Source organism: Hominisplanchenecus faecis (genome assembly GCF_020687205.1).
Lineage (GTDB): Bacteria > Bacillota > Clostridia > Lachnospirales > Lachnospiraceae > Hominisplanchenecus > Hominisplanchenecus faecis.
This window is the reverse complement of the sequence record NZ_JAJEQE010000010.1, coordinates 1-57,671: the sequence shown is the minus strand read 5'-3', so window position 1 is coordinate 57,671 and position 57,671 is coordinate 1. Positions and strand designations below refer to the sequence as shown.

The following is a 57,671-nucleotide window of genomic DNA, read 5'->3' as shown; positions in this document are numbered from 1 at the left end:
TCCGCCGCTTGCCTGCTGGCATGCACGGAACGTCTCTGCGGACGGTGCCTGAATATAAGCACCATTCTGTGCTCCCTTTTTCTCCGGTGCGATAAATGGTCCTTCCATATTGATACCAATGACACGTGCTCCGTCTGCGATGCCGTCTGCTTCTTTTGCGGTCGCAAAAATATCAACCAGCATCTCTTTGGAAAGTGTCATGGATGTCGGGCAGTAAGAAGTGATACCATGTGCTTTTTCAAAACGTAAAATCTCTTTTACGCCTTCTACGTCGCAGTCACAAAAATCATGACCGCATGCACCATGGCTGTGTACATCCACAAGACCAGGAATCAGTTTGTATCCGTTTGCGTCTACCACTGTCTTATCGCTTACTTCTGCTTCCGTTGCCACGATCTTATGATCTTCTACAAAAACATCTTTTACCTGAAATGTTCCGTCTTCACAAAAAACGGATGCACCTTTAATGATCATTTAGATCACTCCCTTCTCTCTGCACAGGGACAGTGCTTCTTCATCTGCAATTACGATCACATCGTTGTGAAGCTGCAGTACAGAAGCCGGTACGCCAGGTACGATCGGCCCGAAGAAAGATTCATAAACTGCCTTTGCTTTGTTCTTTCCGCTTGCCAGCAGCAGAACTTTCTTGGCTGACATGATGTTCTTGATACCCATGGTGTATGCATATTTCGGCACATCATCCATAGTTTCAAAAAATCTTGCGTTTGCTTTGATGGTATCTTCTTTCAGTGCTACACAGTGTGTCAGGCTCTCGAAAGCTGAACCCGGCTCGTTAAATCCGATGTGTCCGTTTCCGCCGATACCAAGCAGCTGCAGGTCGATGCCGCCAACGCTGTCGATGATCGCATTATATTTTGCACATGCAACTTTGCTGTCCGGTTCTGTTCCATCCGGTACAAAGGTACGTGCCTTGTCGATATTTACATGATCAAACAGATTTTTGTTCATGAAATAACGGTAGCTCTGATCATTGTCTCCGGAAAGTCCTTTGTATTCGTCCAGGTTTACAGAAGTTACCTGTGAAAAATCGATGTCACCTTTGTTGTACCATTCAACCAGCTGTTCGTATGCACCTACCGGTGTAGAACCTGTTGCCAGACCTAAAACAGCGTTCGGTTTCATGATAACCTGGGCAGAAATAATATTTGCTGCCTTTCTGCTCATGTCCTTATAATCTTTTGCCTGATATAAAACCATATCCCTCTTCCTTTCTGATTTCAGGTTTATTCCACTTCCGCTTTTGCAAAAAAGACCGGAAGATGGAAGTTTGGCTTCTCACTGTCAATTGGTGAAAAGCTGATATAATGTTCAACAGCCGGATCTTCTGAAATTTTATAAAAATTACAGTATATCTCCTTGCCGCTGCCATCCGGTAAATAATCGCAGACTTCCTTCAGAAACTTCTCCGGAATGAGCAGGCTCATTGTCCAGTGATCCTTTTCAATCACGGAATTTACGCCTGTTTCCTTATAAATTTCATCAGAAAGGAACACTCTTCCTTGTCTGCCAAAGCCATATTTTGCATACATGGCTCCGTTTGCATTCACTTCAAAGTTCAGATACATATCATTGTTGGTAAGTTCCTTTCCTTTTTCTGCGAATGCCAGAAACACTTCCACTGCACTGTCTTTGCAGACCATTTCGTGATGCTCTGTGCATCTTGCAAGCGGATCATGCTCCTCTGTGCAAATCTGCACATAGAGTCCTTCCCCCTTCAGATACCCCATATAACCACAGGCTTTCGGAGGTGTGATCGCATGATGCCACTGCACATGGTCGATCTCAAAACGATTGCAGTTCACAATCTCTTCTTTCGAAGAAATCGTCTTAATCTTATATTCCAATGTATGTCCTCCTTCTAACGGCACGAGTACCAAAAGGGGGACACCCACTACGGCGTCCCCCTTGCAGGTCAGATTTCAGACCATTATATCAAGCTATTATTTGCACAGTTTCTTGAACTCGTCAGCTACGAACTGAACCTGAGTTCCGATGATAACCTGTACACTTGTTTTGCCTGGGCGAATCACACCAGCTGCTCCAGCTGCTTTGATTGCTTTTTCGTTTACTTTTGTAGTATCTTTCACTTCCAGACGAAGTCTTGTGATGCAGTTGTCGATAGAAGTAATGTTTTCTTTACCGCCGCATCCAGCCAGAACTGCTTTTGCAACTTCTGTGTAGTTGTTGTTAGACAGTTTGATGCTCTTTTCAGATTCGTCGATATCATCATCTTCACGTCCCGGTGTTTTCAGGTCGAATTTTGTGATTGCGAAACGGAATACTACGTAGAATACTACAAATGCTGCAATACCCAGAGGGATGATCAGCCATGTCTTAGCTGCTGCCGGAAGGGAAGCAGAGAAGATCAGGTCAGTTAAACCAGCGGAGAAACTGAATCCGGCTCTGAATCCAAGTACAACTGTGATTACTGTGAAGATAGCGTACAGCAGAGCGTATACTACATACAGTCCAGGAGCCAGGAACATGAAACCAAATTCAAACGGCTCAGTTACACCACAAACAAATGCTGCGATTGCTGCGGAAGAAAGAAGACCGATTGCAACTTTTTTCTTGTTTGATTTTGCTGTATGAACCATAGCCAGAGCAGCACCCGGGATACCAAACATCATACATGGGAAGAATCCTGACATGTACATACCAAGGCTCCATGAAACATCTGCAGATGTTTCACCAGCCCAGAAGTGAGACAGGTCACCAAGACCGATGGTATCAAACCAGAATACGTTGTTCAGTGCGTGATGCAGACCGAACGGGATCAGCAGACGGTTGAAGAATGCGTAGATACCAGCACCTACAGCTCCCATCTTTGCGATGCCTTCTCCCAGTGCAACCAGAACGCCAAACAGTACCGGCCATACGAACAGCAGAACTACGGATACAATGATAGAAACAACACCTGCTACGATAGCTACGCAACGTTTGCCGCTGAAGAATGACAGCCAATCCGGCAGCTTTGTTCCTTTGAATTTATTGTAGCAGGAAGAACCGATTACACCGGCGATGATACCGATGAACGGGTTCGCAATTTTGCTGAATGCAATGTAAGCGGTTGTACCTTCTTCAAGAGTTTTGATAACAGATACAGCACCTACAGACAGCAGAGTTGTCAGCATCAGCCAAGAAGCCAGAGCTGCAAGTCCACCTGTACCGTCGTTGTCTTCGGACATACCAACACCGATACCAATTGCAAACAGGATAGCCATGTTATCGATCAGAGCTCCACCTGCTTTAACTAAATAGAAACCAATCTGCTGTACAATACCTACTACGTCACCACCCTGCATGGTAGATGGGCAAAGAGCATATCCAAGACCCATCAGGATACCACAGATAGGAAGGCAAGCAACAGGTAACATCAAAGCTTTACCTAATTTCTGTAAGAATTTCATCATAATTACTTTTTTCCTCCTTCTCTTACTTAATGAGAATCCTCCTCCAGCTCTTTTTCCGGCTGGATTCTGCGGATATGTACGGCCAGGTAAGCCGTCTCCTCATCTGTAATTTCGTGATCATAGCGCATTTTTATATAATGCGCAATCTTCTCGCTGCACGCATATTCAACCGGGTACATTCCGGCGATCACTTTTCCGAAACCGTTATCATCATCCCCGAGCATCTGCCCCGTAAAAATGCGCTGTCCAAGAAATTTCAGATGAGTGATGAATCTGGCGTAATGAAGGCTTTCTTCCTGCAGTTCAATATTCAGATATTCACTGACGATATTGACCACGTCGCGAATGAGACAGGTGATGTTCATCGTATTGCGTACACCGGTGTCATATTCCGCATTTACGATATGAAGTGCGACGGATGCGGCCTCATCCTCATTCAACTCCACATCAAGCTTCTCCCTGACCTTGCGGATTGCATACTTTCCAACGCCAAACTCGATCGGATAAAAGGTCTTCACCTCAACCTTGAGCGGGTTGTCAAACTGCATTCCTTTCTTATACCGTTCAATTGCGAAACTGATATGATCTGTCAGAGTCAGATAAATACTCTGGTGTAACTTCAGCCCGATATTGTTCTTGGCATAAGTGATAATCTGGTCGGATAACTTGAGATATTCCACCGGAAGCCTCTCCACCAGCCTGGCGAACTGCCCGGCTGACTTCTTATCCTCCAGTCGGAACGTCTTCTCAATCTGCTCCTCATTCACAATCTGTCCCGGCTTTGCATGGAAACCGATACCTTTTCCCATGATGACGACTTCCTCGGCGTCTTTGTCCAAAGCACTTACTACATTGTTATTAATAACTTTGATGATTTTCATAGTAATAACGTGTCTCCCAAACAAAAAGACCCAAAGAATCCAGAATCCTTCTCCTCTGAAACTTTGGGTCTTGCCTGCATCACCAGTAACAATCCTGTCATAACTACCAAATTCTTTAATTGCATCTCTACTATAGCAGTAAATTTGAACAATGTCAATGCTTTTTTAATCTTTTGTTTATGGATTGTTTATAATTTTTATTTTTCTAAAAATGTTTTCTGTAATGCAGTGATTCCTCTAGTTTCCAATACATTTCCTGACTGCTTTTCCTTTTCCCGTTCCTATGATCACATGATGCCTGCGAATTGCTCCGTTGCAAAGTAACTCCCGCAATCTATGCTCCGCTTCGTTCTGCACGAAACGAGTGCCTGTAAACATTCGGAATCCGCATATTTACTGCATAAACAGCTACTTCCTCATGGATTCAAGAATCTCTCTTGCCACGTAAACTCCGCTTGCGGATGCATGGGAAAGGGAATGTGTCACCCCACTGCCGTCTCCGATGATATAGAGACCTTTGTGGATACTTTCAAGATGCTCATCAAGCTGTACTTCCATATTATAAAATTTCACTTCCACACCATAGAGCAGCGTGTCATCGTTTGCCGTTCCCGGTGCGATCTTATCCAGTGCATAAATCATCTCAATGATGCCATCCAGGATACGCTTCGGCAGCACCAGACTTAAATCTCCCGGTGTTGCGGAAAGTGTCGGTCTTACAATGCCCTCTTCCACTCTCTTGACGGTACTTCTTCTTCCGCGTACCAGATCACCGAACCGCTGGACCATAACACCGCCGCCGAGCATATTGGAAAGTCTGGCAATGCTCTCGCCATATCCGTTGCTGTCCTTGAACGGCTCGGAAAAATGCTTGGATACAAGCAGTGCGAAGTTGGTATTTTCGGTCTGTTTGGTCGGATCTTCGTAGCTGTGTCCGTTTACGGTCACGATGCCGTTTGTATTTTCACTTACCACGATGCCATATGGATTCATGCAGAACGTACGCACATTGTCCTCGAACTGTTTTGTACGGTAAACAATCTTGCTCTCGTAAAGCTCATCGGTCAGATGGGAAAAGATCACAGCCGGAAGCTCCACACGGACACCTAAGTCCACACGGTTGGAACTGGTCGGGATGCCCATCTCTTCACAGACCTTTTCCATCCATTTGCTTCCGCTTCGTCCGACAGAAACCACACATTTTCCGCATGCATAATTTTCCTCTTCACAGATGACCTGATAGCCATCTTCCCTCTTTTCGATATGCTGCACCGGCGTGTCAAAATAAAAATCTGCCCGATCTTTGAGCCATGCATACATATTCTGCAGCACAACGTAGTTGACATCCGTCCCCAGGTGTCTTACAGATGCATTTAAAAGCTGCAGCCGGTTCTGCAGACAGAGTTTTTTAAACTTCGTTCCGGCTGTAGAATAAAGCTTCGTACCTTCTCCGCCGTACTCCATATTGATCTCATCGACATACTGCATCAGCTCCAGAGCTTTCTCTTTGCCGATGTATTCATAAAGTGTGCCGCCAAAATCATTGGTAATATTATATTTACCATCGGAAAATGCTCCCGCACCGCCGAATCCGCTCATGATCGAACAGCTCTTGCAGTGAATGCAGCTTTTGATCTTTTTGCCGTCGATCGGACATTTTCTTTTTTCCAGTGCATGTCCTTCCTCAAAAATGGCGATCTTCAGATTTTCGTTATTTTTCAGAAGCTCGTATGCGGAAAAAATGCCTCCCGGACCTGCTCCGATAATAATTACGTCATATTTTTTCATACTGTTTCCTCCAGATTGTACTTTTAAAATATGGTGTTGAGGTCAAAACCTATCAACTTATGAGCAAGCTCATGTGGATTTTGACCTTTTGCCCCTGGTATCATACATAATTCTCTACGATCTTCATGATCTTCTTCATGGTTTTCAGGGTATCTTTTATTTTTTCATGTTCCATACTGTGTCCGACATCCGGAAAACAATACCATAAAACCTCATGTTTTTTGCAGAATTTTTTTAATTTTTTCCGTTCCAGATAACGATCCAGCTCCCCGCTTATCACAATGCAGTTTTCCTTTCGCATGTACGGAAAGGTCTGCTCAAGCGGTGTCATAAAGATATGACGGATCGTTCCCGGTTTTACACGTTTTTCCTTTTCCAGTGCATCCGCAAGCCATCCTGCAGATACCGTTCCCAGACTTTTTGACACAAAAAGAATCTCATCGTACGAAGCAAGATCTTTTTCTTTGATCCGCCCACGCACATAAGAAAGCGTCTGTCTGATATTCTCTTCGATGGTGATCATGTCTTTTTTGTCCCGGTATTCCGAATAGTGCATCAGCAGTGTATCGTATCCCTTTTCCCGGCAGATCGACTCTGCATAATAAAGCAGCGGGCAGTCTACGCCATAGCGTCTCCCCGGAAAAAATACGGCCAGTTTCTTTTTCATTTTGCAATGCTCCCTGTCACGTTCTCAAATTATGCATTTTATTCTATCATAGAATCTGCTGTTTTTCAAACCAGATTCGTGTAGAAAGAAGAAAAAAACCACGGCAGTTGTTTTCTGCCGCAGATCTTCTGTTCTTTCAAAGGCTTCTGAGATATTGATTTCTTTATGCCTGTACCTCTTTTATCACATTCATAAATGCCTGCATCTGCGGCGAAATCCATTTATCTCTGTGATATAAGAGCTGTTTCCATATATCAAGTTGAAAATCTTTCACATCCAGCCGCACCAGTCTTTTTTCCTGTACGGCCTTTTCTGTCACATAATCCGGCAGAAGCGAGATTGCGGAAGCGTTCTTTTCCAGCATCCGGCAGATCAGTTCTGTATTTCCCACCTCAAAAACCGGCTGAATCTCCAGGGAACAGCTCGCCAGATATTCACTTAACATCCTGCGGTAACTCATTTCTTTTTCCGTGAGGATAAACGGCTGGCAAATCAGTTCCTGCAGCGGAATCTGCTTCTTTCCGTTCAAGCTATTCTGATATCCTGTCACAAAATGCACTGCTTCTCGGCTCTCTGTGACGATCACATAATCACTGTGGTAAATGTGGCGGTCCAGTGTGTATACAAAATCCACCTGATTCTGATTCAAAAGTCGGAACATCTCATCCGTGCCGGCGATCACGATTTTCATCGTAATCTCCGGGTACTTCCGCTGCAAAAGAACAAACAGTTTTTCTGCAATTTCCTCGCACAGCGAATCCGACATGGCGATCCGCAGATGTCCACGCACTTCCTGCTTTGGCTGCACCATCTCCTGCATCTCACCGGCAAGCTGCTTCATGCGATGGGCGTAACGCAGGATTTCCTTGCCCCGGTCTGTCAGTGTCACTGTGCGGTTGATCCGCTCAAAAAGGACGGTGCCAAGCTCCTCCTCCAACTGCCGGATCTGAAATGAGACCGTAGACTGTGAGTAGCCCAAAAGCTCGGCGGCTTTTGTGAAACTGCCAAGTTCGGCAGTGTAAATAAAGGTGTTGATGTTTTTCATATCCATGATCGACTCTCCTTGTATCAAAAGGCGGAACAATATTTTTTTCCACTGTCACTGATTAATCGGTTTTTTCGATGGTTTAAATCATTATCATTCATTTTACAAATCTATATAAGTGAAGTATACTATATTTCACCACAAGATGCTACCATTATTAGTCATTTTGACAACAGTTTAAGAATATCAGAGGAGCAATGGAATTCCGCTGCTGATACTAATTTGTTGCTCGCCGCCTGCAGAGGCGACATCATTTCATATCTGATTCAGGCATCTAAGATTTTACAGGGGGATTTTTATTATGAATATCATTACCGCAGTCTACAATTTTTTATGGGGTGATCTGATCACGCTGCCGCTTCCGGGCGGCAGTTCGATCGGCATCTCACTTCTGGTGCTTCTTCTGGTTCCGGCAGGGATCTATTTTACAATCCGCACCAGGTTTGTCCTGATCCGCAGGTTTCCGCATATGATCCAGATCGCCATGGAGAAAAACGAACATTCTCAGGCGGGCAGTATTTCCGGATTTCAGGCTCTCATTGTTGCCACTGCCACCCGTGTCGGCATGGGCAATCTGGTCGGCGTTGTCGCTGCTATTTCTGCCGGCGGTGCCGGTGCGGTATTCTGGATGTGGCTTCTTGCTCTGCTTGGCTCCTCCACTGCTTTTGCAGAGGGCACATTGGCTCAGATCTACCGCCAGAAGGATCCGCTCTACGGCGGCTACCGCGGCGGTCCGGCCTACTACATCCACGATTTTATGACAAAGAAAAAAACGAAAAAGCAGAACAGACCGGCAAAAGAGAAACGTTACAGCCTGATCGCGGTTCTGTTTGCGATCTCTGGCCTGATCTGCTGGTGCGGCATCAGTCAGGTTATCAGCAACTCCGTAAGTTCCGCCATGAAGAATGCATTTCACATTCCGCCACTGTACACCACGATCTTCCTCGTCGTTGTGGCTGCGATCGTTGTTCTTCGCAAAAATGCCACCGTTCACGTCCTGGATGTCGTTGTTCCAATCATGGCCGGCTGTTATCTCCTGATCACACTGTTTGTCATCATCAAAAATATCGGTGCACTCCCTTCTGTGTTCCAGCGGATTTTTGAAGAAGCTTTTGGTCTTCGTCAGGTGGCTGCCGGTGGATTCGGTGCCGTGCTGATGAACGGGATCAAACGCGGTCTGTTTTCGAATGAGGCCGGAAGCGGATCTGCTCCATGTGCTGCCGCTGCCGCTGATGTCAGCCATCCGGCAAAGGCAGGTCTGATGCAGGCATTCGGTGTCTTTATCGATACCATCCTGATCTGTACCTGTTCTGCACTGCTGATGCTGCTGGCTCCGGCTGATAAAATTGCCGGACTTCAGGGTATGGATCTGCTTCAGAGTGCCATGCAGTATCACCTGGGAGAATTCGGTGTCATCTTTATCGCCGTGATCCTGTTTCTGTTCAGCTTTTCAACGTTTATCGGCATTCTATTCTATGCACGTTCCAACGTTGCCTACCTGTTCGGGGACAACTGGCTGTCACAGACCGCCTACAAAATCCTGGCACTTGTCATGCTGTTTATCGGCGGACTTGCCGCCTATACCTTTGTCTGGGATCTCGGGGATGTCGGCATCGGACTGATGACCATCTTCAATATGATCGCACTGATTCCACTGTCCGGACAGGCGATCGATTCCTTAAAAGATTACGAACGCAAAGAAAAATAATGCCGCATCATCTTTAATATGGAGATTTGAACTATGAAAGACGAAAAATATCTGGAACTGCTTGCAGAAAAATATCCGACGGAGCAGGCTGTATGTCGGGAGATCATCAATCTGAAAGCAATTCTCGGTCTTCCAAAAGGCACGGAGCATTTTATGAGCGACCTGCACGGAGAATATGAAGCTTTCTGCCATATTTTGAATAACTGTTCCGGTGTGATCCGTGAGAAAGTGGATCTGCTTTTCGAGGAAACGCTCTCGGATATCGATCGGGAAGAAATCTGCACGCTGATCTACTATCCAGTCGAAAAGCTGGAGATGATGAAAAAAGAGAGCCGCAACAACGAAGAATGGTACCGTGTGATCCTCGGCGAGCTGATTGAGATTGCCCGCCTTCTCTCCTCCAAATATACGCGTTCCAAAGTGCGTAAAGCGATGCCGGATGAGTACGCTTATATTCTGGATGAACTGATCCATGTGCAGAAGGATGAGGATGACAATCAGGTTGCCTATCATCAGAATATCATCGATACTTTGCTGGAACTTGACAGTGCCGATGCATTTATCGAAGTGCTCGCCGCCCTGATCAAACGCCTCGCCGTCGATCATCTGCACATTGTCGGAGACATTTTTGACCGCGGACCATGTGCCGACCGGATCATGGATCTTCTGATGAATTATCACTCTCTGGACATTGAATGGGGAAATCACGACATTCTCTGGATGGGTGCTGCTGCCGGAAGTGAGGCATGTATCGCTACCGTCATAAGAAACAATTTAAAATATCATAACATCCGCATTCTGGAAAACAGCTACGGTATCAGCCTGCGTGATCTGACGTTGTTTGCTGAAAAGCTTTATCCGGATACAGAGCCGATGGAAGCGGCATTAAAGGCCATTTCTGTCCTTTTATTCAAACTGGAAGGGCAGGTGATTCTTCGAAACCCGGATTATCAGATGACTGACAAACTGCTGCTCCACCAGGTCAACGTTCAAAATCACACCGTCTGCATCGCTGGCACAGACTACGAGATCTGCGAAGAAACTTTTCCGACGGTTTCCTTTGATCCTTCCAACCTGGAAGTTTCTTACGAACTGACCGCCGAAGAAAAGCAGATAATGGAAGGGCTTCGCATGGCATTTGTCGGCAGTGTCCGTCTGCGTCAGCATATGGATTTTCTCTATCAGAAAGGCAGCATGTACCGCATTTTTAATGGAAATCTGCTCTTCCACGGCTGTGTACCTCTCGATGAAAGCGGCAATCTTGAAGGTGTTGTATTCCACCAGAAACGTTACCGCGGACGTGATTATCTGGATTATGCCGAGCGGATCGCCAGACGTGCCTGGTCTAAAGATGCCACACAAAAAGAACTGGATTTTATGTGGTATCTTTGGTGCGGCAGAAAATCACCGTTGTCCGGCAGAAATATCAAAACGTTTGAGCGTACTTATGTAAAAGATGAAAGTACCTGGCATGAGGCATCCAACCCTTATTATCAGTACTACGAGCAGGAAAAAATCTGCAATATGATCCTTCATGAATTTAATCTTTATTCTGATCGGTCACATATCATCAATGGACACACCCCGGTACGCACCTCCAGAGGGGAACACCCGGTACGTGCAAACGGCCGTCTGATGGTGATCGACGGCGGATTCTGCAAAAGCTATCACAAAACAACCGGTATCGCCGGATACACGCTGATCTTCAATTCGCACGGTATCCGCATCAAATCCCACCAGCCATTCCAGAGCGTCTATGCCGCACTGACCGAAAATAAAGACATCGAATCCAGATCTGAACTGGTCGAAACGGAGCGAGAACGGCTGATGGTACGCAACACCGACACCGGAAAAAAGATTCTGGAAGATATTAAAGGATTGAAAATGCTGCTTCAGGCTTACCGTGAAGGCACAATGGAATAAATTTTTCGGGTGTTTTGACACCCGAATTTTTTTATGTTACACTCTACGTGATGCCCGCAAGTCACAGCAAGAATGTCAAAGGCATTCTTGAATCCGTCTTGTTGCTTCCGGCATCATGACATTATATAATACGCTGTTTGGAATATTTTCCCGTATTTCGGGATTCTGAACGGACACACTCAGACAAAGGAGATTCAATAATGGGAGGACTATTTGGAGTTGCTTCAAAAACAGATTGTATCATGGACTTGTTCTACGGAGTGGATTATCATTCTCACTTAGGAACACGCCGCGGCGGTATGGCTACGCATGGGGCGGACGGTTTCTGCCGTTCGATCCACAACATCGAAAATTCCCCGTTCCGTACAAAATTTGAACGCGATGTAGAAGAACTGACCGGAAATCTCGGCATTGGCTGTATTTCTGACTACGAACCGCAGCCGCTTCTGATCCAGTCACATCTTGGAAGTTTTGCGATCACAACGGTCGGAAAGATCAACAATGCGGACGAACTTCTGAATAAGATTTACGAAAACGGTCATTCACATTTTCAGGAAATGAGTGGCGGTCAGATCAATGCCACGGAACTCGTTGCCGCACTGATCTGCAAGCAGGACAGCTTTGAGAACGGTATCCGCTATGCCCAGGAAGCCATTGACGGTTCCCTGACACTGCTGATCATGACAAAAGACGGCATTTATGCTGCCAGAGATATCTACGGAAGAACTCCACTTGTCATCGGACACCGTGAAGGTGCTTACTGTGCGGCTTTCGAGAATTTTTCTTACATTAACCTTGGCTACACAGATGTAAAAGAATTAGGTCCCGGCGAGATTGTATACATCACCCCGGAGAGTGTGGAAACGCTCGTTCCGCCTCGCAAGAAAATGAAAATCTGTTCTTTCCTGTGGGTTTACTATGGTTATCCGACTTCCAGTTACGAAGGCGTAAACGTAGAAGAAATGCGTTATAACTGCGGTGCACTGCTGGCAAAACGAGATAAAGGAAAAGTAGATCCGGATATCGTAGCCGGTGTCCCGGACTCCGGTATTGCACATGCTATCGGATATGCCAATGAATCCGGCGTTCCGTTCGCCCGTCCTTTCATTAAATATACACCGACCTGGCCGCGTTCCTTTATGCCGACGGACCAGCGTCAGAGAGAACTGATCGCCCGCATGAAGCTGATCCCGGTACATGCCCTGATCAAAAACAAAAAGCTGCTTCTGATCGACGACTCCATCGTCCGCGGTACACAGCTTCGTGAGACAACCGAGTTCCTGTATCAGAGCGGAGCCAAAGAAGTCCACGTCAGACCGGCGTGTCCTCCGCTGCTCTACGGATGTAAATTCCTGAACTTCTCCCGTTCCAAATCCGAGCTGGATCTGATCACCAGAAGAGTGATCCTGGAACGCGAAGGAAAAGATGCAGAGAAATATCTGGAAGAATATGCAGATCCGAACAGCGAACGTTATCAGGCAATGCTCGATGAAATCTGCCGCATCCAGAATTTCACCAGCCTGCGTTATCACAGACTCGATGACCTGATCAAGTCAATCGGGATCAAACCGTGTGATATCTGCACCTACTGCTTCAACGGGGAGGAGTAAGGGTATTTTACAATGCCGGACAGAAAAAAGTCAGGGCTTGTGACACGCATCGTTTCCGTCACAATGCCCTGACTTTTTTCTGTCCGGCATATAAAAACCACTACTTCCACTACAATTCCTCTCACCATACGCACCAGATATTATACTTTTCTATGATAATTCTGCTTTTATTAAAAATACTATGTTTTGTTCTTCTTTGCTTGCCAAAATCGAAACAATTTGACAAGCATCGGTAAAACAAAAAATCCCATGATTAGAAGCATTACAATCACTGAAATAATCTCCTGATATATCGCTATGGCAATTCCAACTGCCAGTTCAGCCATTGTCCATACAGCCAGCTCAAATATATTCTCTTCTGTAATTTCCCGGTCTAAAATCGCTATAACAAACAGTAAATAGAACGTTACGACAGCATTTTTATAGTCTTTCCCATATAGTCTCTGAATCAGCAAAATCGCCAGACCTGTAATTTCTACAATTCTATCTTTTCTCATTCGCTCACCTCCTGAAATCCAACCTTAAATCTCGTCACTGATGCAAATTACAGCTCTTCGCTTACAAAAATGAAAGCTGCACTATATATGATATAATTTAATATACAAACACTATGAAACAATTCATATGGCATCTTTTGACCTTAACCTCTGATAATATCTTCTTTCACAGCGTTTATTTATATCTGAATTTTATTATATTTTGGTAATATTTTCAATATTTTTCTCATTTAAATCATTTATCATTTTTTGCTACGATATTTTTCTTTAAATTTTCAGAAATTTTAAACAGGTATAAAAACAGCCATAATCATCCGAAAACAAATCGCTCTGACGGTAGCAAGGATTCCGTCGTGAGGTTTGCGATGCTGCCGCCCAGGGGAGCCGCTGTTTGAGCAGCGAAGCTGCGAGTTTAGGCGAAGGGCGGCTAACCGGCGAGCGAACCGAACAGGAAACGCAGCGTGTCAGAGGATTGTTTTCGGACGATTATGGCGTCTTATTTATCTCTTCTATTATATTTTTATCAATATCCTATATTGATATCTTTTGATTTTTCTATCTTTCATCCATATCTTTGTTTCTTAATTTTTACATACTCTTACGTTCTGCGATCTCTGCCATCTTTGCCTCGTTCAGTCTGGTATCGCCATGCACGCGGCTGTAGGACAGATATCCATTCATACGGTCGATCTTCGTGAGGTTCTTGGAACCGCATTTCGGGCAGACATCCATCTCCAGTTCCTGATGACCGCAGTCATCGCAGTAGGCCAGAGAAAGGTTGACTCCTTCGTAGTAGCCCAGATCCATCGCACGGCGGATCAGGCTCTTGATCGCCTGTACGTTGTAATCGATCGGATAACGTACATACTGAATCTTGCCTCCGTTGCACAGTTCCCAGAAACGACCTTCCAGATCCTGTTTTTCGATTGGTGTGATATCTTCGGTTACATGGCAGTGGAAGCTGTTGCTGACGTATGGACGGTCGGATACATTCTCCACGATGCCGTATTTCTTGCGGAACTGCTCGACCTGAAGTCCGCACAGGCTCTCTGCCGGTGTGCCGTAGATCGCATACAGCCAGCCGTCTTCTTCTTTGAATTCAGAAACTTTCTTGTTAATATATTCCAGTACTTCCAGAGCAAACTCACCGTCTTCGGTGATAGATTTTCCGTTATAGAGTTCCTGCAGTTCATTCAGGGCGGTGATACCAAAGGATGCCGTCATCGGCTTTAACAGCTTTTTGATGCGTTCGTTCGGTTTCAGATGTCCGCCGTAGAACCCGCCTTCGCAGTAAGCCAGCGGGTTGGTGGATGCTTTCATCGCTCCCAGATACTCGTAAGTACGTTTGTGCAGATTGCGGATCATTTCCAGATAATAGTCCAGCACTTCGTAAAAATCACGGCTCTCGGATCTTGCTTTGGCAAGGATCATCGGGAGATGCAGGCTGACAGCACCGATGTTGAAGCGTCCGGTAAATACTGGCACATCTTTGTCGTCTGCCGGATACATACCGCCTCTTTCGTACCACGGACTTAAGAATGCACGGCATCCCATCGGGCTGATCACTTTTTTGTACTGTTTGTACATGCTGGAAATATAGCCTTTTCCGGTCATGGAAAGCCAGTCCGGATACATGGTCTTTGCAGAACATGCCACGCCGGCCTCAAAGACATCTTCACATTCTCCGCCTACACCGTGCAGTTTCTCGTCATAAAGAAAGACAATTTTCGGGAACAGCACCGGTTTCTTGTTGCCCGGTCTTCCCTGTCCGCCCTTATGGACGTTCAGAAGCGAAATGTTGCACATTTTTTCAAAACGCTGTGTTCCAAGTCCGATCGTTACGGTCACAAACGGATAATCGCCTCTGGAGGAACCGACGGTATTTAACTTATACTCAATACCCTGCCATCCCTGGTCAAAATCACGTCTCACTTTGTTGATCGCATATTCTTCGGCACGTTCTTCCACGCCGTTCCATAACGGATCTGCATATTTGATAAATTCTTCTTTATATTTCTTGTAGCTCTTCTCGGCATACGGAGCAAGCACCTTGTCCATCTCCGGCACGGTAAATCCGCCGTACTGCTGTGCCGCCGTACTTAAAATAATATCACCGATCACATCGAACGCCGTATCCAGTGTCTTCGGCTCGTTGTACCAGACATTTCCCATCTCAAATCCGCCGGTCAGAACAGCTGCCACATCAAACAGACAGCAGTTCATAGTATCCAGTCTCGCGGACTGATCGTGGATATAGATATAGCCGTCCTTGCACGCCTGAAGCTCATCACGCGTCATAAAAAATTTGCGGTACAGCTCTTTATTCAGCTCGTTAAAGATCAGGCTTCGCTTTGTCGCCACCAGGGCACTGTCCGTGTTGGCATTGCTCTTGTCTCCGATGTAACGGATCGACTGGCTCTTTGTGTAGACCTCATCCATCATATGGATAAAATCCAGCTTGTAGTTGCGGTAATCACGATAGCTTTTGGCTACTGCCGGATTGACTCTCTCGAGAGCACCTTCGACAATGTTATGCATCTCCTGGATCGTGATCCCGTCTTTTTTAAGGGACTCCGCCCGGTCATATGCAAACTGACAGATAAATGCGATCTCATCTGTCGAAAACTCATACAAAATGCGGGCTGCTGATTTGTTGACTGCCGCTATGATCTTATCTACATTGAATTCTTCCCGTGTTCCATCTTTCTTTATGACGTACATCACCAAGTCTCCTCCTACTATATGTTGTGTATCTATCTAAATTTTGTTTTTTCATCAAACAACATGTAGAATATAGTATATACCATAATGACATACACGTAAAGAGGCTTTTGCAACGTTTTTACAAAAATTTTTTTAATTCATCAATATTTTTCTCTTCCCGCTTCAACTGTTTTTTTGCAAAATCCAGCACTTCTGTATCCTCTCCATCATAGTCACGGATCTGTCTTGTCAGGCTGGTAACGCCCATGGTGCTGCCCTGGATCAGCATTTCCGCAAGCTTTGAAGTCTGCATATCCTGCATACTTTTCCTGTTGATATTCATGTGAGCCATCCATTTGGAGATCATCGGAGCTTCTTTTTGTTCTTCCGGTGCATGGCGTGCTTTCAGCATCTGTCCACTGACCTGAAATGCTTTTTCATATTCCTGCATCTGCCTGCTGACCGTTTTCGAAAATTCCGTATCCTTTGTCGCATCCAGAATATGACGCAGTGTATCCTGTCCCATGTCTGCATTTTTGTGAATGTCACTCAACATTTTGATCTCTGTCTCCATAAGTTCCTCCTGTCATACATGATATTTGTCACCTCAAACCTGATTCAGGCTTTTATGAACAGTAATCATTATCTTCATTTTTGGAAATTTTATGTACACTTGCAGCTTTTTTTAATTTATTCTGCACTTAAATTCAAAAAGGCATCTGCGAAACTGTCAGGGACAGATGACACAGAGCTATCGCACTTGCCTGGCAGGAGGAAGGAAATTAAAATTTTCCTACAACAACCCATACTTCACCTTGATCCTCTGCAGTTTCTCCAGCAACGGCTTCGCCCCGATCCACAAAAACAAGAAGGTTGAGCTTGCATGCACCAGATCGACCGGAACACCGGAGATATAGATCGCAAGCAGTCCGCTCCAGCTGAATTGATATACGCTCATAAACAGTGCCGCCGGGTTCATGATCCCGCCGTAGATCATAAAGGTGACCAGAAAGCCATATACGGACAGCTGCAGCCGTTTTGTCGGCAGGATCCGCAGTCGGTAGAGGATACCGGATAAAAATCCGATAAATCCCATGGCAAACATCTGCCATGGCGTCCAGGGACCCTGACCGAACAGGAAGTTGCTGACCAGCATGGTCATCGATCCAACCAAAAAGCCAGCCTCTGCTCCAAAGGCGATTGCCGATATGATCACGATCGCGATGATCGGCTTAAAGCTCGGCGTCATAAAGAAAGCCGCTCTTCCGGCAGTGGCCAGTGCGATCATGGTTGCCAGGACAACCAGTTCTCTGACTTCCGGTTTTCTTCCTTCAAATGCCATAAAAAACGGCAGCAATGCATAAAGCACGATCACCAGGCTGATCAGATAATATTTTCTCGGACCAAACACTCGATCGATCCAGTCTGCCAGTGCACTTTGATCTGTCAGCCAGAATCCGGCTGCAATAGTAAGAGGGATTGCCACCAGAAGCAAAAACAGACTGACTCTGGTCCGTTTTGACAGGCGTTTCTTTTCCTGTTGTTTATAGCCTTCGGTGTCTGCCTCAAACATATCATCATCGATCACAACATCACCGGCTCCGCCTTCGCCCATCAGATCTTTGGCAAAATCTGCGATTGCTTTTGTCTTTTTGCCTTTTGGCACGAAGGTGCGTTTCAGCTTCGCTGCGATCGTATCTTCCTCTGCTTCCGGCGATTCATAAAACTGCTTCAGAAATTCTTTTGTTTCCTGTTCTCTTTCCATATTCCCGGCCTGCACTCCCTGTATCTTCTCATTTTTCATCTTTTTTTGCATATCACACACACCTGCTGTCATCCAAAAGAGCTTCCGCAACATCTGCTGCCGTCACTGCCATCGGAAAATATTTACGTGCCATCCTGTTTGCCGCTGTCGTATAGAAGTTATTTCCGGCAAAGAAAGATTTTGGTGTACCGCTCGCCGCAATATTTCCGTCAAAGAACAGACCGCAGCGGTCCGCATAAGATGCACAGAACTCGATATCATGCGAGATCATAAAGATCGTTACACCCTGCTTTTTCAGAAGATCCAGAATTTCTGCAAACTCTTTCTTAAAATAACTGTCCAGACCTTTGGTCGGTTCGTCCATCAGAAGAAGTTTCGGGCGCAGCAACAGAATTTTCGCAAGTGCCAGTCTCTGCTGTTCCCCGCCGCTTAAATCATATGGATGACGGTGCAGCAGTCCTTCTAAATGCGTTACTTTGACGATTCCTTCCACTGCCTCGCATTTTTCCATGGCAAGGTGATACTCTTCATTTTTCTTTTCTTTTGTTCCGCCCACCATCTCGAACAGTTCCAGCTCCACCGTCTTTTTTACAAACAGAGACTGCGGATTCTGCGGCAGAACCCCCAAAAAGCCACGAAACAGCTCCTTTTCACTGTAACGGCGGACATCTTTTCCTTCCAGCAGAACTTTGCCGCGGTATGGCTTTCGAAGCCGGCTGATGATCGAAAGCGTCGTTGATTTTCCGGTTCCATTTCCGCCGAGCAATGCAAAAAACTCTCCTCGCTTCAGTGAGAGATTGAGTCCTTTTACAACATCCGGCTGGTCTTTGTCATAACGGAACCAGATATCTTTCGCCTCCAGAATGATTTCTTCTTTCGCCAACTTTTCTTTCGCATCTTTTCCGAAAAATTCTGCCTCCTGCGGCCGGATCTGTTTTTCTTTGCAGATCGCATTCAGCCAGTTTCTTCCGTCCCGGACTGTGATCGGACACTCCATATGCTTTCCGGAATTTACTTTTGCATAAATCTGCATCGGAACCGGCATTGCCAGAAACATTTCGTGGTTCTGTTTTTTTAATTCTTCCCCGATCTCTTCCGGTGTTCCCATGCACAGTACTTCTCCGCCCTCCATCACGACAACACGGTCTGCTGCCGGAAATACTTCTTCCAGGTGGTGCTCTGTCAACAGGATCGTTGTACCGAGATCTCGGTTGATCTTCTTTACTGTTCCCAGGAAATCGGACGCAGCGATCGGATCGAGCTGTGAAGTCGGCTCATCCAGAATCAGAATATCCGGATGCATAGCCATAATGGAAGCCAGATTCAGAAGCTGTTTCTGACCGCCTGATAATTCTGCCACATTTTTATAAAACCAGTCCTGGATTCCAAAATAACTTGCCATTTCTGCCACACGGATACGGATCTCTGCACTTTTGTATCCAAGACTCTCCAGTCCAAATGCCAGCTCATGCCACACTTTGTCTGTCACGATCTGATTGTCCGGGTTTTGCAGAACGTAACCGATTCTCTGACTCTGTTCCCTGCCTGTCATCTCATGCAGATTTTTTCCGTCAAAAAGAATTTCTCCTTTTCGTTTTCCGTGCGGTGTCAGCGGTGTCTTCATATGTTTTAACAGCGTACTTTTTCCACATCCGCTCTTGCCGCACAGCACCAGAAATTCTCCTTCTTTTATCTGAAAGGAAATGTGGTTCAGCGCTCTTTTTTCTTCTTCCGGATAAGCAAAACAGAGATCTTTGATCTCCAGGATCGAACCTGGTCCATCTGTCTGGCTTTCTATACTATTATCAATATGATTAATATTCTTCTTATCACTTTTGCTGCTGTTTTGTTTCGTTTCTTTTCCCATCGATTCTGACATCGCCTATCTCCTTTTTCTAATCCTGTACTTCCCACAGGCGATAATTGGCCTGCTCTGCTTTTTCTACCTGTTTACGTCTCTGTTTCCACTGATATCGATCCCAGAGTTCCAGCACCACCGGAAGCACGGAGAACAGCAAAAATGCCAGATATACTAGCAGGCTTCCTGCTGTCAGTGGAATTCCCTTTACAATAATTTTCGGGTTATACTGACAGAACGTATAGCCTTTTGAAAATCCAAACAGAGTCAGTGCGAAACTTGCTCCCATAAACAAAAGGCAGAGAATATCACGTTTATCAAATCGATACAGAGAAAATGCCGTTCTTCCTTTTTCACCGTAACCGCGGCATTTCATAGAATCTGAAGTCTCGATCGCATTTTCCAGTGCCCAGGTTACCAAAATGGAAAATATCGTGATCCCATGTTTCGCACGCTTTACCAGACTGCCGTTTTCGGTACTTCGTCCGATGCATTTCTGACCATCTGATATCACACCTGCCTCTCTGATAAATTTCGGGACAAAACGCAGACACATCGAAAGCACCAGGGACAGTGCCGGTATGATTTTTCCGAACAGATAGATAAACTTGTCCGATGTCATTACGATCGTATAACAGGAAAACCAGATCATCGTACACACCAGCATCATCGCCATCACCAGACCATAGACACAGCTCTCCAGTGTAAACGGATTGCCATTGTGCAGATAACCGATGATCGTCACACCATAGTGGTTGAACATCGGATTCATCAGTGCCACGATCAGCATCATCGGTATCGAAAAGATCAGATTAAATTTAACTGTTTTTTTCCATCCTTTCAGCAAAACGGAATATGCAATTCCTCCAAACAGCGAAATTGCCAGAATGACCGGATGAACAACAAATACCGTCACTCCGATCACTCCGACAAAATAAAGCATGTTCAGAAGCGGATGGTATGTAGAAAATGTATCTTTCATATTTACCTCCGGCATCTGCCCTCTAATACATAGAATTATCGCCTACATCTTTTCCGAGATCGCAGGTATATACCCAGCAGATCTCATCACCTGCATTTACAGTATATTTGCTGCATCCGTAGTTTGGATACCAGCCATTGACGCTGAACATCCATCCGGAAAGTTCTCCGCAGTCAAATTCATACAGATTGTTGATGCCTTCTACATAAGCAGAATTATAGGCCGGTGTGAAGCTGGATTCCATCTGGATACCCGCTTCTTTGCAGACACGCTGCAGTACATCATGCACAGATTCGCCTTCGGTAAATTCTACTTCCGTCGGTGCCAAAATCCAGCCATCGGACGGAACAAACTCTGCCTTGCTGCTCTTTAAATGGTCCATATTGTCCAGAATCGTTGCACAACTGATGGAAATCGTACAGGTATTGGAAGCTGATGCAGTATCTTCCTGATCAGCTGCATCGCCGCCCGGATCCTTAGCATCTGCTTTCTGTCCGTTTTCTTTTTTATCATTTTCGGCATCCTGACCGGCATTGTTGTTTTCTTCCGCCGGATTTTCACCATTTTCATCGGCTGCATTTTCACTTACATCAGCATCCGCACTGTCTGTACCATTTTCTGATTCTTCCTGTGTTTCCTGGTTCTGCTCTTTTCCGTCTTTCTTTTTGGAACTCTGATTTGCTGCATCTGCTCCTTTATTCTGCTCTTCCGTGACACCGCCGATCACATAGCAGTCTCCGTCAAGAGAAGTTACCGTCATCACAAGTGTCGTACTTTCTTTGTCATTTGTCACCGTTACGTCACTCATTTTGGCCAGCTTGCCGTCCTGTTCTTTGACAAGATAAGCGGCATTGGATTCCCAGCTCTGCGGCAGAGTCACTTCCAGTGTCGGCACACAGATCACTCCTTTGCCGTGCATCGTCATCTGCAGGGCATCGTTTGCATCGTTTGCCTGTTTCTTGATCTCCTCTAAATTTTCCTGTGTAAAATCTATCTTCAGATTCTGATCTTCCGGATTCTGGATTTTGGCACAGTCATAAGTCCAGACATAGGTTATTCCGTCTTCAGTCCTTCCTTTAAACTGAACCTTCTGCTCTTTGCCGGCCACGCTCTGGAACTGTTCTTTTGTGATGATGCCATCGGCCGGGATATCATTCATCTCGGCCAGTGCTTTACCTGAAGTTGTTCCTGCTGCCTGCTCCTTTTCTGTCCCTTTTGCACATCCTGCCGTCAGCATCAGGATCACACACAGAAAAAGTGCTGCTATACTTTTTATATTTTTCTTTGTCTTCATCTTAGTCTTCTTCCTTTCTTTTTGCGATAGATTCCAAATGCCAGTGCCTCCAAAACAATGACAAGTGCTGCTCCGGACAATACTGCCGGTGCCATTGTTCTAACCTGTGTTTTCGGATCATTCTCCGCAGACTGTGTCACAGTCTCTGCTTCTGCTTTGCCGTCTGCTGTCAGCTCCGGCACATAGTCTTCTCCGTCAAAACTCCATCCGGAATCTTCGCTCTCTTTTTTGTTCTTTTTCTTTTTTGTTGTTGCTTTTTTCTTTTTGACTGTGCTGCTGCTTTTTTCCGTGGATGTGCTTGTTTTCTTTACAGACGGAAGTGTTTTTGTCTGCCCGGACGGTCTTTTTGCAACATTGGGAGAGCCTGTCTGCTTCTTTTCACTCTCCGTATTCTTTTTTTCCGTCTCTTTTTTGCTCTTCTTATTTTTCTTATCGTCTTTTTTCTTGTGATCTTTTTTATTATTGTTTTTCTTTTCGGTTTCTTCCTGTTTTTTTGTTTCGTCTGTCCCGCCATTCTGGGATGTCTCCACCTTTTTGCCAGGTGTCAGCTCTATATCGTACATATCATAAATAAAACTGCGTCCGTCCAGCAAACGTTGGTATGCAACCGTCGCATAAAAGCCTTGCTCCGTCGCCATACCGTCAAGCATACCGCCGATACCGCCGCCATTGTTTCCGGCATTTGCCGCAACATGCATAAATCCGCCTTCCGGAAGATAGTATTGGAATAATCCATAAAGCGGACTTTTCCCGTTTTTCAGAAAATGTGCATCCTTGCTTCCGTCAATGCCGAGTCCGGAAAGTGCCACCAGAATCTGTGCCACACTCTCGGAAGTCTCAACTCCCTGCGTGCCAAACCCGCCGCTTTCCAGCTGATTTTTCGAAATCCACGCAAGTCCTCTTTCAACCGCAGCATTTACATCTGTGCGTTTTCCATAATAAAAGGAAAGTGCCTGCAATGCCATACCGGTCATGTCAGCATCTCCCTGACCACCTGCCAGATTCCATCCGCCATCCTCACACTGTGCCCCCAGAACTGCCTGAAGCAGCATTTCTTCCGTATTCTGCACCGCCGCATCTTTGTTCTTTGGAATAGAATAAGACGGATGGCAGTTCAGTGCGATCAGTGCCCAGATCGGTCCATTGATTCCCTGCATACGGACATTCTCATAGTCTGAAAGATAGTCGAATAAATTGTGTCCTCCGACATTCTGTGCATCGATGCCGATGGAAGTCAGTGCCATGATCAGCTTTGAATAGTCAGAATATTTTGTTCTCGTAAGTTTCCAGTTTTTCTGTTCACAATAAGCATACACATTCTGATAAAAGGTTGCTGTATAAGACCATGGAACATATAATCCGCTTCTTTGCAGTCCGATCACATTCCAGATACTGCTGAAATCCGGATTGGCATCTTTTGTCAGAAGATAATTTCTCACAGAAGAAAGCACCGTACTTCGCTCCGCCGGAAGATTCTCCCCGCCTGGATTCGTTTCTGTCTCTTTTTCGGATTCAGACTCTTTCTGGGATTCGCTTTGCTTCTCACTCTCCGTTTCTTTTTGTGACTCGCTCTGCTTTTCGCTTTCCGTTTCTTTCTGGGATTCGCTTTGCTTTTCGCTCTCCGTTTCTTTCTGCGATTCGGTTTGCTTTTCGCTCTCTGTTTCTTTCTGTGATTCACTCTGCTTTTCGCTCTCTGTCTCTTTCTGAGATTCACTTTCCTTCTGCGATTCGGTTTGCTTTTCGCTTTCTGTTTCTGCCTGCCGGCATATCTCATCTGTCTTTGCATAAGAAACACCAAGAGAAGAAGAGAGCATTACCGCAGCCACAAGCATATAAGCTATTCTTCTTTTTTTATTTTTCACTCTGTTTCTCAAAGTTTTTCTCATCCTTTCTTTCGTTTCCTCCGGTCCCTTTTTCACTGACCGGAACATAAAGATACATTTTCTGACTGGTATACCGTTCAAAGGTAAGCCTCTGCAAAGACAGCTCATCTCTGTGTTCCCGAATCCAGCCATACAGCACACATCTTGCAAACATACGCACCGTCTCCGGAAGATTTTCCATATCGTTCTCCTGATCTGACTCAAAAACAGCATATCTTCCGGCTGCGATCGTTACCTGAAAAGCATCTTCCGGAAGATTGTCAAAGGACTCTACGATCGGTCCCAGAATATATTCAATATTTTCCTTTTCCTGATACCACAATGCAATCTTATCTCTTCCTTTTTCTTCTCCTGTCAATGCATTCAGTTTCCGGTACTGCGGAGAATGCTCATCCAGCCAGAATGCCAGCTGTGCCGGAATATCTGCTTCCCGACGATTGGCAATGATGGTCCATCCGGCCATCTTGATCTCGTCCATATCTATATATGAAATTTTGATTTTATCTTTATATTCAGAATAATAGCGGTCCAGATTGACAACCTTTGCTCCTGCTCTGGCGTATTTCGCCGGACTTGTATAAAACACTCTGCGAAATGCTTTGTCAAACCCGTTTCTCGAACAGAACCCATATTCTTTTCCAACTTCCGCCGGTAATTTTCCTTCTCTGAGTGCTTTTGCAGCAAACTGTACTTTTCGCTGTGTGATATAAGTGATCGGTCCCATTCCAAAGACATCCTGAAACTCCTTGCGAAAATGATCCTTTGAATAATGAAACTCTTTTGCAAGCTGCTCTGCGGTCAGCTCTTCTTTCATATGTTCATCTATGTAGCGAATCCACTCTTCATTTCGAAATTCTTCCTTATAATATTTTTCCGGCGTCATACCATATTCTTCATGAAAAGCTCTGCTGAATCTGCTGCTGCTTTTAAATGCATACTGTCTGGCCACTGTCTCCGGTTTTTTCCCTTTTTTCAGTTCCTGTGCTGCAAAATATAATTTTCGCCTGCGTATATAATCATTTAATTTTATATCATAATAAATCTGAAACACATTGCGAAAATGACGTTCGGAATACCCAAATACGGTCGCAAGATTTTTGGCCGTCAGTTCCTCCTTAATATGTTCATCTATATAATCGATCCATTCATTCAGACCATATATTTTTCTTTCCTGTTTTGTAGATTTTATCTTATAGTTTTCCTGTATCCTCTTTTGCAGAGGCATATAAACATAATATTTTCCATTTTCATACGAAATAAAATAAATTTTATTCTGGTCATACCATATCTGATTTTCTGTTTCCCAGTCACACAGGGCATATTTCAGTACCATTTTCAGCATGCTTTCTGCCGCTCTTCCTGTGAAATTTTCTTTCCAGGTAAATACAGCATAATCCGAAGCCTCCAGTACCACTTCAAATGTTTCTCTTTCCCCTCTTTCTTTTCCTTCGTTCTTTGACTGCTCTCTTCCCGAAAGAAAGTGAAACCGATATTCACTGTCATGCCACCAGAACAGCATTCTCTCTTCTGTACTGGTTCTCTTTCTCCAGTTGTCTTTGGCATGTTCTTCAACCTTTTCCATGGCTGCCTCTAAAAAGGAACCTTTTTGGGATTTTTCTTTTTCGGACAGGATGGACTCTGCCACTATTTTCTGTTCTCTTCTTCGAACAAAACAAATTTCTGTATTTTCCTTATCTATGACTCGTTCATATGGTATTTTGCCTTTTCCCTGATAGGCTCTGATCTTCTCTATATCCCATTCTTCTAAACTTTTTTCAAAAAACAGATCAAACAGGTAAGAAAGCTGTATCGGAGCATATGCCATTCTTCCTGCCAGATCTTCCATGGTAATATCCTGATCCGGATGATTCTGTATATAAATTATACATTTCTGCATTTCACCATACAGTCTGCCGCCTGCATCCTGAAACGATACCTGTGCCATATCTATTTATCCTTATCTTTTGATTTTACGTCATGTATAATTGCCTGTCAAAACCTATATATTTTTGGCATAAATCGTTACACATTTTCTTATTGTATGTTATCAATCCAAGGATGTCAAACTCCATCTGCAATTCCTGCCTTGTCTTTAAATGCCAGAATCTCCCTGCTTTGGAAATTCTGGCATTACATTTACAAGCTGTTTTTCCTATTATAGCACAAGCTTTTTCCTTTTTTCCAACCAGAAGGGGCTATTTTATCGATTTTTGCATAGTTTCTCACTGCCGCAACAAAAAAGACCCCTGAAACCTCAGATTATCTCCGAAGTTCCAGGAGTCCTAATTTACGCTTGGACTATGACCTGATCAAACCAGGTCCGTTTATGTTTCAGGACATTTATCTGCCCTGTGACACAGCTCAAATTATGCGTTCTTCTGAGCGATTGCTGCCTGAGCTGCTGCCAGACGAGCGATCGGTACACGGAACGGTGAGCAGGATACATAGTCAAGACCGATGCTGTTGCAGAATTCTACAGAGCTTGGATCTCCACCATGCTCGCCGCAGATACCTACGTGCAGTTTCGGATTAACCGGTTTTCCTAATTCGATAGCCATCTTCATCAGTTTGCCAACGCCAACCTGATCCAGTTTTGCAAACGGATCGTTTTCGAAGATCTTAGCATCGTAGTAAGCATCCAGGAATTTACCAGCATCATCACGGGAGAAGCCGTATGTCATCTGAGTCAGGTCGTTTGTACCGAAGCAGAAGAAGTCAGCTTCTTTTGCGATATCATCAGCTGTCAGTGCTGCTCTCGGGATCTCGATCATAGTACCTACTTCGTACTGCAGATCACTTCCTGCTGCTGCGATCTCAGCGTCTGCTGTTTCAACAACGAATTTCTTAACGTATTTCAGCTCTTTGATGTCACCAACCAGTGGGATCATGATTTCCGGTTTCACTGCCCAGTCCGGATGAGCTTTCTTTACATTGATAGCTGCACGGATAACGGCTGTTGTCTGCATTTTAGCGATTTCCGGATAAGTAACTGCCAGACGGCATCCACGATGACCCATCATCGGGTTGAACTCGTGCAGGCTGTCGATGATAGCTTTGATCTGCTCAACAGTCTTGCCCTGTGCGTCAGCCAGTTTCTTGATGTCCTCTTCTTCTGTCGGAACGAACTCATGCAGAGGCGGATCCAGGAAACGGATGGTAACTGGGTTACCTTCCAGTGCTTCATACAGTTTTTCGAAGTCGCCCTGCTGTTCCGGAAGGATCTTAGCCAGTGCAGCTTCTCTTTCTTCTACCGTTTCAGAGCAGATCATTTCACGGAATGCATCAATTCTGTCGCCTTCGAAGAACATATGCTCTGTACGGCAAAGACCGATACCTTCTGCACCCAGCTCACGTGCTTTTTTAGCATCTGCCGGTGTGTCTGCGTTTGTACGAACTTTCATAGTTCTGAATTTATCAGCCCATCCCATGATTCTTCCGAATTCGCCAGCGATTGTTGCCGGTACGGTCGGGATGATGCCGTCATAGATATTACCTGTGGAACCATCCAGGGAAATGCAATCACCTTCGTGATATTCTTTTCCTGCCAGTGTAAATTTCTTGTTTGCTTCGTCCATAGTGATGTCGCCGCATCCGGATACACAGCATGTACCCATACCACGAGCTACTACAGCAGCATGAGATGTCATACCACCACGAACTGTCAGGATACCCTGTGCAGATTTCATACCTGTGATGTCTTCCGGTGATGTCTCAAGACGTACCAGAACAACTTTTTCTCCTCTTGCAGCCCATTCTACAGCATCATCAGCTGTGAATACGATCTTACCGCAGGCAGCTCCCGGTGAAGCACCCAGTGCTTTTGCCAGTGGTTCAGCAGCTTTCAGTGCAGCAGCATCGAACTGTGGATGCAGCAGAGAATCCAGGTTACGTGGGTCGATCATTGCTACAGCTTCTTCTTCTGTTCTCATGCCCTCATCTACCAGGTCACAAGCGATCTTCAGAGCAGCTTTTGCAGTTCTCTTACCATTACGTGTCTGCAGCATGTACAGTTTACCATGTTCTACTGTGAACTCCATATCCTGCATATCTCTGTAGTGTTTTTCCAGAGTTTCGCATACGTTCTTGAACTGTACGAATGCTTCAGGGAATTTCTCTTCCATTTCGGAAATGTGCATAGGTGTACGAACACCAGCAACTACGTCTTCACCCTGTGCGTTTGTCAGGAATTCACCAAACAGACCATTTTCTCCTGTAGCCGGGTCACGTGTAAATGCAACACCTGTACCGCAGTCATCACCCATGTTACCAAATGCCATCATCTGTACGTTTACAGCGGTTCCCCATGAATATGGGATATCGTTGTCACGGCGATATACATTTGCTCTTGGGTTATCCCATGAACGGAATACAGCTTTGATAGCTTCCATCAGCTGTTCCTTCGGATCTGTCGGGAAGTCTTTACCGATCTTCTCTTTGTATTCAGCTTTGAACTGTTCAGCCAGGTTTTTAAGATCATCAGCATTCAGGTCTACGTCCTGTTTCACGCCTTTTTCTTCTTTCATCTTGTCGATCAGCTCTTCGAAGTATTTTTTACCTACTTCCATAACTACGTCTGAGAACATCTGGATAAATCTTCTGTAGCAATCCCAAGCCCAACGTGGATTGCCGGATGCCTGTGCCAGTGTCTCAACAACTTCTTCATTCAGACCTAAGTTCAGGATCGTGTCCATCATACCAGGCATGGAAGCTCTTGCTCCGGAACGAACGGAAACCAGAAGTGGATTCTCTTTATCTCCGAACTTTTTGCCTGTAATGCCTTCCATTTTATCGATCGCTTCCATGATCTGTCCCATGATTTCGTCGTTGATCTTTCTGCCATCTTCATAGTACTGTGTACAAGCTTCTGTTGTGATTGTGAAGCCCTGTGGTACCGGCAGACCAAGGTTGGTCATTTCAGCAAGGTTGGCACCTTTTCCACCCAGCAGGTTTCTCATGGTGGCGTCGCCTTCCTTGAACATATAAACCCATTTTGTTGCCATTGTGTTATTTCCTCCTCAAAAGTAATTGTATACAGTTCAGTCAGAACTTTTTAACTTTCATACAGTAATATTCTAACATAAATCTGTTTTCAGTCAAGCTATTGTCCACAAAAAAAGAAGTTTTTTTGTTATTTTTTCAGAACAAGATGCTGTGGAAGACCATTTACCATAAATGGCGGATAATCTCCCTGGATCAGCGGTTCAATGTAATTGATAAATTCTTCTGTCACATAATCTGCTGTTTCGTTGAGCCATTCTCTCGGAACCGTTTTTTCGTTGTTTGCGATCTTGTGGACATCATAAATGCCAGCCGCACTCATGTACGGATCATCGGATACGCGGTCAATAACGACCATCTTGCCGCTGTCTCCTTCATCTGCTGCTTTGACGGCTGCACCGCCTACCATAAACGCTTCGTTGATATCCACACGGGATGCCATATGGGAAGCACTTCGCTGAAGGGTGGAAAATTCGACTGCCCTTGTCTTGCATCCGATCTCTGCTCCCAGGAAATTCGCCAGATATGCGGCCGTTCCGGTCAGCTGCTTGTGTCCGAATGCATCCACATAATCTCCGCCGCCGGAAAGTTCACACACATAACGTCCGTCCGGAAGTTTGATTCCCTCAGACACCGCTACGATGATGGATTTTTTCTCTTTGAGCAGATCTTTGATCTTTGAAAGGAATGCATCGATATCAAACGGCACTTCCGGCAGATAAATAAGATCCGGGCCTTCGCATTCTTCCGTTTTGGCAAGTGCGGTCGCCCCTGTCAGCCATCCGGCATTCCTTCCCATTACCTCAATGATCGTGATCATCTCTTTTTTGTATGTGAGTCCCAGTGCATCGCGGATCACTTCTTTTGTCGATGCTCCGATGTATTTGGCTGCACTTCCAAATCCCGGCGTGTGGTCAGTCAGTGCAAGATCGTTGTCGATTGTCTTTGGCACACCTAAAAATTTCTGTTTATGACCTTTAACAATCGCATAATCCGAAAGTTTTTTGATCGTGTCCATGGAGTCATTGCCGCCGATGTAAATAAATGCCTCGATCTCCAGCTTGTCCAGGATACCGAAAATTTTCTCATAAATCTCCATGTCCTCATGGATCTCCGGAAGTTTGTAACGGCAGGAACCAAGAAATGCCGAAGGTGTCCTCTTCAGCAGCTCGATATCCATATCCGAATGAATCTGCGTGGAAAGATCCACGTACTGCTCATCCAGAAATCCCTGGATGCCGTGAAGCATACCGTATACTTTGTCAAAACCACGTTCAATCGCTGTCTTGTAAACCCCCGCAAGGCTGGAATTGATAACCGAAGTCGGCCCGCCTGACTGTCCTACAATAATGTTTCGCATTCCCATAACACAAATCCTCCTTAATACTTTATTCCGGTGCAGGCATATCCTATTTCCGTCTTCTGACCCCGGCCGATGCCTGCGGATTGCTCCGTTACAAAGTAACTCCCGCAATTCTATAAATCATTATAACATAAAAGCAGAAAGACTCACAAGGTTCTTTCTGCTTTTTGTATAGTTTATTCTATTTTACTTATGCATTTTTGTGTATTTCGTACAGTTTTCAGGCAATTCTTGTCAGAATTGCTGCTCGCTTCTTAGTATGCCAGCTTTTCTTCGAAATAGGCTGCCAGATCTTCGATCTTGATACGCTCCTGCTCCATGGTGTCACGGTCACGTACGGTAACTGCTCCGTCTTCTTCAGAATCAAAGTCGTAGGTTACACAGAACGGTGTACCGATCTCATCCTGTCTGCGGTAACGTTTTCCGATGTTTCCGCGGTCATCGTATTCACAGTTCCATTTCTTTGAGAGCTGTTCGAATACTTTTGTCGCACCTTCGTTCAGTTTCTTGGACAGCGGCAGAACTCCGATCTTAACCGGTGCCAGTGCCGGATGGAAATGCAGAACGGTACGCATATCGCCGCCTTCCAGCTCTTCTTCGTCATAAGCACTACACAGAAATGCCAGAACCACACGGTCTGCACCAAGAGAAGGCTCGATAACATACGGAATGTATTTTTCTTTCTTCTCATCATCAAAATAGCTCATATCCTGGCCGGATACATTCTGATGCTGTGTCAGGTCATAGTCGGTACGGTCTGCGATACCCCACAGCTCGCCCCATCCAAACGGGAAGAGGAACTCGATGTCGGTTGTACCTTTGCTGTAGAAGCACAGTTCTTCCGGTGAATGGTCACGTGCTCTCATCTCGTCTTCTTTCATGCCCAGATTCTTCAGCCAGTCGATGCAGAATGCTCTCCAGTACTGGAACCAGTCAAGGTCGGTACCCGGCTCACAGAAGAACTCCAGCTCCATCTGCTCAAACTCTCTGGTACGGAATGTGAAGTTACCCGGTGTGATCTCGTTACGGAATGATTTACCGATCTGTCCGATACCAAACGGGATTTTCTTTCTGGATGTTCTCTGTACGTTTTTAAAGTTTACAAAGATACCCTGTGCTGTTTCCGGTCTTAAGTATACCGTATTCTTTGCATCTTCTGTTACACCCTGGAATGTCTTGAACATCAGGTTGAACTGGCGGATATCGGTAAAATTATGTTTTCCGCAGGTCGGACATGGAATCTGATGCTCTTCGATGAAATCACGCATCTGTTCCTGTGTCCATCCATCGACAGAGCCTTCCAGTGCAATGTCTTTCTCATCGCAGAAATCTTCGATCAGCTTATCTGCACGGAAACGCTCATGACATTCTTTACAGTCCATCAGCGGATCAGAAAAGCCTCCGAGATGTCCGGATGCTACCCAGGTCTGCGGATTCATCAGAATCGCACAGTCAACACCTACGTTGTATGGATTCTCTGTGATGAATTTCTTCCACCATGCCTGTTTTACATTGTTCTTCAGCTCTACACCAAGATTACCGTAATCCCAGGTATTTGCCAGACCTCCGTAAATCTCGGAACCCGGATATACAAAACCTCTGGATTTTGCCAGTGCCACGATCTTGTCCATTGTTTTTTCCATTTGTCTCCTCCTGTCGGCCGTCTCTGCGGCATATGCATATATTGAAAGAAGCCGTTTATGTTTACTTCTTTGCTCGCTGTTTATCGTGTTATATCAAAATGTGCTACCCTGAAAATACTTCTGTGCAGACATATTGTGATCTCAGACTTTTCCCTGACATCATTCGTATATGACAAATGTCAGTGTATGTTTTACTTCTTCTGCGTCATCTGCGGTATCGGAAGCTTCGTTTCCTGCTGCGGACTTACTTTCGGATTCTACTTCAAACTGGCCTTTCTCCGCATTGCCATCGGATTTTGATCCGCCGTCTGTGCTCTCACTTTCCGATGCTGTCTCCGTCTCGGATTCTGCTGCCTTTTCCCGCTCTTCTGAAATGCTGGTTGCCGTCTTTTTTCCGGTGACAACTGCATCCGTCGTAACGTAAAGGATCTTGCCCGGAACTTCGATATCCATCTCTTCCGAACAGATTACAACGTTGTAGTTCAGACCGCCCAAAATATCGGATCTTGTCACACTTCCTGTAACTTTTCCGTTTTCCACTTTCTGAAATTCATCCGGGAATTCGTACTTCTGATCGTATGCTCCCTGCAGGTCTCCCGTATAAAAGGTCACATTGTTGAAATCCTGATAATCCCTGGAAGCCGCATAGTTCATATACAGCTCTGCTTTTCCGTCTGTGACGTTAAATTTTTTGACAACGATCGGATCACCTTCCTGTGACTGATTGTACGCACTCACAGAATCATCGATCGTCTGCTTCAGCTCATCCTCGCTGTAGTAGGATTTGTCCAGCGTGTCGATCACCGCCGCCTGTACACTGCCGTCCCGTTTCACTTTTACTGCATTGTGTTCTGCCTGAAACTGACTGCAGCCGCCAAGACATCCGGTTATCAGGATGACTGCCAGAATTCCCTTCCATTTCTTCATAATATTTCCCATCCAGACACAGCAAAATCTCCTTCGCTGCCCTGCCTTTCTTGAAACTTACCATATACCCTTCTGTATATAAAATACAGAATACGCCACCTGTTCGCATGGCATTTTTCATCATACCATTATTGACCGTCCTTGTAAAGAGCGTTTCTGGTATGCCGCATGATCTCCAGAATCTCCAGAGATTTGAAATCCCGGTCTATGTAACGCCTCCGGAATTTCTCAACCAGACTGATAAACTCTTTCTTTACCTGTGCTGATAGTGCAAAGGCAAAGAGGCGTTCGACCGGCGTACTGATCACATATTGCATCGTATAGATCGTTGATTCCAGAACCGGTGTGCTCCTTTGTACTTTTGAGACACAGCTGCGGCACAGTACGCTGTTCTTATCTGTAAGGAAGGCACAAAGATCATGCTTTGCTCCACATACTGCACACTCGAACACCTGCGGATATTCTCCGCCTGCCGCCATCATACGCAGTTCAAAGGCATAACGGATCAGTTCCCGGTCCAGTTTTTGATTGAGCACTGCACGCAGTGCCCCGTAGAGCAGCTGGATGATCTGTGTGCCATCATCGTTCTCTCTGGCATAATAATCGGCAAACTCCAGAAAATAGCTTCCATAGCAGGCAGCCTCCACATCTTCTGTGATCTCCCGGAAATAATTTCGAATCTCTGTCTGCACAAGCTGATAGGCAGTCCTTGCTTCTTTTACATAAAAGGTTCCAAAAGCAAAGGTGTTTGCAGCAGCCAGAAAGGGATTGCCCGGTCTTCTGGCTCCTCTTGCAAATACAGTCACCTTTCCCCGTTCTCTTGTCAGCAGCACCAGCCGTTTATCTGATTCTCCGATCGGTGCCGCTATAAGCACAATCCCTGTCAGTGCAATTTTATCATCCATATATTCTCTCATATTCTTACAGTCCCGTCAGCAAATGCTGATGTCTGTACGGAATCGTCGTTTCTGATTTCAGATATCTTTTTTATCGTATCCGAAGTTTTTGATCATGAAGTCACTGTCTCTCCAGTCTTTCTTGACTTTGACCCAGAGCTGGAGATTGACTTTTTCTTCGAGCATATCCTCGATATCACGGCGTGCCTGTGAACCGATCCTGCGGAGCATCTGTCCGCCTTTTCCGATGATGATTCCTTTGTGAGAATCCCGCTCGCAGATGATCGTCGCCTCGATATCACAGATGCTGCCGCCTTTGCTTTTGCGTTCTGTCATTTTTTCAATAGAAACGGCAATACCGTGCGGAATCTCCTCTTCCAGAGAGCGAAGTGCCTTTTCGCGGATCATCTCTGCCACGATCTGTCTCTGCGGCTGGTCTGTCACCGTATCTTCATCATAAAACTGCGGTCCGTACGGCAGATATTTGAAAATACTCTCGATCACAGTATCCATATTGACACTGCGAAGTGCCGACACCGGGATGATCTCCGCAAAATCATAGACTTTGCGGTAAGCATCCATATATTTTATGATCTCTTTTTTATCTACTTTATCAATCTTGTTGATGATCAGGATGACCGGTGTCTTTGTTTTTTTGAGCTGATCCACAATGTGACGCTCGCCGGCTCCGATAAAGGTACTCGGCTCCACCAGCCAGAGGATCACATCGACCTCATTGAGGGTGCGTTCTGCCACATTGACCATGTATTCACCCAGTTTGTTTTTCGCCTTGTGGATACCCGGTGTGTCCAGAAATACAATCTGTCCTTTTTCGTCTGTATAGACGGTCTGGATCCGGTTTCTCGTTGTCTGCGGTTTGTTGGACGTGATCGCGATCTTCTGCCCGATGAGGTGGTTCATGAGTGTGGATTTTCCTACGTTTGGTCTGCCGATCAGGGTCGCAAAACCGGATTTGTAACTTTTCTCTGCCATCTGTATATGATTCCTCCTTAAAGTGGTCCGAGATTTCTAAACATCTCTTTCTCTTTTTCCAGTGCATCTTCGTTTCCGAGCACGCAGATGCAGTCTTCTGCCAGGATTGCACGCATCAGCGGTGCCAGGGCACGGATATCTTCCTGTGTCGCATAGAGTACCTGGTCACGCTCTTTCTGAAGGTCGCTTTCAGTCACATGTCCAAAATAAGCAGCATCAGAACGTGCTCCCTGTGCTCTTGCTGTGAGTGGCGTATCCATCTCACTGATCGTTCCGATCACGTATTTTGTCATATCACGCTCTTCGATGTTGAAATGTTCCACGTATTCCGGCACGCCTTCGTAGATCTCGTTGGTCTGACGCAAGTTCGGATCACGGTAAGAAGCAAAATAGGAATTGCCATTTCTGCCGAATCCGCTCATACAGCCATACGCCCCGCCTTTGACACGCACATTCACCCAGAGATATTCATAGCTCATGATCACCTTCAGGATCCGCAGTGCCCCGGTATAATCATAGCCTGCCTCGCGGTAATTTCCGGCACGTGTCACATACTGGATCTTGGCGGAGGTCTGGAAGCCTTCGTTCAGCTTTCCGTATGCAAGGGTTTCTTCTGAAGGTGTTCTCTTATCCAACGAAAGTTTTTCGCATAATCCTGTCACTTTCTCTTCCAGTCCGGCAAGCCCCTTCTCTTCCGCTGTTACGGAAAATACCATGGCATTCTGTCGGAAAATCACGTTCATCAGCTCTTTCAATTTACTCTTCAGCTTCTCTTTTTTCGTTTCAAAATTTGCATCGAGGTCATCGAGCATGCGATAGTAGTCAATCCCGCTGCTGCGATCACTGAACGCAGCTGTCTCGGAGAAATAAGCCATGGCACGGGTTGCCGCTGCCGAATGTCCCGCCGTTGTCAGCCGCATCTGTGTCCTTGATTTCTGCTCGGAAACGATCTCTTTTAAGCGTTTCTCATCGTCCAGTTTGGATGTGAATAAAATCTCCTCGATCACATCAAACACAAAGTCGATTTTATCATAAAGTGTGCGGGCTGACACGGTAAACATCGGATACATCTTCTGTGTGTCCTTTTCTGGAAATACGACCATCCCGGTACCGATACCTCCGGTCTGCATATTGATCTCATTGAACAGATCTCCGTAAGCATAATGCTCGGTGTCGATCATGCCCAGCACATTTTTCAGAAGTCCGACATAAGGCAGATCCTCTTTTCTGACAACGGACAGATCAAAATAAAGGGTCAGATAAGCGATGCCGTTCGTGTTCACATCATGCCACAGAACTTTGGTGTTGCCAAAAGAAAGCTCTCTGTTGCAGATCGGTCTGCATTTCTTTGTGATATCCTCCCTGGTAAGCATCGGGATTTTCTCCAGCTCTTCCTGTGTGGACGGTGTCTCCTGGAATTCCTGCAGTTTTGCTGTTTTTTCTACCAGCTCCTTTACCTGTTCTTCACTGAGACCTGCTTTAAAATCTGCCAGTTTCTTTGCCGTCTCTGCCTCCAGTTTTGCAGTCAGTCCCTTTTCCGGTGCAACGACAACAACCGCCACATGTGTGTTATCCAGCAGATATTTCTGCACCAGTTTCTCGTAATAATCACTCTCTACTGCATCACGAAGTTCCTTATAAATATCCAGCTGTTTGACATAGGCAAACGGATCACCCTCGCCGTACAGCCAGCTGTCCATAATGTCGATTCCGTACATCAGGCCCTTCGGATAAGAGCCGTAATCTGCCTCACGAAAACGGAACTCGGAAGAATTGATACCTGCCAGCAGTGCTTTTTTATCGATGCCGTTTTTCACCTGCTCTTCCAGTACCTTGCGGATCACTGCCAGGAACTTTTCTTTGTCACCGACATTTGCATTTTTAGCGACTACCGAAAGGGATGGCTGCTGAATGCCGCTCTCAAAAGAGCCTAGGATATCTTTTCCAATCCCGGCATCCAAAAGAGCCTGTTTAAGCGGTGCCCCAGGTGCTGACAAAAGTGCATATTCCAGGATTGCCATGGCAGTCACAAGACGTACATCGCTGCTTGTGCCAACGGACACATTCCAGGAAAGATAGGTGTTGTCTTCTTCCGATTCGGATGTGGAAATAGAATATTTTTTATAGATCTCATGCGGAGCATCGAACGCTTTCTGCATACTGATCTTTGAATCTACCTCTTTTTCTCCGTATTTAGAGAGATATTCCTGATCCAGCCAGGTAAGGCGTTCCTCAACATCCATATTTCCATAGAGATAGATGTAGGCATTGGACGGATGATAATATCTGCCATGGAAAGCCAGAAAATCTTCGTATTTCAGATCCGGGATACACTGCGGATCTCCTCCGGACTCAAATCCATACGGTGTATCCGGATAAAGTGCATTTAAAATTTCGCGATCGAGCACATCTTCCGGTGAAGAATAAGCTCCTTTCATCTCGTTGTATACCACACCATTGTAGGTGATCTCATCCTCCGGATTTTCCAGATGATAATTCCAGCCTTCCTGGCGGAAAATCTCTTCTTTTTTATAAATATTGGTATGAAAAACGGCATCCATATAGACATCCATCAGGTTTGCAAAATCTTTGTCATTGCAGCTTGCAATCGGATACATGGTCTTATCCGGATAGGTCATCGCATTCAGAAAGGTATTGAGCGAACCTTTTACCAGCTCCACAAACGGATCTTTGGACGGAAACTTTTCGCTTCCACACAGCGAACAGTGTTCCAGAATATGTGCTACCCCGGTGCTGTCTACCGGAGGTGTACGAAATGTAATATGAAATACTTTATTATCGTCATCATTTGCAATGACCATGATGCGTGCACCGCTTTTTCTGTGACGCAGCAGATAGCCGACTGACTGAATATCGGAAAGCCCCTCTTCCCTTAAAAGTTCGTACGCCTGTAATTCTTTTATTGCCATGAAAAAACCTCTTTTCTTTTTATTTATTCATAAAAACTGCAGCCCTTTCTGCCATGTTCTTTTACATAATAGAGTGCCTGGTCTGCATCTTTAAAAATACTCTCTCCTTTATTCGGGCGGTCTGAGTTTCTGTCCCGTCAAAATATCTTTTCAAAATATCCAGAGCTTTCTCTCTGCTCTGTTTTGTTTCTGCTTCTTCAAAATAAGCATCCATATATTTACTTTGCCCGGTCATCGCATAAAGCCTGACCTGCTCCGTCAGATAATCGGATCTGTTCTGCAGCTGCTTCGCTGCATTTCCACATGCAATATACTGGTTTGTCGTCGTATGAAGTACATGAAACTCCTTTCGGCCAATAAAGGAAATTATCTTCTGAATTCTCTCATGTACAAACCCCTGTTATATCAACGGAAAAAGTGCGATCCCATACGTGACACCGCACTTTCCCTGTTGGATTGCCTGTTATTTATTTACGCACAGTTTTCTGACCATATCTGCCGGGATCATTGTACATGCCAGCAGAACAACTGCAATCCAGCCTTTGATTCCAAACGGAACACAGCTGAACATTTCTCCAATCCACTGGAACGGGGCCAGCGGAACGATCGCCGCATTTACGAGCAATGCCTGCACGATTATAATAATCAGAAATACTTTAATAAAATCTTTATTCTCATTCAGACCGGCAAAAATTGCAAATCCATCGTCACGCACATTAAAGCCGTTGAACAAAGCTGCCACAATAAACAGTACAAAATAACCCGTCAGGTGCTGTTCCTCATTTGCAAACAGATTTACAAAGAACGGCACTTTCAGATAGATAAAGCTTACCACGGTAAGCCAGATTCCCATTGTGAGGATCTGTCCCATCATTTTTTTGCTTACAATACTTTCATCACGTTTTCGCGGTGCTTCTGCCATATATTCTTCTTTTGCCGGTTCATTGCCAAGCATCATCGCTCCCAGTCCGTCCATGACCAGATTTACAAAGAGAAGATGTGTTACTTTCAGTGGTTCATCCACACCGAAAAACGGTGCGATTGCACTGACCACAACGGCTGCCACGTTGATCACCAGCTGGAATTTACAGAATTTCAGGATGTTATGATAGATGGTTCTTCCATAGAGGATGGCATCTTTGATGGATTTAAAATTATCATCCAGAATAACGATCTTACCTGCTTCTTTTGCTGCTTCGGTTCCGCTTCCCATGGCAAAACCAACATCTGCACGTTTCAGTGCCGGTGAGTCGTTGACACCGTCACCTGTCATGCCGACTACCAGGTTCATCTCCTGGCACAGGCGTACCATACGGGACTTGTCAGTCGGCAGTGCCCTTGCGATCACACGGATATTCGGTATGATCTTCTTCACTTCTTCATCACTCATCTCATTGAGCTGTGCGGAGGAAAGTGCACGGTCGCTGCCTCCTTTTAACAGTCCTGCATCTTTTGCGATCGCTACCGCTGTCTCAAGGCGGTCACCTGTGATCATAACGACCTGAATACCGGCTCCCTGTACTTCGCGGATCGCTTCTTTTGCTTCCGGACGTACATCGTCACGAATGCCCACCAGACCAATGATCACGATATCATCATTGATTGAATTTTCAACCATGTCTTTTTCTGAATAACCAAAGGCCAGCACACGCATTGCTTTTGCTGCCAGTTCATCGATCTTGCGGTTCAGGATGGCGTTGTCCATGGTACAGATATTGCCGTCTGCATCTAGATATTTCACTGCATTTGCCAGAAGTTTTTCCGGTGCCCCTTTATAGAAAGTTTTACCGGTGCTGTCGATGCGTGCCTGACTGAATTTATTTGCAGAGTTGAAAGACTGCTGTTTTGTTATTTTATATTCGCTGCTGTTCTCCAGAGTTTTGAATGTCTCCTCACCCAAAAACTTCATCAGTGCCTGATCGGTTGCATTTCCGCCGATGACTTTATGGGATGCATCAAACATGGACTGTGTATTCTTACCGATGGCAAGATCCACAAGACCTTTTACCTTGCTGTGTTTACTCAGCTGTGCAATATCAATGGAATTGCCGTCGCCGGTAAAGAAATCGACCACTTCAAGCATACCTTTTGTGATCGTTCCTGTCTTATCACTGAAGAGAATGTTTAAAGAACCTGCTGTCTCGATACCTTCTGCTTTTCTTACCAGGACATTGTGGTCAAGCATTTTGCTTGTATTTTGCATCAGTACGAGGGAGATCATCAGCGGAAGTCCTTCCGGAACTGCACAGACGATGATGACAATTGCCAGAGAAAGAGCCCTTACAACATCTTTGACAACCGGTTCAATCCCCATTGCAAAGTACTGGGAAACTCCGCCCGCCTGCATAACAAAGTAGACCAGGTAAAGTACGGCGATCAATACCGCACCGATATAACCAAACGTGGAAATCTGTTTTGCAAGTTTGGCAAGTTTTACTTTCAAAGGAGAATCCGGCTCGTCTTCCTGCATCTCTTCTGCCATTTTTCCCATCATGGTCTTCAGTCCGACCTTGCGTACATCAAGAATACCTTCGCCGTCAAATATCACTGCTCCGCGGAACAGGGAGTGTGCATCGACAAAGGTATCGCCTGTGATGTCATCTTCCAGCTGAAAATTTTCTGATGCCGCTGTTTTTTTACATTCTTCTGCCTCGCCGTTCAGTGCGGAGTTGTCCACACGCAGTGCCCCGTCGATCAGTACACCGTCTGCCGGGATTTTATCACCGGACTGCAGCAGGACTTTGTCACCGACTACAACATCATCAACATCAATCACCGTGATCACGCCGTTCCTGTGAACTTTACACTTGTCTTTCTCTGTATTGTCTTTCAGTTCACGGTACTTGGTATCGCTTGCAACACCGGTCTTTGCAGATACGGTTGCCACGATCAGCACTGCAACGATCGTTCCGAGCGGCTCGTAAATCTCCGCATACCCAAAGAAGAACATCACGATCATCAGTGCTGCGATCGCCAGCAGGATCTTGATCATCGGATCACTGAACGTCTCTTTGAACTCTTCCCAGAACGTGGTCGGCTCGGAATCCGGGATCTCGTTGGAACCAAATTTACTTCTGGACTCTTCGACCTGTTTGTCTGTCAAACCATTATACTTCATCTTTTTGTCTCCTGTTTTTATTTTTCTGCTTATAAGCAGGGAGAAACTATATGAATCACTTCGTCTCAGATATAGTCTCTCCCATATCGCACCATGTCATACCGGTACGCTCTTATTTCTGAAATCTTGCTGCCATCTCACCGATGCCGCCGTCCCTTGTTCCCTGTCCGATGGCACCGAATTTCCACTCACCGTTGTAGCGATAGATCTCACCGAAGATCATCGCCGTCATTCCGGAGTAGTCCTCTGTCAGGTTGTACTTTAAGATCTCCTGGTCATTTTTTCCGTCTACCAGGCGGATAAACGCATTCTCGATCAGTCCGAAATGCTGCTTTCTCTGCTGTGCCTGATAAATCGTTACAACGATCACGATCTTGTCATACTCAGACGGCACACGGTCCAGGTCGATCACGATCTGCTCGTCATCGCCTTCTCCTTCGCCGGTCAGGTTATCGCCCATGTGACGGACGGTTCCGGATTTGTGTGTCAGATTGTTATAGTATACCAGATCATCTCTTCCTGCCATTCTGCCGTTCTGCAGTAAGATTGCAGAAGCATCGCAGTCGATCGGTGCCGGTTTCAGTGCAAAAAATCCTCTGGATCTTTTGACTTCATCCCATCCAAGTCCTACTACGACTCTGGATAACCCCTTTTTTTCTTTGGACAGATTCACTTTCTGTCCTTTCTGTAAACTGATAGACATAATCATGCCCCCTTTTCCAGGTTTTTAAGCATTGCTCAAATTCATTTTATCTGCCTGTACTACTTATGCGACTTCGATTCCATAATGTCCGCACAGTGCTGCCAGACCGCCCTGGAATCCGCTGCCGATGGCGTTGAATTTCCATTCTCCGTTGTGCTTGTACAGCTCGCCTACCACAACGGCTGTCTCAATGGAGAAATCCTCTCCGAGGTCAAAATGGATCAGTTCTTTTCCGGTTGCATCATCCACGATACGGATAAATGCGTTGGATACCTGTCCGAAATTCTGTCTTCTGACATCTGCATCGTAGATCGTTACGGTAAATGCGATACGTTCGATGTCGGATGGAACCTGTGTCAGATCGACCATGATCTGTTCGTCATCGTCTTCGCCGGAACCGGTCAGATTGTCGCCCATATGTTTGACACATCCGGTCGGATGTTCCAGATTTCCGTAAAAGATAAATTCTTTTTCGGTCGGGCATTTTCCGTTGGAACCGCACATAAATGCTGCTGCATCCAGGTCAAAATCTGCTCCTGTATCAAATGCGTTCACATCCCATCCGAGTCCTACCATAATGCTTTTCAGTCCCGGATTTCCTTTTGTCAGATCTACTTTCTGTCCTTTTGATAAATTAATAGGCATAATGTTTCCTCCTTTATGGATTTATATTAAGGTGAAGATTCACCCTGTTTGCTCTCAGTATCTCTTTGTCGGCATGTGGTACATCTGGTTGAATTCCTGCTTGATGTTCTCAAGTCTTGCCTGATCTTCATGCCGCTGTTTTCTTGCATTTTCCTGGATCTGTCTTGTCTCATCGATACCGTTTACGATCGTTTTCCAGGTCGTCTCCAGCGTCTCAATCTTGATCGAACTGCCGGATGCCAGCTGTGCCGTCATCTTGGACTGCTGCACGGTATTCTGTGCATTTTTAATAAGCATCTCATTCGTTTTCTGGTCCAGTGCAGAAATGGCTTCTGCCTGAATCTTCTGGCGTTTCAGCATGATCGCCTGTGCCAGTGCCTGCTTAAATACCGGAAGTGTGATGATAAATGCGGAATTGATCTTGCGGACCAGGTTCATGTTGCTGAATGCCATCGTCTTGATCATCGGGATCGACTGCATGGCAATGTTTTCTGCGGTACGCAGATCCTGTGTCCTCTGCTCCAGCATCATCAGTGCCTGATTTAAGCTGGTAAGCTCAAACTGGATCGACTGATCTCCGGTAGCCTCCATATCTGCCTGACGCTGTGCGATATAGGCTTCCAGCTCCTGACAGCCTTGTTCTCCGGCAAGAATGTATTTCACCAGCTCGTGGTAATAATTTACATTTGCCTCAAACATCGTCTCTAATTTGCGGTTGGACTGCTTGATCTCTGTCTCATACTGTTTGAGCTGAACATAGATCTGATCTACTTCTTCGCCCATTGTATGATATTTGGCAAGAATCTTGTCCATCTGTTTACGAAGCCCGCCGAACAGTTTGTCAAACAGACCTTTGTTTTCTTTTAATTCATCCGGATCAAACTTCTCCATGATCTTTGCAAGCGTGTTCAGCATCTGACTGGACTCATCCAGCTGTTTCATATCCATGCTGTTTAACACCACATCCGATGCTTTGGAGATCTCTTCTGCGACCTCTGCCCCAAACGATACGATCGTCTCCAGATTATTGACCTCGATCGTGCTGACGATATCGTCCACTTCTTTGGAACCAACCAGCTCTGCACTCATCTGCTTTCTGTCCACAACGATATCATAAGACTTCACCTGTTCCAGTTCCGCCTGTGCGGCCGGAGCTGTCTGCGTTGGAGCATCTGGTCTGTTAAAATTAAGTCCCATCTTTTACTCCCTCCTGAATAGTATGTCCCGCCAGGATTTCTGGCGTGCCTTTGGTAATGGAACCCTCGTCAGATCCGGGACATTTAAATCATATAAATACTCCCCGATCTGATGCTCTTCCATCTGTTTTCTGTTGTAAAAGTTCTCTATATTCTGATATCCGGTCGGTATGAAAAACAGAATGTCAAAACCGGCCAGATTCAAAAACGCGGTAAGGATCGCATCCTCCAGTGAGATTACTTTCTCACCGGGATTGATATAGATCAGTTTCGGATTTTTCTTTGTAAAATCAAATTTCTGAAGCATCCGCAGGATTTCTTTCGGCAGGTTCAGTATCGTCGAAAGGATCGTGTACTCCGTGCCGTTTTCAAAGGTGCCGCGGATCAGCTTCTGCTCGATCAGGATCTGCAGCTTGTCCAGAATGTGCTCCTGGATCTCTTCTCTTAAAAAGCCATAGGCATACGCCGGATGGTTTTTGATCTTTGCCTTCTGCAGTCTGCCGTTTTTGTAAAATTCAGTTACATAAGGCTTGATCGGATTGGCTGCAAGCGGCTGAATATAAGGAAAGCTTTTAATCACCATGGTATCTTCTGTGATCAGCTCCCGGATCGATGACCAGTACTCGGATACTTTTCCGTCTTTTACGCCGGAAACTTTTGCAAAAATGACCGGGATATTGACAATGCTTTCCGTCGTACTGAAATTCGGCCGGTATTTCACTTCTTCGTTCCATAAAAGCCGGATCTCCTCGTACATCGTCTGGAGATTGATGATATCCGCCCTCTGATACTGCTGGTTGCGGTACAGTCCACTATCCTGATACATCAGAGTATCCAGTTCCCGCTCCGCATGATAGGCAGCCGTCCCCATCCGGACTTCGGTATTTTCCTGCGGAAAACGTTGTAAATGCAACGTCTCCGTAAAATTCATCTGATAGAGCAGCTGATCTTCCAGTGCAAACGTAGCACTGCGATCCGGATCGAGGATCAGTACATCCACCGGAAGTCTGCCCAGCATTTTCAGAAACAACGCTTCAAAACGATTTTTGCATCCGCCCATATAAAAAAAGCATCCAATCTGCGGCATACGCCAGCTTTTGAATAACTCCGGCAGATAACGCATCATCCAGCAGATCAGATAGACTGCCTTGTTGGTCAGTTTGTTGCGGTTCTCATCCAGTGCTTTTTCCTCCTCCAGAAGCACATCAAGAAATGCTTTGATCATCAGGCTCTGAAGCTCCCGGTTCGCCGGATACTGAAGATTGCGTTTCAGATCCAGAAGCATCTCATCGGTTTTGCTGTAATTTTTTCTGGAAACTTTTGCGATCTCCTCCGGAGTCGGCGGCTCGATCTGCCCGTTTACGATCACAATGTTTCGCTTCCGGGCTTTTAATTCCTGGTAAAGCTGGTAAAGCTCGTTAGTATAAGAAGTTTTATCTTCCACACCATTTATCTGACAATAACAATTATAATAAAAATCAGGATCACTGCCCCGCACGGTCGGCGGCTTTGCGATATCCAGAAGAGACTTTCCCTCAATCCATGCATTGGTGCAGTTTCTGACATCCGGAAGTCTGCCGTAAAGGCGGCTTCGCTCGATCTCCTGTTGCTGCTGCATGCGAAGATTCTTCAGACTGAAATCCCCCGGAAATGCCTGCATATCCGGCAAGGTCAGCGGCATAGAATATGCATTCGCCGCATCCAGTTTCTGATAATTCTGATCTCCGTGGTACTGCAAAAGTACAATATCGCAGCCCGCATGGCACAATATAGACAAAAGCATCAGCTCATAATGGCTGATGTCTCCCTCGTACAGAATCTTCGGGACGGAATTTTCACCGAGCAGATTGACGATCCGCTCGAACTTATAATACAGCCAGCACATGAACTTGATGTAGGCATTTTTCAGCATACCCTCTGTCTTGCCTGCCCTTTGCATAGAAGCAAAAAAATCATACATGGACATCGCCATATTTTTCCGCTGGTACGGATTCATCCGCGGAAGCCATTTCTGTAAACGACTTTCGATAAAACTAGGAGCCATCTGAAAATCCATGCCCATCATCTCTTCATAATAAGAAAGATTCTGCCCGGCAGGATTGGGAATCCTGCCTTCGATCACAACGCCGCGAAGCCTCGCCTCCTCATAATATTTCCGGATAAAGGCCGCGACCTGCGGTGTATAACCGCTGATGCGGTAAAAGTATACTTCTTCTCTTGTCGTCCTGACCGAAAGCTCTTTAAAATAATCGTCAAGTATGCTTAATTTCTGTTGTCTGAACATAGGTGAAATGCGAATGCCGCCCTCTCTTTTTCTGTAAAATTACATATAAATCACTATATCATCTTTTGCGTTTCTTTTCAAGCATTTTAAGAAACGACCAGGCAATCGTTTCTCTTTGCATACTGTCGCCGTACAGATACCTGAAAAATTGGATCCAGACGTGACAATTTCTGCTTTTTAGCGTATACTCAAAGCAGATAAAAGAAAAGGAGGTCATTTTATGCTTGTTCTTCCAAAAAAGACTTCGCACCCCCTTCACACAGATTCGATCCTTGAGATCAACCGTGTCACCTCCAGAGCTGAGGACTATACAGGCATACACAACATAAATCGCGTGACGCAAAGTGAATCTCTCTCCTCTGCAGAAGCCGCACCATTCACTGTATCCAGGGCATCGGAAACTCCTATGTCATCCCGTGTTTCGAATCCATCGCCGTCTTATCGGAGATCCGCACAGCAGAATACATTCACGTCATCTGCTCCTTCCGGCATCTCACACCAGATCATGCCTGCTCTGATAAATCAAACGAGGAAAGGACAGAAAACACTACTTGGAGATGCAATTTCTCTTGGAAAGATCAAGGCCTGCCTTGGCTGGAATGTCAAAAATCCAGCCTGTGATGTGGATGTTTCCGCATTTCTTCTTGGCCGTGACGGAAAAGTTTCAGGCGATGACTGGTTTGTATTTTACGGGCAAAAAGAAAGTCCGGATCGCAGTGTGATTTTTTCTGATCGGGAAAACACGGACCGCGAGTCCGTTGCGATCGATCTTTCCAGACTGAATCCATCGATCACCCGGATCGTCTTTGTGCTGACGATCAATGATGCCTTTTCCAAACGCCTGAATTTCGGCATGATCGAGGATGCCTATGTGCGGATTTTAGATGCCGCTTCTGACCGGGAGCTGGTCAGCTTTGTGATGGATGAATATTATTCCAATGTCATCTCCATGATGATCGGAGAAGTCTATTTACATAACGGAAACTGGAAATTCAATGCCATCGGAAACGGGGTCGCCAAAGACCTGGAAGGCTTATGCGGTCTGTATGGTGTACAGGTTAAACAGACTTGAACACCGTTTCTTTTCGCATTTTTAAGGAGGAAATCATTTTATGTTAAATTTTGAAGTGATCAATGAACTGAGTCTAAAAGTTACCTGCACCGGAAGTGATGTATTGTTCACAAAGGCCGGTGCTTTTATCGCCGGCGAAAGCCAGGGCGGAAAAAATTATCGTTTTGAAAAACTGCTGCTCGGTCCACAGAGCAACCTAATGCAGGCAGCCCTCGGTTCCCTGACAAGACGCGTCACCCGTGAAAATCTGCCTCTGATGAAAGTCACTATGAATGGCGATTCTGTCACTTATTATGCAAATCATGGACAGCATGTAGTTGTGTATAAACTTGCCCAGGGTGAAATCCTTTCGGTAGAGTCCGAGAATATTCTCGCTTTTACACAGGACTGTGATTACAGCGTCCGCTTTATCGGCTGCGGTATCTTTTCCCAGAAAGGTCTGGCAACCTCAACGCTGACCGGAGCCGGTCCGAATGCCTATGTCGCTGTGCTCTCGGACGGCAACCCGATCGCCATGGACAACACCGACAGCCATGCTACAATTTCTGTAGACCCGGATGCTGTGATCTGCTGGATGAGCCGCCGCGGATATGGCGATCCGCAGATCCGCAGTGATCTTTCCTGGAAAAACCTGATCGGGCAGGCTTCTGGAGAATCCTATGCCTATGAATGGTCCGGCAACGAACCGGTCTGCGTACTTTTGCAGCCATGTGAACGCTCCGGCGGTATCCGCATCGGCATCGATTAAATGCAATTTTATTATTCAAGATTCACGTAAAAGACCGCAGGGCATTTCGCTCTGCGGTCTCTTTTATATGATCAGCAAATGCTGATCTTCTCATTATTCTTCTGTTTTATTTGCACCATACAGTGTGATCAGTTTGTTCAGGTATTCATAACGAGCTTTTGCTTCTGCTTCATTCTTAGCGAACAGTTTCTTAGCCTTTTCAGGGTTAGAACGCATCAGGGAGTTGTAACGAACTTCGCCGTTCAGGAATTCCTGATATTCTCCTGTCGGAGCCTTGCTGTCCAGAGTGAATGCATCTTTTCCTTCTGCTTTTGCAGCCGGATTGTAACGGAAGCAATGCCAGTAACCAGCTTTTACTGCCAGTTCTTCTTCTGTCTGAGCTTTTGCCATACCTTTCTTGATACCATGGTTGATACATGGAGCGTATGCGATGATCAGGGATGGTCCCGGATATGCTTCTGCTTCTGCGATTGCTTTTACCGTCTGGTTGAAGTCAGCACCCATGGAGATCTGTGCTACATATACATAGCCATAGCTCATTGCAATGCTTGCCATATCTTTTTTCTTCACTTCTTTACCGCCTGCTGCGAACTGTGCTACTGCACCGGTCGGAGTAGACTTGGAAGCCTGTCCACCTGTATTGGAGTAAACTTCGGTGTCGAATACCATGATGTTGATATCTTTGCCGCTTGCCAGTACATGGTCAACGCCGCCGAATCCGATATCATAAGCCCATCCGTCACCTCCGAAGATCCACTGGGATTTCTTAGCCAGGAAATCTTTGTTCTTGACGATGTCTTTACATGTATCACAGTCGATGCCTTCCAGAGCTGCTACCAGTTTGTCTGTAGCTGTTCCGTTTGTAGCACCTACGCTGTAAGTATCCAGCCATTCCTGGCAGGCTGCTTTCACTTCATCAGAAGCTTTTTCGTTTGCAGCAACAGCTTCTACTTTTGCTTTCAGTCCTTCACGGATTGCTTTCTGAGCTAACAGCATACCATAACCGAACTCTGCATTATCTTCGAACAGTGAGTTGCTCCATGCAGGACCCTGTCCTTTTTCGTTTACGGTGTACGGTGTGGACGGTGAAGAGTTACCCCAGATAGAGGAGCATCCTGTTGCGTTTGCAATGTACATTCTGTCACCAAACAGCTGTGTAACCAGTTTTGCATACGGTGTCTCACCACAACCTGCACAGGCACCTGAGAACTCAAGCAGCGGCTGTTTGAACTGAGAACCTTTTACCGTATTTTCTTTGAATTTTTCTACCACATCTGCTTTTGCAGGCAGTTTTGTTGCATAGTCGAAGTATTTCTGTTCGCCGGCATTTGCTTCCATGTTTTCCATAGCCAGTGCTTTTGCACCTTTCTTGCCCGGGCAGACGTTTGCACAGGAACCACATCCGGTACAGTCGTAAGCGGATACAGTCATTGTGAATTTATATTCTTTCATACCGGTCATCGGCAGAGTCTTCAGTCCTTCCGGAGCTGCAGCAACCTCTTCGTCAGTCAGTGCTACCGGACGGATAACAGCGTGCGGACAAACGTATGCACAGCGGTTACACTGGATACAGTTTTCCGGATTCCATACAGGAACGTTTACTGCGATACCACGTTTTTCGAATGCAGCTGCACCGGATGGTGTCGTACCGTCCACATAATCTTTGAATGCAGATACAGGCAGTGTATTACCTTCCTGAGCGTTTACTTTGTTCTGGATGTTGTTTACGAAATCTACTACGTCCTGACGGTCGCCTGTTGCAACTTTGGTATCCAGACCTTCGTCCTGTGCGTCTTTCCAGCTTTCCGGAACGTTTACTTCAACGATCTGTTTTGCACCTTCATCGATAGCTGCCCAGTTCTTCTGAACGACATCATCACCTTTACGTCCGTAAGTTGCTTTTGCTGCTGCTTTCATCAGCTCGATCGCTCTTTCTTCCGGAATGATGTTTGCCAGTTTAAAGAATGCAGACTGCAGGATGGTATTGATACGAGTCGGACCCATGCCTGTCTCAATACCGATCTTAACACCATCAATGATGTAGAATTTGATGTTGTGCTTTGCGATGTATGCTTTTACCTGACCCGGCAGATGTTTTTCCAGACCTTCCATATCCCATGGGCAGTTCAGCAGGAATGTACCGCCGTCAACCAGTTCCTGAACCATGTTGTATTTACGAACATAGGAAGGATTGTGGCATGCTACAAAGTTTGCTTTTTTGATCAGGTAGGTAGATTTGATCGGTTTCTTACCGAAACGCAGGTGAGACATGGTAACACCGCCGGATTTCTTTGAATCATAGTCAAAGTAAGCCTGAGCGTACATATCTGTGTTGTCACCGATGATCTTGATGGAGTTCTTGTTTGCTCCAACGGTACCGTCTGCTCCCAATCCCCAGAACTTGCAGTTGATGGTTCCTTCCGGAGTTGTGATCAGCTGCTCGCCCAGCGGCAGAGACAGATTGGTAACGTCATCTTCGATACCGATCGTGAATACTTTCTTTTCTGTGTTGTTGTATACAGCAACGATCTGAGTAGGTGTTGTATCTTTGGAACCAAGTCCGTAACGTCCTGAATATACAGGAACTGCATCGAATTTGGAACCTTTCAGAGCTGCTACTACATCCAGGTACAGCGGTTCGCCCATAGCACCCGGCTCTTTTGTTCTGTCAAGAACTGTGATCTGTTTTACAGATTCCGGAATTGCATCGATCAGTGCTTCTGCACAGAACGGTCTGTACAGACGAACTTTTACGACACCGACTTTTTCACCGGCAGCCATCAGGTAATCGATGGTCTCTTCGATGGTATCATTTACAGATCCCATAGCTACGATTACTTTTTCTGCATCAGCAGCACCGTAGTAGTTGAACAGTTTGTAGTTTGTACCGATCTTTGCATTTACTTTGTCCATGTATTCCTGAACGATAGCCGGCATTGCATCGTAGTAAGGGTTGCAAGCCTCTCTTGCCTGGAAAAAGATGTCCGGGTTCTGTGCAGAACCTCTCTGGCAAGGATGGTTCGGGTTCAGTGCATGTTTACGGAATGCATCGATTGCATCCATATCTGCCATATCCTTCAGATCTTCGTAATCCCATGTTTCAATCTTCTGGATCTCGTGAGATGTACGGAAACCATCGAAGAAGTTGATGAACGGGATACGTCCTTTGATTGCTGCCAGATGAGCAACCGGAGTCAGGTCCATAACTTCCTGTACACTGGATTCGCAGAGCATTGCACATCCAGTCTGACGACAGGCATAGATATCGGAATGATCACCGAAGATTGACAGTGCGTGGCTTGCCAGTGCACGTGCAGAAACGTTGAATACGCCCGGCAGCTGCTCGCCTGCGATCTTGTACAGGTTCGGGATCATCAGAAGAAGACCCTGAGAAGCTGTGTAAGTAGTTGTCAGAGCACCTGCTGCCAGAGATCCGTGTACAGTACCTGCTGCACCTGCCTCAGACTGCATCTCTGTTACCTGAACTTCCTGTCCGAAAATATTTTTTCTTCCCTGAGTTGCCCATTCATCTGTTGCCTCCGCCATAACAGATGAAGGTGTGATAGGATAGATAGCTGCAACATCTGTATATGCATAAGAAGCATGAGCTGCTGCATGGTTACCATCCATGGTCTTCATTTTTCTAGCCATTTTATTATACCTCCTTAAAATGATGCTGGATAAAAAGATTCCTTTTGCGGAATTCAATTAGTATCCTTATTGAAAAAAATTACTAATCTGTTGTTACCCATATATTTTTACTATAGCACAACAAAAAGAAAATGTCCATTTCCGAAACGACGGAAACAGACTCTTTTCTTGTATTTTTTGCTGTACATTCCAGCTCTTTTTTCAGTTTTATTATACTCTTTTTACAATTTTCAGTCCAATTTCATCAATACGTTTACTTGACTGTAAGTTTCAGTCTTGCTTTCTTTCCATTGTAAAGTTTCACAGTGATCACTGTACTTCCTTTCCGGATGGCTTTCACGTTTCCCTTTGCATCCACCGTGGCAATTTTTTTCCTGCTGCTGTTGTATCGGATGCCGAATGCGGCACTTCCGGACGGAAGTTTCGCCCTAAGCCGGAGGGTTTTTCCTTTTTTCAGTGTCCTGTTTTTTGCACCGATCGTAACCTTCTTTGGTGCCTGTCTGACCGTCACTTTGATGCGGCAGGTCTTCTGGTTTGCAGTTGTGACCGTGATCACGGCATTTCCTTTTTTCTTTGCCCGGATCACACCGCCCTGTGTGACACTTGCCACTTTGTTGTTGCTGCTTTTGTAAGTCACACGTTGATCTGCGGCATCAGCAGGTGTGATCACCGGATTTAAACGAACACTTTCTCTGACTCCGATCACGATTTTGGCACCGTTCTTTTCCTGACCGGAAAAAGCAGAACGGCTGACAAGAGAAATACTCTGCACTTCCTTTTTCTCCGTGCTTTCTGTATGATTTCCGGCCGGATCTTTCTTTTCGGTTTCTTTTCCGGTATTCGGATTCGGTGCTTCCGTAGACGGCTGCTGCGTTTCTGTTTCTCTTTCTGTTTCGGATTCGCTCTCCGTTTCGGTTTCCGAACTTCCGTCCTCTGTAAGTTTTACTTCCTTTTCCAGTGTTTTGCTGCCTGATGCATCTTCTGCCGTTACCACTGCAGTGTAAGTACCTGCTTTCACTTTATTGCCCTTTTCATCACGGCAGTCCCACCAGAAATAAGCACGGCACTGATACTCTCCCGTGCCGTCCGGCTGCACGATCTCTGCCATTTCCTGATCCGCAAGCACACGCACGGTGTTTCCGTCTGCATCCAGGATCCTGCAGCTCATAAGCGGTATCGGAAATTCCGGTACGGCATCGCTGCCTTCTTCGGAAACATAAAATCCAAAATCTGCCAGAAGTTCCCATTCCTCTTCAGAAGAAAGTGCATGTTCTTCCGCTGCCGACAGCGTCATATCATTGATAAGAGAAGGATCCTCTGCGGAAGCCGCAAATGGTATGATATAAGAAAAATCCGAGCCTTCTGTGCGGATCATGCAGGCAAAATAGCCGGAATAATATCTGGTCTGCTCATCTCCGACTGTTATTTCAAAACTGCCTTTTCCCTGTTTCAGTGAAATTCCGGATTTTCCATCCACTTTCTCCACACCGGCATCTTTCTCAAAATCAGGAAGTCCTTCCGGATCGTAAACGGTAAACAAAAGCTGCTGCAGGCCCCATGCAGATCCTGCATAATACCAGGCAACCTCTGCATTCAGCGTTTCTCTTGCCTGATAAGATATCTGAAGTTTCGGCGTTCCATCTTCTGCATAATGCAGAACTGCTTTCTCAAAAGATGCCTTCTCTGCTTTCTGTGCCGCCGGCAGGAACACCTCCTGATTGTCTGACGGATACATCCGCATATGGTTTGCAACACAGTGGTTCTGCGTGAAACGTCTGATCTCGTTAAAGGTGATCTCTCCGTCTCCGTCATAATCCGCCGGTGCCGTGCCGATCGTGGCATCCTCAAAATCAACGTCCGTCTCTGCAAGTTCTGCATGGATGCCGTTTCCATAGACCAACGATCCGGTAAACACACCGTAGGCGGAGGCCTGTTTCGGTTCTGTACGTTCTGCAGATGCTTCCTCATTTTCGCTTCCGCCGTCTCCGATATCGCTGTTATCACCTCGGATCACCTGATTGGAAAGTTCGTCATCTGCCGCTGCCATCAGAAGACGGAAACGGCTGCTGTTTAACACCGTCCGACTCTGAAATCCCTGATTTTCTTTTTCTGCCTGTGCAAAACCTTCCGTAAACTGATCGACAAAAGTTTCTGCTGCCTCATCCCGGCTGACTGTGTTTTTAAGAAGACTCTGCAGCCCAATGCTCCTGGTCTGCGAACCCATCGTGCCGCTGTAACAGCAGTCCATGATCAGCACATTTTTTCCTTCGATACCTGCAAAACAGTCATAGAGATCCTGCGGCGTCACAACATTCTCACGGCTTCTTCCCATTTCCAGACAGAGTCCATCCTGCTGTCCGTGCCCGGAATAATAAAAATAATTGACATCATCCGCATCCGAATCTGCAAATGCAGTCTGAATCGCCTTCTTTAATTCACTTTTTGTTTTCGTTTTCTCTTCCGTGGTAATGGAAATATTCTGTCCGCCATATGCATTCTGTAACATACGGCTTACATTCACTCCGTCATTCTGCGGTCCCGGTGTCAGATCATACTCCGTTCCTTCGTAGTCACCGCGTGTGACCAGCAACGCTCTTGACTGCACCTGGGATGCGGCATCTGCTGCATGGCTCTGCATTTCAAATGCTCCCAGTGCCAGAAACAGGCATCCTGCTCCCAGTGCCGCTTTTTTTAATCTTTCTTCTGTACTTTTCATTTCTGCCTCCCTCATCGCTTTGTCGGATCAACATACATTTTGATTGGTTTAACCCTGGTATTACAAAAAAGGAGAAATTTCCCTATTTCGCTGAAAATTTCTCCTTTTTTGACTATTTCACCACGAAACCCTTCGTGATTTTATTATATAAAGTTTTTCCCGTTTGGTCAACCAGAATAACGCAGTGCGTCGATCGGATGTTTTCTGGCGGCTTTCCACGCCAGAGTATTCGTCACGCTCTCCATCGTTTCCATAACAGCTGACTGGTTGACGATCGTAAAGGCATCTTCGTCATTTTCGAATCGCTCCGTCTGCGATTGACACCAGTACGATCAGAGACGCCACACCGATGATGATGCCAAGCATCGTCAGAAAGGAACACATCTTGTTCGATGCGATGGAATTCCCTGCCATTTTTATTGACTGAAAGATCATTCCATCACCTCCCGGACATGCCCGTCAAAAATCGCAATACGGCGTTCTGCCTGAAGTGCCACGCGATCCATTGCTTCTTTCACCCGCCTTTTGCACTCTGGTGCCGGAACCCCCAAAAAAACTGCTGCTTGCGACTTTTTCCTGTCACAAAAAAAGAAGCACAACCGTCTCCGGCCATGCCTCTTTCATTATACTTTTTAAAATCACTCTGTCAGTCTCCCTGACGGCAGTAACTCTTACAGATTTTCTTTGAAGAATTTCTCCATAGCTTCTGCTGCTGCATCTTCATCCGCACCTTCACAGGTAACGGTTACTTCTGCACCCTGCTTAACGCCCATGCTCATGATTGCCATGATTCTCTTAACGTCAGCTTTTTTGCCGTTGCTGCTGATTTCGATCGTTGTGTCTTTGAATGCTGCTGCAGCTTTTACAAGCAGACCTGCCGGTCTTGCATGGATACCCATTGAATCCTGAATTGTGTAAGTAAACTGTTTCATCAAAAATCCCACCTTTTCGTTTTGTTGTATAAATCGTTCATCACCTGCCAGATCTGCCTTGGACAGTTCCTCCTGATGTATTGCGACTACTGACGCAATCATATCAAAATTTACATCAAAAGTCAAGGCAGAGCAGCTTTTTTGGAACAGCCGCACAGCAGCGTCATGGCAGGGCAGAGCAACAGTACTGCCCTCTTTTTCTCAGCCCAGCACCGTCGTCTCCATGATCTGATCGTGTACCTTTCGCTCCTGATTCTCTTCTTCGCTCTGATTTTCTACATTCTGAAACTCTTCATCGATACGGTCCTGAATATCCTGCAGACACTCCAGCAGCAGAGGATTAAACTGTCCACACTCACCGTTCAGGATCATTTCCACTGCTTTTTTATGCGAATATGCCTTTTTGTAGACACGTTCGCTTACCAGTGCATCATAGACATCTGCGATCGATACAACCTGGACTTCGATCGGGATCTCTTCGCCCTTCAGTCCGTCCGGATAGCCCCTGCCGTCATAACGCTCATGATGCCATCTGCAGATTTGCATGGCCAGCTGCACCAGCTCTTCATTCTGATAAATACCGACGTTTTTCAGGATAGACTCTCCGATGATCGTGTGCTTTTTCATCTCATCAAACTCTTCCGGTGTCAGTCTGCCCGGTTTATTGAGGATCTTGTCATCGATGCCGATCTTGCCGATGTCATGCAGTGCAGAAGCCATCGTGATCAGAGAACGCCTCTGTGCCGATATCTGATATTTATCCGTCTTCTGTACCAGACGCTCCAGAAGCAGTTCTGATAAAATATTGATATGTAATACATGAAGTCCGCTCTCACCGTTTCGAAATTCTACGATCTGACTTAGGATACTGATCATCATCTGGTTGTTCTTTTCTTTTTCGTAGATCTGATCGGTAACCAGCGTCACCAGTTTTCTCTGTTTTGCATACAGTTTGATTGTATTATACACCCTCTGACATACTACTTTTGCATCAAACGGACGGTTGATATAATCTGATACACCAAGCTCATAAGCACGCCGGATATAAGGTTCTGAATCCTCACTGGAGATCATAATGACCGGAATGTCCTCGATCCAGTGGTTATGTACCATCACATCCAGCACTTCAAATCCATCCACAACCGGCATTACGATATCAAGCAGCACTAGGGAAATCCCCATGCCGTACTGCTGCAGGATATCCAGACATTCTTTTCCGTTTTCTGCCTCCAGAATATCAAAATCCTTTTTCAGCATCTCTGAAAGAATGGCACGGTTCATCTCCGAGTCATCCACGATCAGAATCTGCTGCCGTGCCTTTCTGTTTGCCACTCCCGGTGCAACATAGGAGGCATTATCTTCCGTAACAACCATATTTTTATGCTCTTTTGCCTGATACATCAGTTTATCTGCCTGCATAACTGCATGCTCGACCGTCTCTTTTGAGGATATCACTCCGCCGATACTGACCGAAAGCTGAAGCTTTGGAAATCCCGGTACGTTTGCAGCATGGATATCACTCTGGATCTGGACCAGTTTATTGAAAAAATTTTCTTTTTTGATGTTCTGCAGAATCAGAATAAACTCATCTCCGCCGTAACGGATCAGGATATCCGTCTTGCGGATACAGTGTTTAACTGTCTTTACCATCGTTCTGAGTGCGGCATCTCCCGCACTGTGGCCGAGCGTATCGTTGCACAGTTTGAAGTCATCCATATCAATGACAGCCACCCCGGCATTTTCATTCTTTTTCTTGATCTGCTCTTCAAAATAGCGACGGTTATATACACCGGTCAGTGCATCTTTATACAATCTCTGATCATACTCGATCAGCTGATTGACCAGCTTTTCACAGCCACGGGAATCCACCAGCGTATCCATGTCCATGTATTTGACAAGCTCCATCACGCAGTCTCTTCCGTCTACTTTTATGTATCTGGAAGTGACCTGATAAACCTCATCCTCGATAAATTCAAGCTTGGTCTTCTGTGTCCGCTGATACAGTGCCTGCAGGGAAGTGCAGTTTTCACATGGATGGTCTTTATTCCATATTTCATAACACTCACTTTTCTCTTTCTCGTCTTTACAGTCCAGCTTGCATCTCTTATGCATCTGTTCCAGATGTTCTCCATCCAGCAGCCGTACAACGGTAAAGACTTTCTTGAAAAGCTGCATTTCGTCTTCTGCCTGCTGCCTTGTTATACCGTTTGCCGATTCCATAAGTTCATCTCCTCACTGCAATTTTCTCTTTCGCATCCGATCTTTTTAAAGTTCTGATTCGTACTGCTTTAATACAGCAGTCAGGGCATGGTATTCTTTTTCAACCTGTTCAAAGAGCTCTTCGCTCTCTTCGATCTCTCTGCCTCGCAGTTTCTCTGTCAGCTCTGCACTTACGTTATAAAGCCGGTCAAATCCCAGGTTGATGCATACGCCTTTCAGCGTGTGAGCTGCACGGAAAGCTCTTTCTCCATCTTTTGCTTCCAGGGCATCTTTCAGATCCGAAAAACTGCCGTCCTTTAAAAACTTCAGTGCAAATCTCTGGATCATCGCTTCGCTGCCAAATCTTTTCAAAATGCTTTCGTAATCAGACCCGGTCTTTTCGTAACATTCTCTTATTGTCATGTCTTTCCTCTCTTCTTGCAGAATCGAAGAAAGCGGATATTTCATCCGCTCCTTAGATCTATCTTAAGTAACTGTTATCTTATTCCATACTTTTCATTATATGATGTTGGAGTCAAAAGTCCCCAACTATGATGCCTACGGATTGTTCCGTGCGTTGCACTCCCACAATCCTTTCTACGCTCCGCTTCGGTCGGTG

General features: G+C 45.6%; 39 protein-coding genes and 1 pseudogene (1 of these 40 running past the window's edge). 5 read left to right on the top strand and 35 right to left on the bottom strand.

All coding sequences use genetic code 11. From position 1 onward, the window contains the following. From nagA to LKD42_RS04835, 8 genes are all read right to left on the bottom strand, one after another. On the bottom strand, window positions 1-474 hold the beginning of the coding sequence (gene nagA / locus LKD42_RS04870) for an N-acetylglucosamine-6-phosphate deacetylase (protein WP_147632016.1). 630 nt of this gene lie to the left of the window's left edge; only the first 474 of its 1,104 coding nucleotides appear in the window; its start codon is at window positions 472-474; the stop codon falls past the left edge of the window. Next, on the bottom strand, window positions 475-1,218 hold the full coding sequence (gene nagB, locus LKD42_RS04865; protein ID WP_022119988.1) for a glucosamine-6-phosphate deaminase: 744 nt from the start codon (window positions 1,216-1,218) through the stop codon (window positions 475-477). It abuts the gene before it with no gap. 26 nt (window positions 1,219-1,244) lie between these two features. Further along, complete coding sequence (locus tag LKD42_RS04860; RefSeq protein ID WP_248834978.1) at window positions 1,245-1,865, bottom strand: carbohydrate-binding family 9-like protein; 621 nt, start codon at window positions 1,863-1,865, stop codon at window positions 1,245-1,247. A 96-nt stretch (window positions 1,866-1,961) separates the two neighbouring features. After that, window positions 1,962-3,431, bottom strand: a complete 1,470-nt coding sequence (locus LKD42_RS04855) for a PTS transporter subunit EIIC (RefSeq protein WP_178089235.1) — start codon at window positions 3,429-3,431, stop codon at window positions 1,962-1,964. Between the two features lie 29 nt (window positions 3,432-3,460). Further along, entirely contained in the window at window positions 3,461-4,315 is an 855-nt protein-coding gene (gene licT / locus LKD42_RS04850) for a BglG family transcription antiterminator LicT (RefSeq protein WP_022119991.1), read from the bottom strand. 408 nt (window positions 4,316-4,723) lie between these two features. Beyond that, on the bottom strand, window positions 4,724-6,103 hold the full coding sequence (locus LKD42_RS04845; RefSeq protein WP_248834977.1) for an NAD(P)/FAD-dependent oxidoreductase: 1,380 nt from the start codon (window positions 6,101-6,103) through the stop codon (window positions 4,724-4,726). Between the two features lie 100 nt (window positions 6,104-6,203). Then, window positions 6,204-6,770: a hypothetical protein gene (locus tag LKD42_RS04840; protein WP_248834976.1), complete on the bottom strand. Its 567-nt coding sequence runs from the start codon at window positions 6,768-6,770 to the stop codon at window positions 6,204-6,206. A 163-nt stretch (window positions 6,771-6,933) separates the two neighbouring features. After that, window positions 6,934-7,821 carry a LysR family transcriptional regulator gene (locus tag LKD42_RS04835; protein ID WP_248834975.1) on the bottom strand — a complete coding sequence of 296 codons (888 nt, stop codon included), beginning with the start codon at window positions 7,819-7,821 and terminating at the stop codon, window positions 6,934-6,936. 295 nt (window positions 7,822-8,116) lie between these two features. Here LKD42_RS04835 and LKD42_RS04830 point away from each other — a divergent pair, with 295 nt between their 5' ends. From LKD42_RS04830 to LKD42_RS04820, 3 genes are all read left to right on the top strand, one after another. Beyond that, window positions 8,117-9,523 carry an alanine/glycine:cation symporter family protein gene (locus LKD42_RS04830; protein WP_248834974.1) on the top strand — a complete coding sequence of 469 codons (1,407 nt, stop codon included), beginning with the start codon at window positions 8,117-8,119 and terminating at the stop codon, window positions 9,521-9,523. 33 nt (window positions 9,524-9,556) lie between these two features. Further along, window positions 9,557-11,446, top strand: coding sequence for a fructose-1,6-bisphosphatase (locus LKD42_RS04825; protein WP_147632009.1), 1,890 nt, complete (start codon window positions 9,557-9,559; stop codon window positions 11,444-11,446). A gap of 200 nt (window positions 11,447-11,646) precedes the next feature. Continuing rightward, complete coding sequence (locus LKD42_RS04820) at window positions 11,647-13,056, top strand: amidophosphoribosyltransferase (protein ID WP_147632008.1); 1,410 nt, start codon at window positions 11,647-11,649, stop codon at window positions 13,054-13,056. Window positions 13,057-13,235: 179 nt separating this feature from the next. Here LKD42_RS04820 and LKD42_RS04815 read toward each other — a convergent pair whose 3' ends face one another. From LKD42_RS04815 to LKD42_RS04715, 21 genes are all read right to left on the bottom strand, one after another. Next, complete coding sequence (locus tag LKD42_RS04815; RefSeq protein WP_248834973.1) at window positions 13,236-13,553, bottom strand: hypothetical protein; 318 nt, start codon at window positions 13,551-13,553, stop codon at window positions 13,236-13,238. A gap of 588 nt (window positions 13,554-14,141) precedes the next feature. Continuing rightward, a complete protein-coding gene (gene nrdD, locus LKD42_RS04810; protein ID WP_173865653.1) occupies window positions 14,142-16,277 on the bottom strand; it encodes an anaerobic ribonucleoside-triphosphate reductase in 2,136 nt (711 codons plus the stop codon). Between the two features lie 118 nt (window positions 16,278-16,395). Continuing rightward, window positions 16,396-16,830, bottom strand: a complete 435-nt coding sequence (locus LKD42_RS04805; RefSeq protein ID WP_248834972.1) for a hypothetical protein — start codon at window positions 16,828-16,830, stop codon at window positions 16,396-16,398. Window positions 16,831-17,049: 219 nt separating this feature from the next. Further along, window positions 17,050-18,060, bottom strand: a complete 1,011-nt coding sequence (locus LKD42_RS04800; protein WP_248834971.1) for an ECF transporter S component — start codon at window positions 18,058-18,060, stop codon at window positions 17,050-17,052. Window positions 18,061-18,073: 13 nt separating this feature from the next. Further along, the gene (locus LKD42_RS04795; RefSeq protein ID WP_248834970.1) at window positions 18,074-19,900 is read right to left on the bottom strand and encodes an ABC transporter ATP-binding protein; all 1,827 of its coding nucleotides are present in this window, start codon (window positions 19,898-19,900) and stop codon (window positions 18,074-18,076) included. Window positions 19,901-19,916: 16 nt separating this feature from the next. Then, entirely contained in the window at window positions 19,917-20,861 is a 945-nt protein-coding gene (locus LKD42_RS04790; protein ID WP_022120004.1) for an energy-coupling factor transporter transmembrane component T, read from the bottom strand. Between the two features lie 22 nt (window positions 20,862-20,883). Then, window positions 20,884-22,155, bottom strand: coding sequence for a DUF4430 domain-containing protein (locus tag LKD42_RS15205; protein ID WP_331464812.1), 1,272 nt, complete (start codon window positions 22,153-22,155; stop codon window positions 20,884-20,886). Continuing rightward, complete coding sequence (locus tag LKD42_RS04780) at window positions 22,152-24,017, bottom strand: prenyltransferase/squalene oxidase repeat-containing protein (protein WP_248834969.1); 1,866 nt, start codon at window positions 24,015-24,017, stop codon at window positions 22,152-22,154. Before LKD42_RS04780 ends, LKD42_RS15205 begins: the two co-directional genes overlap by 4 nt. Further along, window positions 24,007-25,983, bottom strand: coding sequence for an AraC family transcriptional regulator (locus LKD42_RS04775; protein WP_248834968.1), 1,977 nt, complete (start codon window positions 25,981-25,983; stop codon window positions 24,007-24,009). Before LKD42_RS04775 ends, LKD42_RS04780 begins: the two co-directional genes overlap by 11 nt. Window positions 25,984-26,404: 421 nt before the next feature. Next, on the bottom strand, window positions 26,405-29,038 hold the full coding sequence (gene ppdK / locus LKD42_RS04770) for a pyruvate, phosphate dikinase (RefSeq protein WP_173865658.1): 2,634 nt from the start codon (window positions 29,036-29,038) through the stop codon (window positions 26,405-26,407). 128 nt (window positions 29,039-29,166) lie between these two features. After that, entirely contained in the window at window positions 29,167-30,402 is a 1,236-nt protein-coding gene (locus tag LKD42_RS04765; protein ID WP_173865660.1) for a 6-phosphofructokinase, read from the bottom strand. Between the two features lie 251 nt (window positions 30,403-30,653). Next, window positions 30,654-32,042: a glycine--tRNA ligase gene (locus LKD42_RS04760; RefSeq protein WP_022120010.1), complete on the bottom strand. Its 1,389-nt coding sequence runs from the start codon at window positions 32,040-32,042 to the stop codon at window positions 30,654-30,656. A gap of 159 nt (window positions 32,043-32,201) precedes the next feature. Beyond that, on the bottom strand, window positions 32,202-32,969 hold the full coding sequence (locus tag LKD42_RS04755; protein WP_248834967.1) for a hypothetical protein: 768 nt from the start codon (window positions 32,967-32,969) through the stop codon (window positions 32,202-32,204). A 128-nt stretch (window positions 32,970-33,097) separates the two neighbouring features. Beyond that, window positions 33,098-33,874 carry a DNA repair protein RecO gene (recO, locus tag LKD42_RS04750; protein ID WP_173865664.1) on the bottom strand — a complete coding sequence of 259 codons (777 nt, stop codon included), beginning with the start codon at window positions 33,872-33,874 and terminating at the stop codon, window positions 33,098-33,100. 69 nt (window positions 33,875-33,943) lie between these two features. After that, complete coding sequence (era, locus tag LKD42_RS04745) at window positions 33,944-34,858, bottom strand: GTPase Era (protein WP_022120013.1); 915 nt, start codon at window positions 34,856-34,858, stop codon at window positions 33,944-33,946. A gap of 17 nt (window positions 34,859-34,875) precedes the next feature. Continuing rightward, on the bottom strand, window positions 34,876-37,788 hold the full coding sequence (locus LKD42_RS04740) for an insulinase family protein (protein WP_248834966.1): 2,913 nt from the start codon (window positions 37,786-37,788) through the stop codon (window positions 34,876-34,878). Window positions 37,789-38,251: 463 nt separating this feature from the next. Beyond that, window positions 38,252-40,906, bottom strand: coding sequence for a calcium-translocating P-type ATPase, PMCA-type (locus LKD42_RS04735; RefSeq protein ID WP_248834965.1), 2,655 nt, complete (start codon window positions 40,904-40,906; stop codon window positions 38,252-38,254). 112 nt (window positions 40,907-41,018) lie between these two features. Beyond that, entirely contained in the window at window positions 41,019-41,609 is a 591-nt protein-coding gene (locus tag LKD42_RS04730) for a TerD family protein (RefSeq protein ID WP_022118219.1), read from the bottom strand. A gap of 63 nt (window positions 41,610-41,672) precedes the next feature. Continuing rightward, complete coding sequence (locus tag LKD42_RS04725; protein ID WP_248834964.1) at window positions 41,673-42,254, bottom strand: TerD family protein; 582 nt, start codon at window positions 42,252-42,254, stop codon at window positions 41,673-41,675. 54 nt (window positions 42,255-42,308) lie between these two features. Then, a complete protein-coding gene (locus LKD42_RS04720; protein ID WP_022118221.1) occupies window positions 42,309-43,451 on the bottom strand; it encodes a toxic anion resistance protein in 1,143 nt (380 codons plus the stop codon). A gap of 3 nt (window positions 43,452-43,454) precedes the next feature. Continuing rightward, window positions 43,455-45,734: a YceG family protein gene (locus LKD42_RS04715; RefSeq protein WP_248834963.1), complete on the bottom strand. Its 2,280-nt coding sequence runs from the start codon at window positions 45,732-45,734 to the stop codon at window positions 43,455-43,457. Window positions 45,735-45,954: 220 nt separating this feature from the next. Here LKD42_RS04715 and LKD42_RS04710 point away from each other — a divergent pair, with 220 nt between their 5' ends. Continuing rightward, window positions 45,955-46,806 (top strand): TerD family protein, encoded by an 852-nt coding sequence (locus LKD42_RS04710; protein ID WP_248834962.1) that lies wholly within the window; start codon window positions 45,955-45,957, stop codon window positions 46,804-46,806. A gap of 40 nt (window positions 46,807-46,846) precedes the next feature. Continuing rightward, window positions 46,847-47,554 (top strand): AIM24 family protein, encoded by a 708-nt coding sequence (locus LKD42_RS04705; RefSeq protein WP_248834961.1) that lies wholly within the window; start codon window positions 46,847-46,849, stop codon window positions 47,552-47,554. 93 nt (window positions 47,555-47,647) lie between these two features. Here LKD42_RS04705 and nifJ read toward each other — a convergent pair whose 3' ends face one another. The 6 genes and pseudogenes from nifJ to LKD42_RS04675 all read right to left on the bottom strand — a co-directional run bounded on the left by nifJ (window position 47,648) and on the right by LKD42_RS04675 (window position 57,475). Beyond that, window positions 47,648-51,205, bottom strand: a complete 3,558-nt coding sequence (nifJ, locus tag LKD42_RS04700; protein WP_147631992.1) for a pyruvate:ferredoxin (flavodoxin) oxidoreductase — start codon at window positions 51,203-51,205, stop codon at window positions 47,648-47,650. Between the two features lie 253 nt (window positions 51,206-51,458). Next, on the bottom strand, window positions 51,459-53,921 hold the full coding sequence (locus LKD42_RS04695) for an Ig-like domain-containing protein (protein WP_248834960.1): 2,463 nt from the start codon (window positions 53,919-53,921) through the stop codon (window positions 51,459-51,461). A gap of 306 nt (window positions 53,922-54,227) precedes the next feature. Then, window positions 54,228-54,353, bottom strand: a pseudogene (locus LKD42_RS04690) (ABC transporter permease); the annotation flags it as partial. Between the two features lie 239 nt (window positions 54,354-54,592). Beyond that, on the bottom strand, window positions 54,593-54,955 hold the full coding sequence (locus LKD42_RS04685) for an HPr family phosphocarrier protein (RefSeq protein ID WP_330589882.1): 363 nt from the start codon (window positions 54,953-54,955) through the stop codon (window positions 54,593-54,595). A gap of 99 nt (window positions 54,956-55,054) precedes the next feature. Then, the gene (locus LKD42_RS04680; protein WP_248834959.1) at window positions 55,055-57,073 is read right to left on the bottom strand and encodes a diguanylate cyclase; all 2,019 of its coding nucleotides are present in this window, start codon (window positions 57,071-57,073) and stop codon (window positions 55,055-55,057) included. A gap of 45 nt (window positions 57,074-57,118) precedes the next feature. Continuing rightward, window positions 57,119-57,475, bottom strand: coding sequence for an Hpt domain-containing protein (locus LKD42_RS04675; protein ID WP_248834958.1), 357 nt, complete (start codon window positions 57,473-57,475; stop codon window positions 57,119-57,121). Between the last annotated feature and the right edge of the window lie 196 nt (window positions 57,476-57,671).

Bases quoted from the DNA above. Each gene is read 5' to 3' on its own strand.
- LKD42_RS04685 (WP_330589882.1), bottom strand. From the start codon at position 54,955: ATGATTGCGTCAGTAGTCGCAATACATCAGGAGGAACTGTCCAAGGCA.
- LKD42_RS04765 (WP_173865660.1), bottom strand. From the start codon at position 30,402: ATGGGAATGCGAAACATTATTGTAGGACAGTCAGGCGGGCCGACTTCG.
- LKD42_RS04805 (WP_248834972.1), bottom strand. From the start codon at position 16,830: ATGGAGACAGAGATCAAAATGTTGAGTGACATTCACAAAAATGCAGAC.
- nifJ (WP_147631992.1), bottom strand. From the start codon at position 51,205: ATGGCTAGAAAAATGAAGACCATGGATGGTAACCATGCAGCAGCTCAT.
- LKD42_RS04845 (WP_248834977.1), bottom strand. From the start codon at position 6,103: ATGAAAAAATATGACGTAATTATTATCGGAGCAGGTCCGGGAGGCATT.
- recO (WP_173865664.1), bottom strand. From the start codon at position 33,874: ATGGATGATAAAATTGCACTGACAGGGATTGTGCTTATAGCGGCACCG.
- LKD42_RS04710 (WP_248834962.1), top strand. From the start codon at position 45,955: ATGCTTGTTCTTCCAAAAAAGACTTCGCACCCCCTTCACACAGATTCG.
- LKD42_RS04815 (WP_248834973.1), bottom strand. From the start codon at position 13,553: ATGAGAAAAGATAGAATTGTAGAAATTACAGGTCTGGCGATTTTGCTG.
- ppdK (WP_173865658.1), bottom strand. From the start codon at position 29,038: ATGGCAACAAAATGGGTTTATATGTTCAAGGAAGGCGACGCCACCATG.
- licT (WP_022119991.1), bottom strand. From the start codon at position 4,315: ATGAAAATCATCAAAGTTATTAATAACAATGTAGTAAGTGCTTTGGAC.
- LKD42_RS04760 (WP_022120010.1), bottom strand. From the start codon at position 32,042: ATGGAAAAAACAATGGACAAGATCGTGGCACTGGCAAAATCCAGAGGT.
- LKD42_RS04830 (WP_248834974.1), top strand. From the start codon at position 8,117: ATGAATATCATTACCGCAGTCTACAATTTTTTATGGGGTGATCTGATC.
- LKD42_RS04725 (WP_248834964.1), bottom strand. From the start codon at position 42,254: ATGCCTATTAATTTATCAAAAGGACAGAAAGTAGATCTGACAAAAGGA.
- era (WP_022120013.1), bottom strand. From the start codon at position 34,858: ATGGCAGAGAAAAGTTACAAATCCGGTTTTGCGACCCTGATCGGCAGA.
- LKD42_RS04715 (WP_248834963.1), bottom strand. From the start codon at position 45,734: ATGTTCAGACAACAGAAATTAAGCATACTTGACGATTATTTTAAAGAG.
- LKD42_RS04855 (WP_178089235.1), bottom strand. From the start codon at position 3,431: ATGAAATTCTTACAGAAATTAGGTAAAGCTTTGATGTTACCTGTTGCT.
- LKD42_RS04720 (WP_022118221.1), bottom strand. From the start codon at position 43,451: ATGGGACTTAATTTTAACAGACCAGATGCTCCAACGCAGACAGCTCCG.
- nagB (WP_022119988.1), bottom strand. From the start codon at position 1,218: ATGGTTTTATATCAGGCAAAAGATTATAAGGACATGAGCAGAAAGGCA.
- LKD42_RS04755 (WP_248834967.1), bottom strand. From the start codon at position 32,969: ATGAAGAAATGGAAGGGAATTCTGGCAGTCATCCTGATAACCGGATGT.
- LKD42_RS04680 (WP_248834959.1), bottom strand. From the start codon at position 57,073: ATGGAATCGGCAAACGGTATAACAAGGCAGCAGGCAGAAGACGAAATG.
- LKD42_RS15205 (WP_331464812.1), bottom strand. From the start codon at position 22,155: ATGAAGACAAAGAAAAATATAAAAAGTATAGCAGCACTTTTTCTGTGT.
- LKD42_RS04795 (WP_248834970.1), bottom strand. From the start codon at position 19,900: ATGTCAGAATCGATGGGAAAAGAAACGAAACAAAACAGCAGCAAAAGT.
- LKD42_RS04675 (WP_248834958.1), bottom strand. From the start codon at position 57,475: ATGACAATAAGAGAATGTTACGAAAAGACCGGGTCTGATTACGAAAGC.
- LKD42_RS04790 (WP_022120004.1), bottom strand. From the start codon at position 20,861: ATGAAAGATACATTTTCTACATACCATCCGCTTCTGAACATGCTTTAT.
- LKD42_RS04840 (WP_248834976.1), bottom strand. From the start codon at position 6,770: ATGAAAAAGAAACTGGCCGTATTTTTTCCGGGGAGACGCTATGGCGTA.
- LKD42_RS04695 (WP_248834960.1), bottom strand. From the start codon at position 53,921: ATGAAAAGTACAGAAGAAAGATTAAAAAAAGCGGCACTGGGAGCAGGA.
- LKD42_RS04705 (WP_248834961.1), top strand. From the start codon at position 46,847: ATGTTAAATTTTGAAGTGATCAATGAACTGAGTCTAAAAGTTACCTGC.
- LKD42_RS04835 (WP_248834975.1), bottom strand. From the start codon at position 7,821: ATGGATATGAAAAACATCAACACCTTTATTTACACTGCCGAACTTGGC.
- LKD42_RS04740 (WP_248834966.1), bottom strand. From the start codon at position 37,788: ATGGCAATAAAAGAATTACAGGCGTACGAACTTTTAAGGGAAGAGGGG.
- LKD42_RS04735 (WP_248834965.1), bottom strand. From the start codon at position 40,906: ATGAAGTATAATGGTTTGACAGACAAACAGGTCGAAGAGTCCAGAAGT.
- LKD42_RS04775 (WP_248834968.1), bottom strand. From the start codon at position 25,983: ATGGCACAGGTATCGTTTCAGGATGCAGGCGGCAGACTGTATGGTGAA.
- LKD42_RS04820 (WP_147632008.1), top strand. From the start codon at position 11,647: ATGGGAGGACTATTTGGAGTTGCTTCAAAAACAGATTGTATCATGGAC.
- LKD42_RS04800 (WP_248834971.1), bottom strand. From the start codon at position 18,060: ATGAAAAATGAGAAGATACAGGGAGTGCAGGCCGGGAATATGGAAAGA.
- LKD42_RS04825 (WP_147632009.1), top strand. From the start codon at position 9,557: ATGAAAGACGAAAAATATCTGGAACTGCTTGCAGAAAAATATCCGACG.
- LKD42_RS04730 (WP_022118219.1), bottom strand. From the start codon at position 41,609: ATGTCTATCAGTTTACAGAAAGGACAGAAAGTGAATCTGTCCAAAGAA.